Raw genomic sequence first — 57,671 nt, forward strand, 5'->3', positions numbered from 1 at the left:
CGATAGAGGGCCTCGCGTAGGCGTGTGGGGCCGTAGAACTGGCCGGATGAATTTTGCGGGCGCCAGGCGATTTCTTGGCCTTTCTCTTCGAGTACGATGGGCGAGTCGTTAATTAGCGTCGCTGGGGTAAATCCAGATTCCAGAGCGTTCAGGTAAAGAAACGGTTTAAACGTGGAGCCGGGTTGGCGCTTGGCCTGGATGGCTCGGTTGTATTTGCTTTGCCCAAAGCTGTAGCCGCCGCCCAGAGCTTCAATGGCACCGGTTTCTGCGGTTAAGGCTATCAGCGCGCCTTCGACTCGCGGCACTTGATAAAGCGCTACATTTTGCACGACGTCAGTAAGGGGTTGTGCTCTGCCGTCGTCGGCGGCTTGGGGAGCCGCGTTATTCAGCGCTTTCACATAAACCACATCGCCAGGACTGAGTACGTCTGACGGTTTTTTTGGCGTCGGGCCAGTCAGGTTTTCGGTGCGGTAACGCTGAGCCCACGTCATGGTGTCTAACGTCATGGTCACGGGGCCAAGGACACGGGCGTGCAGTGTAGCCGTGCCGTTCTTGTCGTCGGTTTTCAGCACCACAGCAGGAATCAGCAGCCCGGTTCTCGGGTATGAGCGTAAGGCCGTGGCGAGCTCGTTGGCGTCTAACGATTCGATGTCAATAGTTCCTACTGCGCCGCGAAACCCGTGACGGCGATCATAGGCTTCCAGCCCATGGCGCAAGGCCTCAGTGGCGGTTTGCTGTTTTACGCTGTCAACGGTCAGGGTCACCGAGTAGCCATCGGTGTAGGCGTTATCGCCAAAGCGCCGAACCATTTCAGCGCGGGCCATTTCAGCGACGTAATCGGCGTCCACTTCGGTTTCGGTGGCGTTATAGGTGGCTGTCAATTCGGCATTAACGGCTTGTTCGTAGTCGTCCTGAGAGATCATCTCAAGCTCTTTCATGCGCCCCAATATCCAGTTTCGCCGTGCCAGAGCGCGGCTTGGATTCGCTAGGGGATTAAAAGCTGAAGGTGCCTTTGGCAGGCCGGCGAGCATGGCCATCTGGGCCAGCGTTAAGTCGCTCACGGGTTTGTTGTAGTAAACCTGGCTGGCGGCAGCAATACCGTAGGCGCGGTTGCCCAAATAGATTTTGTTGAGGTAAAGCTCAAGTATCGTGTTTTTGTCCAGCTCACGTTCAATTTGCAGGGCCAGCAAAATCTCGTTGAATTTACGAATGAACGTGCGATCCCGCGACAAAAAGTAGTTTTTTGCCACTTGCATAGTGATGGTGCTGCCTCCGGACTGTATGTGGCCGGTAGAAGCCAGTTCCAGTGCGGCCCGCGCCAAACCTTTTATGTCAACGCCGAAGTGTTCATAGAAACGGGAGTCTTCTGCAGCGAGAAATGCTTGCAGTTGGCGCTCGGGAACTTGCTCGATTGTGACGGGTGTCCTTCTCTTTTCACCAAATTCTGCTATTAATTTGCCGTCCTGACTGAATATCCGCAGCGGTGTTTGCAGTTTTATATCGAATAACTGCTCCGCGGCGGGAAGGCCAGGCCGAAGATACAAATAGAAGCCGGAACCAAGGACAAGGGTGACACTCAGTCCGGTTAGAAAAAACCAGATGAAAAGACGAGATGTACGCATCAAATAGGACATTTTTTTCTGACAACAGTTGGATATAGGTCTATGATTTGAACCATTGCATTAGGAATGGAGACTACTTCGCTGATACAAAAGCCCTGCGTTAAGAAGAATAGGGATTGTAATCGCAAAACAGAAGAAGTTCTCTTAAATAAAAAACATACAAAGAACATAACCGGCTGCAATTAACCAGTTATAGGGTGAGCGCGTGTTTGGATCTTTCGGAAAGAAATCCAGTGGTGTGCTGGGCTTGGACATAAGCTCGAGCTCGGTCAAGCTTTTGGAATTGTCAAAACAGGGCGATCGCTTTCGGGTTGAAAGCTATGCCGTCGAACCTTTACCTGCGAATGCTGTGGTGGAAAAAAACATCACGGATGTCGAAGCCGTAGGTGATGCGATCAAGCGCGTGGTGTCCAAATCCCGCTCTGGCGTCAAGCAAGTAGCCGTTGCCGTATCCGGTTCCGCGGTGATCACCAAGGTGATCCAGATGGATGGCGGTATCAATGAATTCGAAATGGAAGACCAGATCGCCCTGGAGGCAGATCAATACATTCCTTATCCGCTGGATGAAGTCGCGATTGATTTCGAGGTACAAGGTCCCTCTGAAGCCAATCCGGATAAGGTTGATGTACTGATTGCCGCCTGCCGCAAAGAGAATGTTGATGTGCGCCAAGACGCACTGGACATTGCCGGACTGACTACCAAAGTGGTTGACGTAGAGGCTTATGCCCTCGAGCGTGCCTATCAACTGATTGAATCGCAATTGAACTCCCACGGCGACGATCTGGTCGTGGCGATCATGGATGTGGGCGCCACCATGGCTACGTTGAGCGTGATTGCCGAAGGCAAAACTGTGTATACCCGCGAACAGGTGTTCGGTGGCAAGCAATTAACTGAAGAAATCCAGCGCCGCTATGGTTTGTCGCTGGAGGAAGCAGGCCTGGCCAAAAAGCAAGGTGGCTTGCCCGATGATTATGAAGCCGAAGTGCTGAACCCGTTCCGCGAGGCTGTGGTGCAGCAGGTCGCTCGGGCGATGCAGTTCTTTTTCGGCGCCAGCCAGTACAACTCGGTGGATTATGTGGTTTTGGCCGGCGGGACCTCGGCAATACCCGGGCTTGTTGACATGGTAGAGGAAAAAACGGGTACGCCCACGCTGGTAGCCAATCCGTTTGCGGACATGGCTGTTAGCTCGCGGGTCAATGCGTCGGCGTTGAGTAACGATGCTCCTTCGTTGATGATCGCGTGTGGTCTGGCAATGAGGAGCTTCGACTAATGGCAAGAATCAATCTTCGGCCTTGGCGTGAAGAGCTGCGCGCAGAAAAACAGAAACAGTTTGTGGTGCTGCTGCTGAGCGCTGCCATTATTTCAAGCGGCTTGGCGTTTTTGTGGAAAAACAACGTAGACAGCCGCATTGCCTATCAACAATCCCGCAATGCTTATATTCAAACAGCGGCCAGTAAGCTTGATGAGCAGATCAAGGAAATTGAAAGTCTGAAGCGTAAGCGCAATGAACTGTTAGCACGAATGAAAGTCATTCAGGATTTGCAGGGCAAGCGCCCGGTTATCGTGCGGGTATTCGACGAGCTGGTGCGTACCGTGCCCGATGGCCTGTATTTCAGCGATTTGAAGAAGGTCGGTGACCGCCTGGACTTGGTGGGTATGGCAGAGTCTAACAGCCGGATTTCATCACTGATGCGTCAGTTTGAAGACTCCGACTGGTTTACAAATCCCAATCTGTCCAACGTGTCGACTGCTGATGCCCGCCGTGCAGGTTACAGTCAGTTCAATTTGTCCGTCAGTCAGCAAACCCCTGGTATTGAAGGGGAGGAGAAACAATGAGCCTTGCGGACTCGCTGAAAAGCCTGAACGAATTCGATATCAATGATCTGGACATGAACAATGCTGGTATCTGGCCAGCACCGGTCAAAGCCATTGTGCTACTGCTGGTGTTTGGTCTGATTATGGGTGGCGGCTACTGGTTCTTTATAAAAGACCAGTTTGCGCAACTGGACAGGGTGGAAAGTACAGAGCTGGAATTGCGCAAGAATTATGAGAGCAAGGCTTTCCAAGTGGCTAACCTTAGCGTGTTCAAAGCGCAGATGGTAGAAATGGAAGAAACCTTTGGTGCGTTGGTGCGTCAGTTGCCAAGTGAAACCGAAGTGCCAGGCCTTTTGGAAGACATTACCAATACCGCGCTGGGTAGTGGTCTGGCTCTGCAGGAAGTGAAACTGCAGCCGGAGCAGAAGCGGGACTTCTACTCCGAACTGCCTATTAATATTCGAGTGTCGGGTTCTTACCATGAGCTAGCTACGTTTGTTAGCAGCGTGGCGAGCTTGCCGCGTATCGTGACTCTGCATGATTTGACGATTAAACCCATCGGAGCGGACAGCGATCAGCTGGATATGCAGGTTGTTGCCCGTACCTATCGCTATCGGGCCGGAGAATGAGCATGACGGTAAACCATGCCGGAAAAGCCTGTCTGGGTCTGTGCCTGGCATTGTCGCTGACAGCCTGTTCGCAGAGCAGCGGCTTTTCCGATCTCGACGCGTTTATGGAAGAAATTCGCGCAAAACCCCGGGGGTTTGTCGAACCTCTGCCGGAGTTCAACGCTTACGAGGCCTTTAGCTATTCGGCGTCAGATCAGCGCTCGCCGTTTGAGCCACCCATCGACGTGCAACTGACGATGATCAGCGAGCAGGAACAGCAAGCGATGAGTGACGTAAAGCCGGATATAGACCGGCCGCGTGAAGTGCTGGAGAATTTTGATCTGAAAGACCTGGACATGGTGGGGACCCTGCGCAACAGTGCAGGCACGCTGTTTGCCTTGTTAAAAGACAGCAGTGGTGGCATTCACCGTATAAACAGCGGCAATTTTATCGGTAAAAACTACGGTCGAATTGTGGGTGTAGGCGAGACCCGCATCGAACTGTTGGAAATTGTACCCGACGGCCGTGGCGGGTGGGTAGAACGCCCGCGCCAACTGTCGCTGGACGAAGGTGATAGCGATGGAGCGGCACCATAATGAATAACAGCAACATGAACGCACAAAAATGCTTGAAGCCGAGGCTAGCGATGTTCAAAAAACTCAACGTAATTGTCTGCGCGGTAACCATTGGGTTGCTGTCCAGCCTTGCTAACGCTGCCACTTTGCAGGATGTGTCGTTTTCTTCTTTACCCGGGGATCGGCTGGAAGTGACTTTGCAGTTTGACGGCCCACCGCCTGAACCTACGGGTTACACCATTGAGCGCCCCGCTCGTATTGCGGTAGACCTGAAAGACACCACCAGTGCCCTTGGTGCCCGCAGCTTGCCGTTGGGCAGCGGGAATGCGCAAAGCATGACCGTTGTTGAAACTAACGACCGTACCCGCCTTATTTTCAACCTGATTGAGCTGGTTCCTTACACCACTCAGCGCAATAATAACGCGTTGGTGATGATTATTGGCGGCGATTCCGCAGATGTAGCCAGTGGCGTTTCGGGATCTGACGGTGCCAGCCCGGTTGCTTCGGCAGCGGACGCGGCGGCGGCGTTGGTAGACGTCGATTTTCGTCGCGGTGCACAAGGCGAAGGCCGTGTGGTTGTGCGGCTGGCCAGTGCGACGACTCAAGTTGACCTGAGCGAACTGGGCGGAAAAATCAGACTGACCATGCCGGACCTAACTGTGCCCGAGCGTCTGCGTCGCCGTTTAGACGTGACAGATTTTGCCACGCCGGTACAACGGATCGACACCTTTATTGAGGGTGGCGGTGCGGTTATAGAAATTCGTCCGGAAGGCGACTATGACTACATTGCGTACCAGTCCGGCAACGAATTTACTGTGAGTGTTGAACGGCTCAGCGAGGAAGAAGCAGTAACCCGCCGTGAAGAGAAGTTCCCATATTCCGGCGACAAGCTTTCGCTAAACTTTCAGGACATTGAAGTTCGCTCGGTGCTACAGCTAATCGCTGACTTTACCGGTTTGAATCTGGTGGCCAGCGATACCGTTGGTGGAAGCATCACGTTGCGCTTGCAGAATGTGCCTTGGGATCAGGCGCTGGATCTCATTTTGAAAACCAAAGGCCTGGATAAGCGCCAGATTGGCAATGTATTATTGGTAGCGCCCGCCGATGAAATCGCTGCTCGTGAACGGCTGGAACTGGAAACAACCAAGCAGATCGCTGAACTTGCCCCAGTGCGTTTGGATATCATTCAGGTCAATTACGCAAAAGCGGCCGAAGTAGTAGCGTTGGTGCAGGCCGACCAAGAGCTGATTTCAAGCCGCGGTTTCATTTCCTCAGACGACCGAACCAACACCATCAGTGTTCGTGAAACCATTGAAAAACTGGACGAGATCCGTCGCCTTGTGTCCACCTGGGACGTACCCGTTCGTCAGGTTTCCATTGAAGCCCGGATTGTGCGCGCGCAAACCAACGTGGCCGAGAGCCTGGGTGTGAGTTGGGGCGGAGCAGCTTACAGCGTGAGTGGCAACAACGTAATTTCCGTAGGTGGCTCACAATCTGCAGTTGAAGAGGCACGCAGCGCTGCGAACGGCGGATCTGGAGAGATTACTTTCCCTGGGGCGTTAGCGGTAGATCTGGGCGTTAGCGGCAACGGGGCCTCTTCTTTTGCGATTGGTTTTGGCAGCAATGACTTCCTGGTAGACCTTGAACTGTCTGCGTTGGAAAGCGATGGCAAAGCGGAAATTGTGTCCCAGCCCAGAGTGGTTACAGCGGACCGCCAGACAGCGTCGATCAAATCGGGTCAGGAAATTCCGTATCAGGAAGCCAGCAGCAGCGGCGCCACCAGCACTTCCTTTAAAGAAGCGGTGTTGTCATTGGAGGTAACGCCGCAGATTACACCGGATGACAAAATCATCATGGACCTTGAGGTGACTCAGGACTCCCGTGGCGAAGACACCCCCAGCGGCCCGGCCATCAATACCAACTCGGTGACAACTCAGGTATTGGTCGCCAACGGTGAAACCATCGTTTTGGGCGGTATTTTCGAATCGACCAACACCGAAACCACCACTAAGACACCGTTCTTGGGCGATATTCCCTACCTGGGCAGGTTGTTCAAGCGCACTCAGACTACCGAGCTGCGTAGCGAACTGCTGATTTTTATCACCCCGAAAATCATCAAAAACGACCTCGTCCGTTAAGTTATCTGCAACAAAAAAACCGCCGCTTAAAAGCGGCGGTTTTTTTGTGCGTGTGAAACCCACGGCAGAACCGGACATTCTTATAGAATGACCGCCCCTATGCTATTCTGACCGGCTTGAACCTTATTGAGCGGACGTTATGTTGTTGCCCAAGCGAGTTATTCTGGTGGGTCCCATGGGGGCCGGTAAAAGTACCATCGGCCGTATGCTAGCGCGTGAGCTGGACTACCGCTTTTTGGATACCGACCGAATTATTGAAGAGCGCTGCGGTGCCAACATTCCCTGGATTTTCGATGTAGAGGGAGAAGACGGATTCCGCCAGCGCGAAACCGCCATGCTGAGCGAGCTTTCCACCGAGGCCGGTATCATTCTGGCGACTGGTGGAGGCGCGGTTGTGCGCGACGTGAATCATGAACTACTGCGTCGTAATTCGGTGATTGTTTACTTGCGCACATCGGTTGAACACCAGGTAGAACGAACCCGTAAAGACCGAAATCGTCCGCTGTTGCAGACAGCGGATCCGGAAGCAGTGCTGCGCCACCTATTCGCGATTCGTGATCCTATTTACGCCGAGCTGGCAACTATCACTATGTACACAGATCGCAAAAGCCCGCGATTGGTGGTGCGCCAACTGGTTAATCTGCTAAACCCAAAAACACCCCGTCACATACGCCAGATTCGAAAGGAAGGTCGTCATCATGCCTGAATTACTCCGTAAACTTTTGGTAGACCTTGGCGAACGAAGCTATCCAATATTGATTGGCGAGCAGCTGTTGGGGCAATATGATTTGACGTCTTATGTCGGCGGTTGTCAGGTGATGATTGTGTCTAACGACACCGTGGCCCCGCTCTATCTGGAGCAGGCAAAAGCCTGTTTTGCAGGCAAACAGGTGGATTCGGTGATTTTGCCAGATGGCGAAAAACACAAAGACTGGCAAACCCTGAATCTGATTTTTGATGCACTGCTGCAGCATAGGCACAATCGCACGACGACTCTGGTAGCTCTGGGCGGCGGCGTCGTAGGGGACATGACTGGATTTGCGGCGGCGAGTTACCAGCGCGGCGTAGCGTTCATCCAGATTCCAACAACGCTGCTGTCGCAGGTGGATTCCTCTGTTGGTGGCAAAACCGGGATCAATCACCCCTTGGGTAAAAATATGATCGGGGCTTTCCATCAGCCCCAAGCCGTGCTGATTGATATAGGTACCCTGGTGACGCTGCCAGACCGGGAAGTCTGTGCCGGGATGGCGGAAGTCATCAAGTACGGTCTGATTCGCGATCTGCCTTTTCTGCACTGGCTGGATCAGAATCTTGGATCTTTGCTTGAAAAGAATCCGCTGCAGGTCGCAGAGGCCATCTACCGTTCTTGCGTCTGCAAAGCGGAAGTGGTGGCTATTGATGAACGCGAAGGCGGCCTGAGAGCCATACTCAATCTTGGCCACACCTTCGGCCACGCTATTGAGACTTTCGCCGGCTATGGCAATTGGTTACACGGAGAAGCCGTTGGCACCGGCATGCTGATGGCAGCGGATCTTTCCGCTCGCGAAGGTTTGATCAGTGCTGCCGAATATCAGCAGATTTACAGCCTGATCAGCCGCGCCGGATTGCCGCCGCTGGCGCCTGCAGCGATGCGCCCGAACGACTTCATAGAGCTGATGGCAGTGGATAAAAAGAATGTAGATGGACAGCTCAGGCTGGTTCTGCTGCAGGCGGTGGGCGAAGCGGTTGTGACCGCCAAAACTGCGCGCAAAAACCTTGAAGCAACCCTGAACGCTTTTTGCCAGCGTTGAGCCCAGAGCCCGAGACGATATCGCCATGGTCAACGACGACAATCTGAACAGTCAGGAAGCCGGGGGTCTTTTCCCCCGCCTGCAGGAGCGCTTTGGTCTGCGGGCAGATCCTTCCGCGATGGAAGCGCCGTTTTTTACCGGCGCGCAGCGCCAATCGGCTCTTGAATCCTTGCGTCAGATGAGTAGTTTCGGCGACATGGCCGTGTTGGTCAGCGCCCCATCCGGGCTAGGCAAAACCCGCCTGCTGGCAGAACTTGTGCGCAGTGAATCGTCTCGGCTGGAATTTCATCGCTTGGGTAGTGCAGCGTTGGGTAGCCCTCAGGCACTGGTGCGGGACTTGTCTATAGTGGCTCGCTGCCTGGATTTAGAGGCTGGTCCCAAGGCTGCCCTGTCGCAGTTTTTTAAATGGTCTGAGCAACGTGCCGGTAAAGGCCAGCGCATGGTGCTGCTGATCGATAATGCCGAGCAGGCGCCGGCAGAGCTGTTGAATCTTTTGTTTAACGGTTTTTTGGGCGCCAATCGTAGTTTGGCCGCTTTACCGGTGTTCGCCGGCACGGAAGCGCTGCCTGGCATGATGGAGCTTGCGCAACAGGCTTCGGGAACGGTGCACCAGATTACACTGGCGCCTTTAAACCGGGATGAACTGGCGGAATATCTGCAGCCTAGGGTGAAGCTTGCTGGTGGCAATGCCGGTGAATTGTTAAGCCCAGATCGCTTAAAGCAGATTTATACCCGCAGTTTGGGTAACTTTTGCGCGATCCAACGTATAACTCCAACTGTATGGCTGGATATGGCAGTAAGGGCTGCACCTACACGGCACCGTTCCAAAATGCCCTGGCGTACGTTGGGATGGCCGTTACTGGCGCTGGTTTTGCTGGCGGCTTCTTGGTGGTTTGTTTCCCGCCAGTACGACACAGTGATGAGCGAAGAAGACACCAGCGCCCAGACGCAAACGTTAGAGCCCGTGCGCAAAAGTATAACTGTCGGTCCGGAGGTAGCACCAGAGCAAGGCGCAGCAGCGCAGCCAACGTCGTCAATGGCCTTGGGCGCACCAGAGCCGGTCGTTGCTACAGATGATTTGGAGCCCAAATTAGAGCGGGAGTCGGTGATACAGCCCGAAACCATGGCGCAGTCAATATCGCGCTCAGGCAACCAGCTAACGACAAGCGAAGGCTCTATTACAGGCGGTGACACCACTAGAAAACAGGTTATTGATAATCCAGAGCCCGAACCCGCAACAGTAGTCGAGCCGGAGCTGGAGTTGGAGCTGGAAATGGTGTCTAAAGCCCAACCTGTGCCTTCGCCGCGAACCGCAGTGGAGGCAGTGCCTGCTCAGGTAGCTTTTACCCCGGCCAAGCTTGATCGCTTTGTGCCCTTGCTGCAGCGCCGCAGTAGTGGTGGCTGGACCATTCAGCTTGTGGCCGGCAACCTGGAGCAGACCGCATTGAATATTTTGCGTCGTTATCCGCAGGTAGATGCGATGGTATACACCCGCGGCGAACGTAACGGTAAGCAGTGGTTCATGGTTTTTCAAGGCATTTACCCCAGCAAGGATGCTGCACAGCAGGCGGCTCAAACTCTTCCCGCTGGCCTAGTGTCAGGGAAACCCTGGGTGCGTGAGAACCGGAGTTTGTAGTCCTGAATGTCCAAAATCGGCTCGTTTTGGTGCGCCAGCAGAATTCCCTAGTTTTTTTGATCCGTGCTGGTGCATAACATTAGATATTTTAAATTGCCATTTGAGCAGCGAATTTCCATCTGCGTAGACTGGTGTACCTATGTTAAAAATGTCATAGAGCTATTTGTGTGATTTTCGGTGGCTCGTTGATAATAAATGCTTTTACAGAGAGATTGTGCTTATGACAACTGGCTTGTACCAACTCGGTGAATTCAAAGATAACTGTGGCTTTGGCCTGATTGCTCACACCAAGGGCGAAGCCAGCCATCAATTGCTACAGACCGCCATTGAGTCGCTAACGTGTATGACTCACCGCGGCGGTATTGCTGCCGATGGTAAAACCGGCGATGGTTGCGGGCTGTTGTTGCAAAGCCCTGACAGTTTTCTCCGCAAGGTGGCCCGTGCGCAGTTTGGCAAAGAGCCGGGTGATCTGTTCGCTGTGGGCCAGGTGTTTCTGAGCTCCGAAGAAGGCCCGGCGACGGCCGCGAAGGCGGTTCTGGAAAGACGTCTGTGTGAGCAGGGGCTGGAGGTGATGGGATGGCGCGATGTGCCGGTCGATACTTCTTGCCTGGGCCCTATGGCGCTGGATTGTATGCCACGCATTGAACAAGTGTTTGTATTGCCTGCGGGTAAACCAGAAAGTGAATTTGGCATTAGTTTGTTTGTTGGCCGCCGTTTTGCCGAGCGTGATCTGGCTGATGACAGTGAATTCTATATTTGCAGTTTGTCGCACCGCACACTGGCCTATAAAGGCTTGATGATGCCTGCAGACCTGGCGAATTTCTATCGCGATCTGGACGACCCGGATCTGCAGACTGCCATTTGCGTTTTCCACCAGCGTTTTTCAACCAACACCATGCCGCGCTGGCCGCTGGCGCAGCCATTCCGTTATCTTGCCCACAACGGCGAGATCAATACCATTGATGGTAACCGGAATTGGGCGATTGCCCGTGCAGCCAAATTTAGCTCGCCGCACCTACCGGACCTGAAAACGCTGCAACCGCTGGTTAACCTGACCGGATCCGATTCCTCTAGCATGGACAACATGCTGGAATTGCTGCTGGCCGGGGGTGTCGATCTGTTCCGCGCTGCGCGGATGATGGTACCGCCGGCATGGCAAAACGTAGACACCATGGACGCAGACCTGCGCGCCTTTTACGAATACAACTCCATGCACATGGAACCTTGGGACGGCCCTGCCGGCTTGGTATTGACTGACGGTCGCTACGCTTTGTGTATGCTCGATCGCAACGGTCTGCGTCCGGCGCGCTGGGTACATACCACAAACGATTTTCTCACCGTCGCCTCGGAAATCGGTACCTACGGTTACAAGCCGGATGACGTAGTAGCCAAGGGTCGTGTTGGCCCCGGGCAGATGCTGGCCATTGACACAGAAACCGGCGAGATTCTTCACACCCGCGATATCGATCAACGTCTGAAAACGGCTCAGCCGTATAAACGTTGGCTGCGGGAAAACGCTCTGCGGGTAGAGTCGACTCTGCATCAGGACGCCCCGGATTTCGAGCTGCTTGGCTCGGACGAACTTTTGGTTCACCAAAAGATGTTTAACGTGTCATTTGAAGAGCGCGACCAGGTACTCCGTCCTCTGGGCGAAAACGGTCAGGAGGCAGTAGGTTCCATGGGCGACGATACGCCAATGGCCGTGCTGTCCAGTAAAGTGCGTCACTTGGCCGATTACTTCCGCCAAAAGTTCGCTCAGGTTACCAATCCTCCCATTGATCCGTTGCGTGAAGCCATCGTGATGTCGCTAGAAACGTGCCTGGGCGCCGAGCGCAATGTGTTCGAGGAAGGAGCTGAGCATGCCGACCGAGTGATTCTAAATACCCCGGTTCTGTCGCCGGCCAAATTCCAGCGTATGTTGGTGAATGACCGTCCCGGTTTTGCAGTCGCATCGATTGCGCTGAGCTATACCCCGGAAGAAGGTCTTCAGCAGGCAATCAGGCGGGTGTGCGCTACTGCAGAACAAGCAGTGCGTGATGGCAAATCGCAAATCCTTCTGCGTGACAGCGGCCTGCAACAGGGCCACCTGCCAGTCAACGCGCTCATGGCCACCGGTGCCGTGCACCATCATCTTGTCGCTCAGGGCTTACGCTGCGACTCCAACATTGTGGTAGAAACGGGCTGGGCGCGAGATCCTCACCATTTTGCGGTGCTGTTCGGTTTTGGCGCTACAGCGGTTTACCCATATCTGGCGTATCAGGTACTTAATGACCTGATTCGTACCGGCGAAATGCTGGTGGACCCTGTCGATGCCAAGAATAACTACCGCAAGGGTATTAACAAAGGCCTGTTGAAAATTCTATCTAAAATGGGTATTTCCACCATTGCCTCCTATCGCGGAGCCCAGCTGTTTGAGGCCATCGGTCTGGCCGATGAAGTGGCTGATCTGTGCTTCAAGGGCGTGCCCTGCCGGATTCAGGGCGCCGATTTCTATGACTTCCAGCACGATCAGGAGCAGCTGGCCAAGCTGGCGTGGAAGCCGCGCAAGCCACTATCACCGGGCGGCATTCTGAAGTACGTGCACGGTCAGGAATATCACGCCTTCAATCCGGATATTGTGGCCAAGTTGCAAGATGCCGTCACCAGTGGCGACTATCGCCATTATCAGGAGTACGCCGGGTTGGTTAATCATCGGCCGGTGGCTACCCTGCGGGACCTGCTCGGGTTTCGCGAAGGCATACAGCCGGTGGACTTAGCCGAAGTTGAGTCGGTAGAGCAGATTTTCACTCGATTTGATTCGGCGGGGATGTCCCTGGGTGCACTGTCGCCAGAGGCCCATGAGGCCCTGGCGGTGGCCATGAACACTCTGGGTGGACGCTCTAATTCCGGTGAGGGCGGCGAAGACCCGGCTCGCTATGGCAACGAAAAACGTTCAAAAATAAAGCAGGTAGCCTCAGGTCGTTTTGGCGTTACCGCTGAATATTTGCGCAGCGCCGACGTTATGCAGATTAAGATTGCCCAAGGCGCTAAGCCGGGTGAGGGTGGACAGCTTCCAGGCGGTAAAGTGAACGCGCTGATTGCTCGTTTGCGTTATTCGGTGCCGGGCGTAACGTTGATTTCGCCGCCACCACACCACGACATTTATTCTATCGAGGATTTGGCGCAGCTGATTTTTGATTTAAAGCAGGTTAATCCGCAAGCGTTAGTGTCGGTGAAGCTGGTGTCTGAGCCTGGTGTGGGCACTATCGCAGCGGGCGTTGTGAAAGCTTATGCGGATCTGATTACGGTGTCGGGTTACGACGGCGGTACGGCGGCAAGCCCATTGACGTCAATCCGCTACGCCGGTTCGCCCTGGGAACTGGGGCTGGCGGAAACTCAGCAGGCGCTGCGAGCCAATGATTTGCGTGGCAGAGTTCGCCTGCAAACCGACGGTGGCATAAAAACCGGTTTGGATGTGGTAAAGGCCGCCATTCTGGGTGCCGAGAGCTTCGCGTTTGGCACCTCGCCGATGGTAGCGCTGGGTTGTAAATTCCTGCGAATTTGCCACCTGAACAACTGTGCCACAGGTGTGGCAACCCAGAATGAGCATCTGCGTGGTGAACACTTCAAAGGCACGGTGGAAATGGCTATGAACTTCTTCCGGTTTGTAGCGGAAGAAACCCGTGAATGGATGGCACGGTTGGGAGTGCGCTCCTTGCAGGAGCTGGTCGGCCGCACAGACCTTTTGGTGCGTCTGCCGGGTGATACCGAGCGCCAGCGCAAACTGGACCTGAACCGCTTGTTAAACAACGATCAGATTCCAGCGGATAAACCGCAAACCTGCCAGGTTCCGCGCAATGAACCCTTTGATAAGGGTACGCTTGCGGAAAAAATGCTCAGCGACGTTCGCAGTGCCATCGATAACAAGAGCGGTGGTGCCTGGAGTTATCGAGTCACTAATTGTGACCGCTCTATTGGTGCGCGGCTGTCGGGTGAAATAGCCGCTCTGCATGGCAACCAACGTATGGCAGACGCCCCCATTACGCTGGATTTGACCGGTACGGCTGGTCAGAGCTTTGGTGTGTGGAACGTCGCCGGCCTGAACCTGATATTAGAAGGCGACGCCAACGATTATGTGGGCAAAGGCATGACCGGCGGCAAGCTGGTGGTTTACCCCCCCCGCGGCAGTGTTTTTGAGGCTCGGGAAACTGCGATTATCGGTAATACCTGTCTGTATGGTGCTACCGGCGGCAATTTGTTTGCGGCAGGTACGGCCGGCGAACGCTTTGCCGTGCGCAATTCCGGCGCCCATTCGGTGGTAGAAGGTGCCGGTGACCATTGTTGTGAATATATGACGGGCGGCCTGGTGACGGTGTTGGGTCAAACTGGACATAACTTTGGTGCAGGTATGACCGGTGGTTTTGCTTATGTGCTGGACCAAGACAATACCTTTGTTGATAAATACAACCATGAGCTTGTGGAGATACAGCGAATCTCCAGTGAAAGTATGGAAGCTTATCGCAACCACCTGCGCAGTGTTATTCGTGGACACATTGCGGAGACTGCCAGTGAGTGGGGTCAGCAACTGCTGGCGAATTTTGACGATTACATTGGCCGGTTCTGGCTGGTGAAGCCCAAGGCCGCAAACTTGAGCAGCCTGCTGGCCAATACCCGGGCGCGCCCGGAATAAAGCCAGCGAGGGCCCGCCCGTTGACACTCAACGGACAGGCCCCGAAGTGAATCAGCGCGAACAGACGAATGTAGAGAGCTAACCATGAAAGAGCGACTGAATAACGACTTCCAGTTTGTAGAAGTAGGGCGGGTAGACCCGAAAAAGGTTCCGGCCCGCAAGCGCAAAAAGGAATTCAAGGAAATTTACACACCTATCACCCAGAATCAGGCGGCGTCCCAGTCTCACCGTTGTCTGGAATGTGGTAACCCATACTGTGAATGGAAGTGCCCGGTACATAACTACATTCCCAACTGGTTGAAGCTGGTGGCTGAAGGCAACATCATGAAGGCCGTTGAGCTTTGCCATCAGACCAATTCGCTGCCCGAGGTGTGTGGGCGAGTGTGCCCGCAAGACCGCTTGTGTGAGGGTGACTGCACCTTGAATGATGGTTACGGCGCGGTCACTATCGGCTCGGTAGAAAAGTACATTACCGATACTGCCTTTGCCCTGGGCTGGAAGCCGGATATGTCTAAGGTGGTGCGCACCGACAAGCGCGTAGCGGTGATTGGGGCAGGGCCCGCGGGTCTTGCTTGCGCCGACGTGCTGGTGCGTAGCGGTGTAACGCCGGTCGTGTTCGATATTTATCCGGAAATTGGTGGGCTGCTGACTTTTGGTATCCCCGAGTTCAAACTGGAAAAGTCGGTAATGGCGCGTCGCCGCAACGTGTTTGAAGAAATGGGCGTTGAATTTCGCCTGTCCACAGAGGTGGGTAAACACATCCAGATGAGCGATTTGCTCAGCGATTTCGATGCGGTATTTATGGGTATGGGCACCTACACCTCCATGCAAGGTGATTTTCCCGGCGAAAATCTGGCCGGCGTTCATGCGGCTTTGCCATTTCTAATTTCTAACGTAAATCGCCGTCTGGGCTTCGAAGTCAGTACCGAGGACTTCATCAATATGCAGGGTAAGCGAGTGGTGGTGCTTGGTGGCGGAGACACTGCCATGGATTGCAATCGCACCTCCATTCGCCAGCAAGCCGCCAGCGTGACCTGTGCTTACCGTCGCGATGAAGCCAATATGCCCGGCTCACGGCGTGAAGTGTCGAATGCCCGCGAAGAAGGCGTGAACTTCATGTTTAATCGCCAACCGGTGGCTATCGTCGGTGACGGTCAGGTGGAAGGCGTGAAGGTGGTGTCTACCGAGCTTGGCGAGCCTGACGAAAACGGTCGTCGCCGTCCGGAAGTGATTCCGGGCAGTGAAGAAATCATTCCTGCAGACGCGGTGCTAGTGGCTTTTGGTTTCCGTCCCAGCCCGGCAGAATGGTTCGGCCAGCACCAGGTGAGCACCAGCGATTCCGGCTTGGTAACGGCGCCGGAGCAAGCGGATTTTGCCTTCCAGACCAGCAATCCCAAGGTGTTTGCCGGCGGCGACATGGTGCGGGGCTCCGACTTAGTGGTAACAGCCATATGGGAAGGTCGCCAGGCCGCCGAAGGCATTCTGGATTATCTGGATATCTGAAATCGGCGTTGATGTGAATCAGAGGGCGGCCTGTCAAAAACAGGTCGCCCTTTTTTATTGATACAAACGGGGTATCATTGCCTGCTGAATGTTATGACCTTTTAATGACTGAGAACGCTGGACATTTTTATGACTGAACTGAAAAACGATCGTTTCCTTCGCGCCCTGATGGGCCAGCCCGTAGACCGCACGCCGGTATGGATGATGCGCCAGGCCGGTCGCTATCTGCCGGAATATCGCGCTACCCGCGCCAAGGCCGGTGATTTTCTCAGTTTGTGCAAAAACACGCCGCTAGCCTGTGAAGTAACTCTGCAACCGCTGGAGCGCTTCCCGCTGGACGCAGCCATTCTGTTTTCTGACATTCTGACCATTCCCGACGCGTTGGGTCTGGGTCTGTATTTTGAAACCGGTGAAGGCCCGAAGTTCAAACACACCATCCGTTCGGCCGCTGATGTAGACGCGCTGCCAAAACTCAACGCTGAGGTCGATCTGGATTACGTGATGAATGCGGTGTCGACGATCCGCAGTGCGCTGAACGGACGGGTGCCGTTGATTGGTTTCTCTGGCAGCCCCTGGACCTTGGCCACTTATATGGTGGAGGGCGGTTCGTCGAAAGATTTCCGCGAAGCCAAAAAGCTTATGTACGGCCAGCCCGAAGTCATGCACAAGTTGCTGGACCACTTGGCGGATGCGGTCACCGATTATCTGAACGGGCAGATTCGCGCCGGCGCCCAAGTGGTGCAAATTTTTGACACTTGGGGCGGCGTACTCAGCACCTGGGCCTATGAAGAGTTCTCCCTGAAGTACATGCGCAAAATCATCGCTGGCCTGAATCTGGAAAGCGAAGGCCGTAAGGTTCCGGTGATTGTGTTCACCAAGAACGGCGGCCAGTGGCTTGAATCGATTGCCGATTGCGGTGCGGATGCCGTAGGCCTGGACTGGACGACTGACATTGGCGACGCCCGTGCTCGAGTTGGCGATAAGGTCGTGCTGCAGGGCAATATGGACCCAACCATGCTGTACGCGCCGCCCGCGCGTATCCGTGAAGAGGTGGGCGATATTTTGCGTCGCTTTGGCCATGGCACGGGCCACATCTTTAATCTGGGCCACGGCATTACGCCGGATGTAGACCCTGCCCACGCCGGCGCGTTCATAGAAGCGGTGGTAGAGCTGAGCCCGCAGTACCACCAGAACTAAGAGCACCACCAGAACTAAGAGCACCATTAAAACGAACAGCACCAGAGCTGATTTATGGCCAAAGTGAAAACCGCGTTTGTCTGCACCGACTGTGGTGCCGACTTCTCCAAGTGGCAGGGCCAGTGTACGGCCTGTAAGGAGTGGAACACTCTCAGCGAGGTTCGCGGCGTTTCGGCACAGGCCAATAAAAGCGCCCGCGGTTCCCGCTTCGAAGGTTTTGCCGGCAGCCTGTCGGCGGTGCAGAGCCTGAATGATGTCAGTTTGGCGGAACAGGTTCGCCTGAGCACCGGTATGGCGGAATTCGACAGGGTTCTGGGCGGTGGCCTGGTGGAAGGTTCGGCGGTGTTGATGGGCGGGCACCCCGGCGCCGGTAAGAGTACTTTGCTGTTACAGGCTGTGTGCAACTTGGCAAGCTCGGTATCGGCGCTTTACGTAACCGGCGAGGAATCTCTGCAACAGGTGGCTATGCGCGCCAAGCGGCTAGGCCTGCCCACCTCAGATTTGAAAATGCTGTCAGAGACCAGCGTTGAGCGGCTGTTACAGATCGTTGAAGTGGAAAAACCACGAATTCTGGTGATTGACAGTATTCAGGTGATGCACGTGGCCGATTCCGAATCGGCGCCCGGCAGCGTGTCACAGGTACGTGAAAGCGCGGCGTTTCTGACCCGCTTTGCAAAACAGACCGGCACCATTTTGCTATTGGTGGGACATGTCACGAAAGACGGCAGCCTAGCCGGGCCAAAAGTGCTGGAGCACATGATTGATTGCTCCATTTTGCTTGAAGGCTCAAGCGATAGCCGCTATCGCACCTTGCGCGGTATTAAAAACCGCTTTGGTGCGGTGAACGAGCTGGGCGTGTTCGCCATGCTGGAGCAGGGCCTGAAAGAAGTGAAAAACCCATCCGCTATCTTTCTGAATCGTGGCGAAGAAACTGCGCCCGGCAGTGTGGTGATGGTGGTGTGGGAAGGCACTCGGCCCATGCTGGTAGAAATTCAGGCGCTGGTGGATACGGCTCAGGGTAGTTATCCCCGGCGAGTGGCCGTGGGGCTAGATCAAAACCGGCTGGCCATGTTGCTGGCGGTTTTACACCGTCATGGTGGCATGCACGTGGCGGACCAGGATGTGTTTGTGAATGTGGTGGGCGGTGTGAAAGTCGCTGAAACCAGTGCCGATCTGGCACTTTTGGCGGCCGTTGTGTCGTCATTCCGCGATCGGGCGCTACCGCAAGATCTGATGATTTTTGGCGAAGTAGGTCTGTCTGGCGAAATTCGCCCAGTGCCCAACGGCCAAGAGCGGATTAACGAGGCGGCCAAGCATGGCTTTACCCACGCGCTGGTGCCAAAAGGCAACGCCCCGCGTAAAGCCATTAACGGCATGAAGGTTATTCCGGTGACAAAGCTGAGTGACGCGCTGACGGCTCTTGACGAACTTTAGCAAAATCTGCACAAACATAGTGATGAAAGAACAAGGCCAGGGACGGATTTCAAATCCGTCCCTAATGTTCCCAGTCTGGAGACCGGTTGTCGCCTAAGAAGTGGGAGGTTCCTCCGAATAGGGCGGAGCACAGCCGTCACGCCGCCAACTATTGGTACTTTCGGTTTGTCTTGAGCCGGTCTATAGTCAATAGTAAGCCCGCCGTCAGGAGTTCTTTGTGACAACCCCCGCTACCGAGCAACGCCGTTTTCACCGCATTGAGTTTGATGCCGCCTGCGAAGTGCAGTGGCAAGAGCAGATCTGGCAGGCTCAGGTGCTGGATATTTCGCTGAAAGGCGTGCTTTTGCAACGTCCGCCGCAATGGGTTGTGGCAGTGGATGAGCTTTGTGAGATAACCGTATTTCTGAACGGTACCGAGGCTGGTATTGTGATGGCGGTGGTGTTGCGCCACGTCGAAGACCAGCATTTGGGGTTTCAGGTGCAGTACATAGATATGGATAGCGCCACGCATTTGCGCAGGCTGGTGGAGCTGAATCTTGGGGATCCTGCTTTGTTGGAGCGGGAATTAGGGAATCTGCTGACGCCCGTGGGCGTGCAGACTCCCAAAGCTGATTAAATCACGCTAACTTTTTGTACTTTATGCGTTGTGGCACCATGGCCGAATCGCTTTTGCGTTTCTTATGGTCTTCGTCGTAGTCACTGAAGTTGCCTTCGTAATAAATCACTTCGCCATCGTCTTCAAACGCCAAAATGTGAGTAGCTACCCGGTCTAGAAACCAGCGATCGTGAGAGATTACCAAAGCCGAACCAGGAAAGTTCAATAGGGCTTCTTCCAGAGCGCGCAATGTTTCTACGTCTAGATCGTTAGTAGGTTCGTCTAGCAGCAGCACGTTGCCGCCTTCTTTTAACAGGCTGGCCAGGTGCAAGCGATTGCGCTCGCCACCGGACAAGTCGCCCACCCGTTTTTGCTGGTCGGCGCCTTTGAAGTTAAAGCGGCCGGCATAGGCTCTTGACGGCGTTTCGTAGTTGCCTATCTTGATCGTGTCCTGGCCTTCGCTGAGCAGCTCCCAAACGGTTTTGCTGCCGTCCAGATCGCGATTCTGGTCAACATAAGCCAGCTTTACGGTCTCGCCGATGATAATGCTGCCTGCATCGGGTTGGTCTTTGCCGACAATCATGCGAAATAGGGTCGATTTACCCGCGCCGTTACCGCCGATGATGCCCACGATGGCGCCTTGTGGTACCCGTAGAGACACGTCTTCATACAGCAGGTGATCGCCAAAAGCTTTGTTAATGCCGTTGACTTCAATCACCTGGTCACCCAAGCGGGGCCCGGGTGGAATGTACAATTCGTTGGTCTCGTTGCGCTTCTGGAATTCTTGCGAGCTCATTTCTTCAAAGCGCGCCAGGCGGGCCTTGCTCTTGGACTGGCGGCCTTTGGCGTTACTGCGCACCCATTCCAGCTCGTGTTTCACGGCTTTTTGATGTGAGGCTTCTTGCTTGGATTCCATTTCCAGGCGATTCTGTTTGTTTTCCAGCCATTGGCTGTAATTGCCTTCAAACGGAATGCCGTGGCCGCGATCCAGCTCTAGAATCCAGCCGGCAACGTTATCCAGGAAGTAACGGTCGTGAGTGATGGCCACAACGGTGCCTTCATAGTCGTGCAAAAATCGCTCCAGCCAAGCAACCGATTCGGCATCCAGATGGTTAGTGGGCTCGTCCAGCAGCAGCATGTCTGGGCCCGACAGTAGCAGGCGGCAAAGTGCAACGCGGCGGCGTTCACCACCGGACAGGTTTTTTACCATCTGGTCCCAGGCCGGCAGGCGAAGGGCATCGGCAGCGACTTCCATTTTGCGTTCAATGTCGTGGCCGTCGGTGGCCTGAATTACAGCCTCAAGTTTTTCCTGCTTTTTGGCCAAGGCGTCAAAGTCGGCATCCGGTTCGGCATAAGCGGCGTACACTTGGTCAAGCTCTGCTAACGCGTTGTGAACTTCGGCCACGGCTTCGTCGACAATTTCCTTAACGGTCTTGCTGTCGTCCAGCTCTGGCTCTTGGGGCAGGTAGCCGACATTGATGCCGGGCTGAGGGCGGGCGTCGCCCGAATAATCCTGATCAATGCCGGCCATGATGCGCAGCAGAGTGGATTTACCCGACCCGTTCAAGCCGAGCACGCCAATTTTGGCGCCCGGGAAAAAACTCAGGGAAATGTCCTTGAGTATCTCGCGTTTGGGCGGAACCACTTTGCCAACGCGGTTCATTGTATATACGTACTGGGCCATAAGAGTGGAATCCTCCGGGGTTTCAAATGTGCGGAATTAACCGCAGTAAGGTAGCGAAATGGCCCAGTTATAGCAATTGAAGTAGATTTCACTGTATCTGGGGACAGATTTTAAATCCGTATGCAAGGTCAAATCTGTCCCCGAATTGAACAGTACGGAATTATGTGTTGGCCTGCGTCAACAATCGCTGGCGGTTTAAAGGGTGATTTTACCCCCGACAATGAGCTATGATAGCGGGCTAAATTTTACGGTCAGCCAAGCACACAGAGGCAGCGCATCCATGTTTAATCGTGATATGAAAATCGCCGGTTTTGACGACGAGCTCTGGAACGCCATGCAGGCGGAGAGCCATCGCCAGGAAGCTCATATCGAGCTGATTGCGTCGGAAAACTACACCAGCCCGCGGGTGATGGAAGCGCAGGGCAGTGATTTGACCAACAAGTACGCGGAAGGTTATCCCGGCAAGCGTTACTACGGTGGTTGTGAGTTTGTAGACATTGCCGAGCAGCTGGCTATTGACCGTGCCAAAGAATTGTTCGGAGCGGCCTACGCCAACGTGCAGCCGCACTCTGGTTCACAGGCCAACTCGGCGGTGTTTCTAGCTCTGCTGAATGCGGGTGATACGGTATTGGGCATGAGCCTGGCCCACGGTGGCCACCTGACCCACGGCGCCAGCGTGAATTTTTCCGGCAAAATTTACAACGCTGTTCAATATGGTATCGACACCGATACGGGTCTGATCAATTACGACGACGTGGAGGCGTTGGCGGTCGAGCATCAGCCGAAGATGATCATTGCCGGCTTCTCCGCTTATTCGCAGTATCTTGATTTTGCGCGTTTTCGCGAGATCGCTGATAAGGTAGGTGCTTACCTGTTTGTCGACATGGCGCACGTCGCCGGCTTGGTGGCAGCGGGTGTTTACCCTGACCCAGTCCCTCACGCTCACGTGCTGACCACCACCACTCATAAAACCCTGCGCGGTCCCCGCGGCGGGCTGATTCTAGCCTGTGACGACGAATCGCTGCACAAGAAGCTGAACTCCGCGGTATTCCCCGGTGGCCAAGGTGGCCCGTTGATGCACGTGATTGCGGCCAAGGCGATCTGCTTCAAAGAGGCTATGAGCCCCGAGTTCAAGACTTATCAGCAGCAAGTGGTCAAAAACGCTGCGGCCATGGCCGAAGTGTTCGTTGATCGCGGTTTTGACGTGGTGTCTGGCGGTACTAAAAACCACCTGTTCCTGTTAAGCCTGATCAAACAGGACATCACCGGTAAAGACGCCGATGCAGCACTGGGCCGGGCTCATATTACCGTGAACAAAAACGCGGTACCGAACGATCCACGCTCGCCTTTCGTTACGTCGGGTCTGCGCATTGGTACGCCGGCTGTTACCACTCGTGGTTTTGCCGAAGCAGAATGTCGCGAACTTTCCGGCTGGATTTGTGACATTCTTGCCGACCTGAACGACGAAGCCGTGATTGACCGTGTGCGCGGGCAGGTTGAAGCCATGTGCGCCCGCTTTCCGGTATACGCGTAAGTTGCCAGTTGTTACCCCAGGCCAGGCCCGTTTGGGCTGGGCCTGGGGTTCTCTCCAGAGTTTCTGATTATGCATTGTCCATTCTGTGGTGAAGACGATACCAAAGTGATTGACTCGCGCCTGGTGGCAGAGGGAAATCAGGTGCGTCGCCGCAGGGAATGTTTTTCGTGCCGCGAACGGTTCACTACCTTTGAAACTGCCGAGCTGGTTATGCCGCGGGTCGTGAAACAGGATGGCACACGACAGCCTTTTGACGAAGAAAAGCTGCGTTCCGGGTTGATGAAAGCGCTGGAAAAACGCCCGGTCAGTATCGAACAAATAGATACCGCTCTGAGCCACATTAAGGCGCAACTGCGGGCTACCGGCGAGCGCGAAGTAAAATCTATGCGTTTGGGTGAAGAGGTGATGACTGAGCTGCGCCAGCTAGACAAAGTAGCCTACGTGCGATTTGCTTCGGTGTATCGTAGCTTTCAGGATGTGAACGAATTCAAGGAAGAAATCGAGCGTCTTACCGCCGGCAATGGTGATTCGGTTGCAGATGTAGCTAAGGCGCTGGCGGATTCGGGCGCGGAAAAAAAGTCATGATCACCACTCGCGACCGGGCCTTTATGGCCCGCGCTGTTCAGTTGGCCTGGCGTGGCCGTTATTCCACTCACCCGAACCCCCGTGTGGGCTGCGTGATTGCCCGCGGAGATCGCATTCTAGGTGAAAGCTGGCACGAACGCGCCGGAGAAGCCCACGCCGAAGTGCGTGCGTTGAGCCTGGCTGGTACTGCTGCCCGCGGCTCTACGGCGTATGTCACCTTAGAACCCTGCAGTCATTTCGGGCGCACACCGCCCTGCGCCAAAGCACTTATAGAAGCCGGCGTGGCACGGGTTTTTGCTGCTACGCTGGACCCAAATCCCAATGTGTCCGGGCGCGGGTTGGAGATGCTCAGGGCGGCCGGTATTCGCGTTCATGTGGGTTTGTTAGCAGGCGAGGCCGCTAAGTTAAATCCGGGCTTTATGAAGCGTATGACCAGCGGGCGCCCGTGGGTACGGCTAAAAATGGCCGCGAGTCTGGACGGTCGCACGGCTATGGCATCGGGTGAGAGCCAATGGATTACTGGGCCAGAGTCGCGCAGTGACGTTCAGCGCTTGCGCGCCATGAGCGACGCCATTCTGACCGGAGTGGGTACGGTGCTGGCGGATGATCCGTCGCTAACGGTGCGGCGCGAAGAAATGGGCGATATTGGCAGCGCCACCGAGCCCGGGCGGCAACCGCTACGGGTAATTGCCGACCGCGATACCCGCACGCCAGCATCTGCGAAGATCTTCCGCGGCGGTAAAGTACAAGTATTCTGTGCTACGGCCTCGCTGGCGACCAGCGCGGCTCAGGATCTGGCTGCGTTGGGCATACGCCTGCGCGGCGTAGCCTGGCACGACAAGGGTGTAAACGTGGCTGAAATGTTGGATACGTTGGGCGACATAGGCATCAATGAAGTGCTGGTAGAGGCCGGGCCAACTCTGGCAGGCAGCTTTATCAGTGAGGATCTGGTGGATGAGCTCTGGCTCTATCAGGCCCCGGTATTCCTTGGCAGTACCGGGCGGCCAACGGCTAATTTGCCGCTGGAATCCATGGCAGACAAAATACAATGGCAGGTGCTTGACCGGCGTCAGCTCGGCGCTGACCAGAGGCTGATTCTGGCGCGTCGCTAACTTTCAATTCACGGTGGCTCCGGGCAGGAGCGCTGCAAGGGTGCAACCTCGTATGGCACTGAATACGATCGAAGATATTGTTGAAGATATTCGTCAGGGCAAAATGGTCATTTTGATGGACGACGAGGATCGCGAGAACGAGGGCGATCTGGTCATGGCGGCCGAACATTGCGAGGCTGAACACATCAATTTTATGGCGCGTTTTGGTCGTGGGCTGATCTGCATGCCGATGACCCGCGATCGGTGTAAGCAGCTGGGCCTGTCGCTGATGGTCAACCAAAATGCTTCCGGTTTTGGTACTAAGTTTACTGCGTCTATTGAAGCGGCAGAGGGTGTTACCACCGGAATTTCTGCTGCTGACCGCGCTCGGACGGTGCAGGCAGCTGTAGGCCGCGATGCCCAACCATCAGATTTGGTGCAGCCGGGCCATATTTTCCCGCTGATGTCAGACGCCGGCGGTGTGCTCAGCCGAGCTGGCCACACCGAAGCTTGCTGCGATCTGGCTGCGTTGGCGGGTTGTGAGCCGGCGGGCGTGATTTGTGAAATCATGAAAGATGATGGCTCTATGGCGCGGCGCGAAGACCTCGAAGCCTTTGCCGCCGAGCACAACCTGAAAATCGGAACCATCGCAGACCTGATTCACTATCGCACCACCAACGAACGCACGGTTGAATGCATAGAGCAAAACGAGCTGGACACCGAATACGGCCTGTTTAAGCTGCACACTTACCGTGACAGCATCCATGGCACCATTCATCTGGCCTTAACCATGGGGGACATTTCTCCAGAGCAGTCGGTGCATGTGCGTGTACACATTACCGATACCCTGCGCGACTTGCTCGGAGCCCGCCGGCGCGATTCTCGTAGTTGGCCGTTGCATCGGGCGCTGCAAAAAGTGGCTGCTGAGGAGCTCGGTGTTGTGGTTTTGCTCAACGGCGCTGAAGACAGTTACAACCTGGAAGACCGTATTCAGGAATTCTATGAACATGGCCGCAGCGGTGCCGGCAAAGACAGCTCTGGCGTGTACTTTACGGTGGGCACTGGTTCGCAAATTCTGCGAGATATTGGTGTGGGCAAAATGCGCCTGTTAAGCCCGCCGATGAAATTCTCCGCCATTTCCGGCTTTGATTTGGAAGTGGTCGAGTACGTGCCTTATATCCCCGAATGATTAATCCGCTGCCGTATGCTGCGGCAGCCTGACAGGAGCCACCGATGGCGGAAGTTCAAGTAATTGAAGGCGATTTTATCCACTGCAGCGGCCGTTATGCTCTGGTTGTGGGGCGTTTTAACGGTTTTGTGGTAGAGAGCCTGGTGGACGGTGCTCTGGATACCCTGACCCGCCACGGTATCGCGGATGAAGACATTGTTGTCATTCGTGTACCAGGTGCTTACGAAATGCCGTTGGCGGTCAAGCGAGTTGCAGAAACCGGCAATTACGACGCCATTATTGCTCTGGGCGCTGTTATTCGTGGTGGCACGCCGCACTTTGAGTACGTTGCTGGCGAAGCTGCCAGTGGTTTGGGTGCTGTCAGCCTGGAAACCGATATTCCGGTAGCCTTTGGTGTTCTGACTGTGGATTCCATCGAACAGGCTATTGAACGTTCAGGCACCAAGGCCGGTAATAAAGGCGCAGAAGCGGCCGTTACAGCGCTTGAAATGGTCAGCCTGTTCAAGAAGCTGGGTGAGTAATGAGCCTACCCGAAGACACTATTCCCGGTTCAACCCCCGAGCCGACTTCCAGTCCGGGAAAAGCCGCCCAGCCCAAAGCCGGTGATCGCCGCCGCGCCCGTGGAATGGCTATGCAAGGGCTATACCAACGCCATTTCAGCAAAAGCGCAGTTTCTAACATTGAAGCCGAGTTCATGGTCGATAACGACATGAGCAAAGTGGATCTGTTGTATTTTCGTGACCTGCTGCACGGCACCAGCCGTGAGCAGGCTGAATTGGACCGCTTGATCGAACCGTTTCTGGATCGCCCGTTGCAAGAGGTAGATCCGGTAGAACTGGCCATTGTGCGCTTAGGCGCCTATGAGCTGAAATTCCGCTTGGATGTGCCCTACAAAGTCGTCATTAATGAAGGCATTGAAATGGCGAAACGCTTTGGCGGTACCGAGGGCCACCGGTTTGTAAACAGCATACTGGACAAATTAAGCCGGCGGCTGCGGCTGGCTGAAATCCGCCCGCGTTAGTGGCTGCCATGGGCGAGTTTGAGCTGATTCGCCGCTACTTTGCGCCAATGGCGAAGGCGACGAAGCCCGCCTTAGACGGCTCAGGTTTGTTGCTTGGAGTGGGTGATGATTGCGCTATTCAGCGTGTGCCTGCCAATCAAGACTTGGTGTTTTCAGTGGACACGCTGGTTGAAGGTGTGCACTTTCCGCTTGGTTATTGTCCTCGCTTTTTGGGGTGGCGCGCGCTCGCTGTGGCAGTGAGTGATCTGGCCGCTATGGGCGCACAGCCGGTGTGTTTTACACTGGCTCTGACCTTACCTGCCGCCGATGAAGCCTGGCTGGAAGGCTTTGCCGCCGGGCTAGCCGAGGCCGGCCAACAGTTTGGCATTGTGCTGGCGGGAGGTGATACGACTCGAGGCCCCCTGACGCTAAGCCTGCAAGTGCATGGCACCGTTCCCCAGGGTCAGGCTCTGCGTCGCGACGGCGCACGTGAGGGAGACCTGGTGTGCGTTAGCGGCCAGCTGGGTGATGCCGGTGCGGCGCTGGAGTTTTTGTACGACACGGCTCCCGCGACTGACGCAGCCAGTTTACTGCAGCGCTACCATTGCCCGCAGCCACGGCTGGAATTGGGTATTGCGCTGCGTTCAATGGCTTCCGCAGCGATTGATATCTCTGATGGGCTGCATGCTGATTTGCTGCATATTTTGCGAGCCTCTGGCGTGGGCGCAACCATCGATCTTGCAGCGCTGCCTCTGTCGCCAGCCTTGCGGCGGATCAAGGGCGGCGCAGCGGCAGGGTTTGCATTGCAGTCCGGCGACGACTACGAACTCTGCGTAACTGTTCCCGAACAGCGCTGGGCCGCCGCCAGCCGCGAGTTGCAACAGCAGCTTACGGTTATCGGGCAGGTGCAGCAGGAGCCAGGCTTGCGGCTAAATGCAGACGCAGGTATGGTTTATTCACAGCGTCCGGGCTTCGATCACTTTTCGATCACTTAGCAGCGGGTGGCCGACATTCTTCATACTGCGTCAGGGCCCCGATGAGCCAGAACGACTTTTCAACAGGACCGGATTTGCCGGAAGGTGTATTGCCACCCGGATTTTTGCGCGATCCTGTTCATCTTCTTGCGTTTGGCTTTGGCAGCGGCGCAATGCCCCGTGCACCCGGAACCTGGGGTAGTCTGGCAGCCGTTCCTATCTGGTATACGTTTTCCTGGCTACCCCAGCCCATATACTGGGCCATTGTGGCTCTGGCGTTTATTGTGGGAGTGTGGCTGTGCGGAAAAACCGCCCGCGATCTGAAAGTGCACGATCACGGTGGTATTGTCTGGGACGAGTTTGTGGGCATGTGGATTGCCTTGGGGTTGTTTCCAGACCACATCGTTGGCGTATTACTTGCGTTCGTCATGTTCCGTTTGTTTGACATTATAAAGCCGTGGCCCATTAATTGGCTGGACGAGCGCCTGCCTGGGGGCTTCGGTATTATGGTGGATGACGTAGTGGCCGCCATAATGGCCTTGGTTTGCCTTTACTTGATTGATTTATGGATTATGCCGCAGGTTTTTTCCTGACAACGGCATGGTTTTTGTGAAATTGGCCCTGCGGCGCTTGCCCTGCTCACGGTCGCTGGTCAGAATGCGTAGAACAAAAGCTGGCTGTAGCCGATACAGTTGATTTTGCACCTTTTCTTTATTGTTGCATCAAGGAGATCCAATGAATCATCGCCGTCTGTCTGGCTCGTTTTCTGTTTTCAGGTTGCTGCTTCCTGCCGTTATGCTGGTCGTTCTTGCTGGCTGTTCCAGCTCCGTGAGCCGTGTAGAAACCTGGCAAGGTAACGCGGCTCAGGCCGTGAATGCGGCGACTTTGAAAGCACCGGGAGAGATTCGGGTAACGGCGGTTAACGGGCGTTCCGTGGGCAACTTCCTGATGGACGATCTGGCGCTCGACTACGCTCTTTTGCCCGGTCAGAACGATGTGGTGTTTATTTATAAGACTATCTGGGCAAAGACCACCGTCGTGGATAATGGCGAGTCCAAGGTCGATATTGTTGAAAGCAAGCCGCAGTTGGCCAGCTTTGACGCCAAAGCCGGTACTGTCTACGAGTTCCGTTTTGACGAGCCGACAACGCGCAGAGAAGCCGAGCGTGAGATGAAAGATTTTTCAGCGGAGATTGTAAGCAGTGCTGGCCAGGTAGCGACCGTATCAACGAATTACGTGCCAAGCCAAGCACTCGCCAGAACACCTATTCCGGGAATAGCCGGCGTTCAAGCGACGTCAGCCGCAGCGCAAGGCAATGCTCTGGACACTCTGAAGGCTGTGTGGGCAAACGCCTCAGACGAAGAGAAGAAAAACTTCCTGCGCTGGGCTTTCGAATAACGCTCACGTTTTGGAAAGGCTGCGTGCCACAAAAAACCTGCATCGCAACGATGCAGGTTTTTTGTGGATATAAGGGTTTTGATTGCCGGGTGGCTGCTGTTTAGCTGATGCGGGCAACCGCAATGTCGGTCAGCAGGTAGAGCGCGTCGAGGTGTTCGCTAGCGGGTAGGCTTTGCAAGCAGTCCTTGGCCTGCTGTGCCTGATCTTTGGCTTTGTCCATGGCGTAATCCAGCGCGCCGGTGGTGTTTATAATCGCCATAACCGGTTGCAGATCGTCTAGCCCGCCCTTGCGGATCGCGCGGCGAATCAGCTGTTTTTCGTCATCGCTGCTGTTGGCGATGGCATAAATCAGCGGTAATGTGGTTTTACCTTCGGCCAGGTCGTCACCCACGTTTTTACCCATGGTTTCGGCGTCACCGCGATAGTCCAGTACGTCGTCCACCAGTTGAAATGCCAGCCCCAGATGTTTTCCATAATTCTTCAGCGCTTCTTCCTGGGCGTGATTTGCGCCGGCTAGCAAGGCGCCGGAGTGCGAAGATGCCTCGAACAGCATCGCCGTCTTGTTATGAATCACCTGCATGTACTGACTTTCGGTCAAGTCTGGGTTCTTCACGTTCATCAGTTGCATCACTTCGCCTTCGGCTATCACTGCGGTGGCGTGTGATAGCACCTTCATAATTGGCAGGCTTTCTAGCTCGACCATCATTTCAAACGCGCGGGCGTATAAAAAGTCGCCCACCAGCACGCTGGGTGCGTTGCCCCACTTGGCGTTGGCGGTGCTGCGCCCCCGGCGCATGTCGGAGGTGTCCACCACGTCGTCATGGAGCAGGGTGGCGGTGTGCAAAAATTCGATAACAACGGCCAGTTTCAGGTGATTGTCTTCGTTATAGCCGGTAGCGCGGCTTGCGAGCAGAACCAGTAGCGGTCGCAGGCGCTTGCCACCGCTTTCAATGATGTACTGCGCAATTTTTTCGACCATCGGAACATCGGATGACAAACGCTGGATAATCAGTTCGTTAACGCGGCTGAAGTCGTTTGCCACGGTGTCGTAGATGCGTTGGGCTGTCATGAAGGGTTCCGGTGTTTGGCGGTGTTGTTGCTGTCGATAAAACAGGTGGATCGCGGCAATGCTAGGTAACAAGGCGAAGAGTGTCAACACAGCTTGTATTGCGTGGCGGCTTTTCGTACAATCACGCGCCCAACTCATCCCAACCTGCGCTCCCTGCTATAGGGTTGCCAAAGCGCTTCCCTTAGAACCAGGTGGATAAGAGCAGGGGTGGGTCAATCGCGGAGAGTAGACATGTACGCAGTTATTGTTAGCGGTGGCAAACAGCACCGTGTAAAGGAAGGCGAAACTCTGAAGCTAGAGAAGCTGGAAGTAGAAACCGGTAGTAACTTTGAGTTCGACCGTGTTTTGCTGATCGCCAACGGCGACGACGTTAAAGTAGGCGCGCCAGTTGTTGACGGCGCCAAAGTGACTGCGGAAGTTGTCAGCCACGGTCGTCACGATAAGATTCAGATCATCAAGTTCCGTCGCCGGAAGCATTCTATGAAGCGTCAGGGCCACCGTCAGTGGTTTACTGAAGTAAAGATCACGGGTATTCAGGGCTAATCTCGGGAATCACCCCTTAATTAGGAGGCTTATCATGGCTCATAAAAAAGCAGCAGGTAGTACCCGTAACGGTCGCGATTCCGAGTCGAAACGACTTGGTGTGAAGCGCTACGGCGGCGAAAGCGTATCCGCAGGCAGCATCATTGTTCGTCAGCGTGGCACTCGCTTTCACCCAGGCACTAACGTTGGACTGGGCAAGGATCACACCTTGTTCGCGAAAGCCGAAGGTCAGGTGAAGTTTGAAGTAAAAGGCCCTAAGAACCGCAAATATGTAAGCATCGTCTCAGCTGCATAAGTAGTGGTCTCCGAAAGCCCCGCACTGCTTCATTGAGGCTGCGGGGTTTTTTGGTTTGTAGGGTTTCGCCTTTAGTGCACAGTGATCAGCAAGAGCTTCAGCCAACATTGTAAAGAACAGCAGCCAATACCATAAAGAGCAACAGCTAATATGAAATTTGTAGACGAAGCCACCATCATTGTGGAAGCAGGTACGGGCGGCCACGGTTGCCTGAGTTTCCGTCGTGAAAAATACGTGCCTCGGGGCGGGCCTGACGGTGGCGATGGTGGCGATGGCGGTTCTGTGTATCTGGAGGCCAACGATGCCCTGAACACTTTGATTGACTACCGCTTTCAGCGCCAGCACAGAGCTCATAACGGCCAACAGGGTTCCGGCCGCAATTGCACTGGTATCAAAGGCGAAGATCTGGTGCTGCCGGTACCGGTAGGCACCACCATAGTTGACATGGACACGCACGAAGTTCTGGGTGACCTGACCCGCATAGGTCAGCGCCAGAAAGTCGCTCAGGGTGGTTTTCACGGCCTGGGTAACACCCGCTTCAAGTCCTCTATTAACCGTGCTCCACGGCAGACTTCGAAAGGCTCTGAGGGTGAAACCCGGAATCTGCGGCTAGAGCTGAAAGTACTGGCCGATGTGGGGCTGTTGGGTATGCCCAATGCCGGTAAATCGACCTTCATTCGGTCTGTATCTGCGGCGACGCCAAAAGTGGCGGACTATCCGTTTACCACCCTGGTGCCAAACCTGGGCGTGGTCAGAGTGCAAAATCACCAAAGTTTTGTGATTGCCGACATCCCCGGCCTAATCGAGGGTGCAGCCGAAGGCGCCGGTCTGGGCATCCGTTTTCTGAAGCACCTGGTGCGTACCCGCCTACTGCTTCACTTGGTAGATGTGGCCCCTTACGACGGTTCATCGCCGGCCTACGCGGTAAAAGCCATCGCTTACGAGCTTGAAAAGTTCAGCGAAACCTTGGCCAATCGCGATCGCTGGCTAGTGTTGAATAAAGTCGATATGGTGCCGGAAGACGAGCGCGAGGCTCATTGTCAGGCCATCGTTGATGAGCTGGAATGGACAGGCCCGGTATTCAGCATCTCTGCTCTGAGTGGCGAAGGTACCAAACCCCTGACTCAAGCCGTTATGCGCTGGATTGAAGAGCGTGCGGCAGAAGAAGCGGAAAACCCCGAAGCGGCCGAGCAGGAAGCCGCTCGTCGTCGCCAGATGGATGAAGAGGCCCGCGCCCGCATTACCGAAGAAAAGATGGCTCGCCGCGCAGCCCGCGAAGAAGACAACGATGATGACTTTGACGACGATGATGGTGATGTAGAAGTGGTTTACGCGCCGGAATAAGTGGCACCCGTAAGAGACCGTATTCAAATCATGACTGAACGCGCCCAACTGCAACAGGCTCGCCGCCTGGTGGTGAAAATCGGAAGTGCCCTGCTAACCAACGATGGTGAAGGGCTGGACGTGCCTGCTCTGGGCCGCTGGGTAGATCAGATGGCCGCGCTGGTTGCGGCCGGTGTAGAGCTGGTGGTGGTGTCATCCGGCGCTGTTGCCGAGGGCATGAGCCGGTTAGGCTGGACTCGCCGGCCGCAGCAGGCGCATGAATTGCAGGCAGCCGCGGCCGTAGGGCAGATGGGATTGGTACAAACCTGGGAGGCACAGTTCAAGCGCCACGGCATACACACTGCCCAGATTCTTCTGACCCACGACGACCTGTCTGATCGCAAGCGTTATTTGAATGGCCGCAGCACCCTGCGGGCGTTATTGGAGTTGGGCGTCGTGCCGATCGTGAACGAGAACGACACGGTGGTGACCGATGAAATTCGTTTTGGTGACAACGATACCCTTGGTGCGTTGGTGGCCAACGTGGTCGAGGCCGACGGCCTGATTATCCTCACAGATCAACTGGGTCTGTTTGATAAAGACCCGCGTAAACACAGCGACGCAACATTGGTGAACGAGTGCTTCGCCAGCAACCGCAATTTGGATGCTATGGCCGGCAGCAGCGCTGGCGCGCTTGGCCGTGGGGGCATGCAGACCAAGCTTCGTGCGGCGCGGTTAGCAGCACGCTCAGGGGCCTTCACGGTGATTGTGGGCGGGCGCATCGACAATGTTCTGAGCCGGCTGCGTGAACGCGAGGCGCTAGGTACGCTTTTATTGCCGGAGCAGGGCCGTGTAGCGGCTCGCAAGCAGTGGCTGGCCAGTCACCTGCAAACCCGGGGTACTTTAGTGATTGATGATGGCGCGGCGCGGGTGTTGCGACAGGGTGGTCGCAGCTTGCTGCCTGTAGGCGTTACCCGTATCAGTGGTGAATTCCGCCGCGGCGAGATGGTGGCGTGTCTGGATGAGCAGGGTAATGAAGTGGCTCGTGGCCTGGTGAATTACGACGCTGCTGCTGCACGTTTGATTGCTGGTCAGTCCAGTGAACGCATTATGGAATTGCTGGGCTTTATGACCGGTGAAGAGCTGATTCACCGCGACAACATGGTGATTGCCTCTTAGATGGTGGTAGTTTGTTAGCGTGATCTCTCGCCGTTTCTGCAAACATTAAAAAACCGGCCAGCTGGCCGGTTTTTCGTGCACTAAATTGGCTTACGCCGCTTGCAGTGCCTTCACCTTGACATTCAGGCGGCTCTTAATGCGAGCAACCTTGTTCTTGGGGAAGATGCCTTTGTTGATCATGCTGTCCAGAATCGGCTGGGCTTGCAAAAAAGCAGCTTTCGCGCCTTCATAGTTGCCTTCGGCGATTTGAACATGAATCTTTTTCATGTACGTACGAGCCATGGAACGCAGGCTGGTGTTGTGCTTGCGACTGTTCTCGTTTTGACGTGCACGCTTTTTGGATTGCGGGGAATTTGCCACCGTAAAACTCCTGAAAGTACTTGAATTCGTTGCTGAATATTTGGTTTGAGAGCGCCAGATGCAGTTACAGTAACCGTTCAGTCACCCGTATCGCAACTCTCTTTCATCGCGGGCGCGCCAGATCCAGCGCGTCGAAATAAATGACGCGGAATTATGCCGCCAACGGCGAGACTTGTCAAGTCAAAAGTGATCAATGCCAGCGAATGCAAGGCTTGTGATAAACTCCAGTCTCTCCATTTTTTCGGTCAAAACACCATGTCTGAGCAGTCTCCCGGGCCCCAAGGCCCGACACCCGAATCGCCGCGCCCATCAGAGCCGACGGTGCCCGCCGTGAGCGCAATTAAACCTGCGCCGGGCCTGCTGCGTTCATCGGGTGTCGTAGGAATGATGACCATGACGTCGCGGGTGCTGGGGCTGGTGCGGGATATGGTGATTGCTCGCTATTTTGGTGCCGGTGCCGGTGCCGACGCGTTTTTTGTGGCCTTCAAGATTCCTAATTTTCTCCGTCGGTTGTTTGCCGAAGGTGCGTTTTCGCAAGCGTTCGTGCCGGTGCTGTCGTCTTATCGTGAAAACCAGCCGGCGACTGAAGTCAAGCGCCTAGTGGATGCGGTTGCCGGCTCGTTGGGCCTGGTACTGTTGGGGGTCACTCTGGTGGCCATGCTCGGCGCGCCGGTGCTGACGGCGGTGTTTGCCCCGGGTTTTTTAGGTGACGACATAAAATTTGCATTAGCCAGCGACATGTTACGGATCACCTTCCCTTATTTGTTGCTGATCTCGTTGACGGCGTTCGCCGGTGGCATTCTCAACAGCTATGACCGCTTTGCTGTTCCCGCGTTTACACCGGTGTTGCTGAATCTGGCGATGATTGCTGCCGCCGTCTGGCTAGCGCCGCTTATGAACGAGCCGATAATGGCGCTTGCTTGGGGTGTGTTAATTGCCGGTGCGCTGCAACTGTTTTTTCAACTACCGTTTTTGATGCGTCTGGGCTTGATGCCGCGGCCCCGGGTGGATTACCGCCACGAAGGCGTTAGCCGGATTCTGAAGCTGATGGTGCCGGCGCTGTTCGGCGTGTCGGTAAGCCAGATAAACCTGCTGCTGGACACCGTTCTTGCCTCGTTTCTGCAAACCGGCAGTGTGTCGTGGCTGTACTATTCCGACCGCCTTGCGGAGTTGCCTTTAGGGGTGTTCGGCATAGCCATTGCAACGGTGATTTTGCCCAGTTTATCGCGTAAGCACACAGCGGACTCAGCGGATCAGTTCTCCGCCACTCTGGATTGGGCGGTGCGAGCGGTGTTAATCATTGGTGTACCGTCTGCGCTGGCCCTGGGATTACTGGCCGAGCCGCTCATTGCCACTCTGTTCCATTATGGCGAAGTGACTGACTACGATGTGGCCATGTCGGCTCAAAGCCTGCGCGCTTATTCTTCGGGCCTGCTGGCATTCATGGTCATCAAGGTGCTGGCGCCGGGCTTTTTTGCCCGCCAGGACATTCGCACCCCGGTGAAAATTGGCATCATCGCCATGGTCGCTAATATGGTGCTCAACCTGATACTGATCTTCCCCTTGGCGCACGCAGGCCTGGCGCTGGCCACATCGCTGTCGGCCTGGCTTAATGCCTTTTTGCTGTGGCGCGGTTTAAAGGCCATCGGCGCCTGGCGCAGCCAGCCCGGCTGGGGCAAGTTCGGGCTGCAGCTTGCGTTGGCGAACGGCGCGCTGGTGGCGGTGATTTTGTGGCTCAACGCGCCGGTGAATCAGTGGCTGGCGGCCGGCGGCTTTCAACGCTCCCAGGATATGGCAATAATGGTGATTGCAGGCACACTTGCGTACTTTGTTACACTGGCGCTGGCCGGGGTGCGTATAAAACATTTTCGCCACAGGTAAGGTATAATCTCGCGCCTTATCATGTGCCAAACGCTTATGGGCTTTAAATTTTGGCACGATTTTATTGCCGCTATTCCTTGGCAATATTCACTAGCAAAGAGGTTTGCTTTGCATGCGCTTGATTCGCGGCCTGACCAACCTGAAAACGCTGTCGCAATCGGGCGAAGGCCCACTGGCGCGCGGCTGTGTGGCTACCGTGGGCAACTTTGACGGGGTGCACCGCGGCCATCAGGCGATTTTGGAGCAGGTAAAAACACAAGCTGCAAAGCATAACTTGCCCTCGGTAGTGGTGATTTTTGAGCCCCAGCCTCAGGAGTTCTTTCGCGGTGTGGATGCGCCGCCGCGGTTGACCGGTTTCCGCCAGAAATTGGAAGCTTTACGAACGCAGGGTATTGATGCAGTGCTGTGCCTGCGTTTCGACGAGCAGTTCCGCCAGTTTTCGGCCTGGGGCTTTGTGGATAGCCTGCTGATTCAGGGCCTGGCGGTGAAGCATCTGGTGGTAGGAGACGACTTCCGTTTTGGTTGTGACCGTTCCGGTGATTTTAATTTTTTGGAGAAAGTGGGCGCTGACGCAGGCTTTACGGTTGAAAACACCCGTACAGTGGTGATCGAGGGCGACCGGGTTAGCAGCACTCGCATCCGTAAACTGCTGGCTGATAACCAGTTGGATAGCGCCGAACATTTGCTGGGGTGGAAGTATCACATTGCTGGCCGCATTGTTTATGGACGCCAGCTGGGGCGTGAGATTGGCGCGCCAACGGCGAATATCCGCCTGGCCCAAATACCCGCCTTGCAGGGTGTTTACGTGGTAAAAGTAAGGTTGGCCGATGGCGCTCTGCACGACGGCATTGCCAATATTGGCTTGCGACCGACCGTCGACGGCAGACACCCGGCACTGGAAGTGCACCTGTTTGATTACGCCGGTATGCTTTACGGCCAGAGGCTTGACGTTACTTTCCGCCAAGGCCTGCGTGATGAAGTCCGCTTTGAATCGGTGGGCGCCCTGAAAACCCAGATTGCCAAAGACTTTAGCAGCGCTCGGCGCTGGCTTGCTGAGAGCCTGACTGCGAATCGTACTGCGAAAAAAGACTGACCTAAACTGACCCAATAGAGCACGCACAGCCATCATGAGCGATTACAAGCACACTCTGAATCTGCCGGAAACCGCTTTCCCCATGCGCGGTAACCTGGCCAACCGCGAGCCTGAAATGCTCAAACGCTGGCAGGACCTGAACGTATACGCCAACTTGCGCGAACAGCGCGCCGGGCGTAACAAGTTCATTCTTCACGATGGCCCTCCTTACGCCAACGGCAGCATTCACATTGGGCACGCGGTAAATAAAATCCTGAAGGATATGATTGTTAAGTCCCGCGGCTTCATGGGCTTCGATGCGCCTTACGTGCCCGGTTGGGACTGTCATGGCCTGCCTATCGAGCACAAAGTAGAGCAGAAAATCGGTAAAGCCGGCGTAAAAGTGGATTATAAAACCTTCCGTCAGGCCTGCCGTGATTACGCCACCAAGCAGATTGCCGGCCAGAAAGCCGACTTTATCCGCTTGGGCGTGATGGGTGAGTGGGACAAGCCTTACTTGACCATGGACCCGAAAGTAGAAGCGGGCATTGTGCGTGCGCTGGGCAAAATTGTAGACAAGGGCCACTTGGTGCGCGGTTACAAACCGGTCTACTGGAGCGTGGTAGGGCAGTCGGCTCTGGCCGAAGCGGAAGTAGAATATCAGGACAAGACCTCTACCCAGATCGACGTGCGCTTTACCGCAGTGGATCAAGCCAAAGCCCTGTCGCTGTTCAATACCAGCGCCGGTGAAGGCGACGTGTCCGTCGTTATCTGGACAACCACGCCCTGGACCATTCCTGCCAATCAGGCGGTTTCATTGGGCGCCGAGCTGGATTACTCGCTGGTGCAAGCCGATGTTGGCGCCGGTCCGGAGCGAATGATTCTGGCCAGCGCTATGGTAGATGGCGTTATGTCACGCTGGGATGTGGCCGGTTACCAAGTGTTGGCTCAATGTACCGGTGCCCAGCTGGAGCATTTGGCGCTGCAACACCCGGTTTATGACAAACACGTCCCGGTGATTCTGGGCGATCACGTTTCTACCGATGCAGGTACCGGCGCCGTTCACACCGCGCCAGACCACGGTGTGGAAGACTTTGTAGTGGGCAAAGCCTACGGCATTGGCACCCTAAATATGGTTCAGGCCGATGGCACCTACACCAGCGCTACCGGTGAGTTCGCCGGCGTGCACGTATACAAGGCTGATGACCCGGTCTGCAACGCTTTGACCCGGGAAGGCAAACTGGTTCGCAAAGAAAAGTTCCGCCACAGCTTCCCCCACTGCTGGCGCACTAAAACGCCGCTGATTTACCGTGCCACACCGCAGTGGTTTATCAGTATGGAAAAGGAAAACCTGCGCGCCGACGCTCTGGAAGCGATTAAGGGCATTCGCTGGGTGCCTACCTGGGGTCAGAACCGCATCGAAGCCATGGTGCGCCAGTCGCCGGACTGGTGCGTATCGCGCCAGCGCACCTGGGGTGTGCCGATTACTTTGTTTATCCACAAAGAAACTCAAGACCTGCACCCGAACACCCAAAGCCTGATCGAAAAAGTGGCTCAGGCTATCGAAGTCGATGGCATTGATGCCTGGTACGACCTGGATACCCGCGAGCTTCTGGGTGACGACGCCGATCACTACGAAAAAGTGTTGGACACCCTGGACGTGTGGTTTGATTCCGGTGTGACCCACGAATCGGTATTGCGGGTGCGCGAAGAGCTGGGCCAGTTCCCGGCCGATTTGTACCTGGAAGGTTCTGACCAGCACCGCGGCTGGTTTCAATCGTCTTTGAAAACGTCCATTGCCATCAACGGCGTGGCACCTTACAAGCAGGTGCTCACTCACGGCTTTACGGTGGATGGCAAGGGTTACAAAATGTCTAAATCCTTGGGCAACGTGATCGCGCCGCAAGAGGTGACTAACGACCTGGGCGCCGACATTCTGCGCCTGTGGGTAGCGGCCACCGACTACAGCGGCGAAATGACGGTCTCCAAAGACATTCTGCGGCAAAGTGCCGACGGTTATCGCCGCATCCGCAACACCGCGCGCTTCCTGATGAGCAACCTGACAGGTTTCGATCCAGCCAAGCACACAGTCGCCCCGGCCGACATGATGGCGCTGGACCGCTGGATGGTAGATCGCACCCTGCAATTGCAGAACGAAATCCACGAAGACTATGAAAACTACGCCTTTCTGAAGATTTATCAGAAAGTGTACAACTTCTGTGAATCCACTCTGGGCGGCTTTTATCTCGACATCATCAAAGATCGCCAGTACACCACCCAGGCCGATAGCCTGACGCGGCGTTCGTGCCAGACCGCGCTCTACCATGTGGCTGAAGCGCTGGTACGTTGGATTGCGCCGATTTTAAGCTTTACCGCCGATGAAATCTGGCAGCACCTGCCGGGCGAGCGCGGCGAGACCGTATTCTACGAAACCTGGTACCAAGGCCTTAGCGAAATGCCGCAGAGCGTGGAGCTGGGCCGTGATTACTGGCGCGACATTTCTGCCGTGAAAGAAGCGGTGAACAAACGACTGGAAGACGCCCGCAAGCAAGGCGTTATCAAGGGTTCCTTGAGTGCAGAAGTGACGTTATTTTGCGATGGCGAGTTGGCCGAGAAACTAAAGCACTTGGGCGAAGAGTTGCGCTTTGTGCTGATTACCTCGGAAGCGGACGTGAAGCCGGGAAGCGAGGCGGTTGACGCCGAACAAACCGTTTATGAAGGGCTGTCGGTTCAGGTTCGTCCCGCCAGCAATACCAAGTGCGAGCGCTGCTGGCACCACCGCGCCGACGTGGGTAGTCACGCAGATCACCCCGATTTGTGCGGCCGCTGTGTTACCAACGTGTATGGCTCGGGTGAAACCCGCGCCTTCGCCTGATGGGGTCTGCTATGGGAAAATCCGGCGATGGCGCGGAGCCCCGTGCGGGCAAACTGAGGTGGTTGTGGCTGACGGCGCTGGTGATTGCTCTTGATCTGGGCACCAAGGCAATGGCCACCACCATGCTCAGCTATGGCAGCCCGGTACCAGTGATGCCGCTGTTTAACTTTACGCTGCTGCATAACACCGGTGCTGCCTTTAGTTTTTTAGCCGGTGCTGCAGGCTGGCAGCGTTGGTTCTTTGTGATCCTGGCGTTGGTGGTCAGCGTAGTGCTGGTGCTATGGCTGAGAAAGCTGGAACGCCATGAAACCTGGTCTGCCATTGCTTTCGCGCTGATTCTTGGTGGCGCTTTGGGTAATGTGTACGACCGTGTGGTGCACGGTTACGTGGTAGATTTCCTCCATTTTTATTGGCAGAACTGGCACTTTCCAGCCTTTAATTTGGCCGACACCGCCATCACCGTTGGCGCCGCCATGATAATACTCGACACGTTTCGCAAACCCGCCGATGCGGGCACAAAAGGCGACTGACTATTATGAACGAACTCCCTGTAGACAAAGGCACTCGGGTTACCCTGCATTTTGCGCTGAAATTCGACAGCGGCGAAGTGGTTGATACCACCTTCGACAAAACCCCGGCTGTCCTGAATATTGGCGATGAAAATCTGCCACAGAATTTTGAAGCCTATCTGATGGGCATGAAAGCTGGTGACAAAGCCAGCTATCAGGTGCCACCGGAGAAAGCCTTTGGCCAGCGCAACCCCAACAACTTACAGGTGATGAAGCGCCATGTGTTCGGTGCCGACATGGTGCTGGAGCCAGGCGTGGTGGTCTCCTTTGCCGATGCGCGTCAGCAAGAGCTACCAGGTACCATCAGCCGGGTAGAGGGCGACGAGGTAGAAGTGGACTTCAACCACCCGTTGTCTGGGCGTACACTGACCTTCGACGTAGAAATTATAGACGTAGAGCCGGTAGGCCCTGCGCACTGACCTACAGGAACTTTATGCAAATTCGTCTGGCAAACCCCCGTGGATTCTGCGCCGGCGTCGACCGCGCCATTGATATCGTTAATCGCGCTCTGGATGTGTTTGGTGCACCTATTTATGTACGCCATGAAGTGGTGCACAACAAATCCGTGGTAGATAAACTGCGCAAGCGCGGCGCCATCTTTGTGGAAGAGCTGAGCGAAGTGCCAGACGACAAGCTGGTGATTTTCAGCGCCCACGGCGTGTCCCAAGCGGTGCAGAAAGAGGCCGCCGACCGCGGTTTGAAAGTCTTCGACGCTACCTGCCCGTTGGTCACCAAAGTGCATATCGAAGTCATGCGCTACAGCCGTGATGGCAGCGAATGCGTACTGATTGGCCACCATGGCCACCCGGAAGTGGAAGGCACCATGGGCCAGTACAACTTCGCCAACGGCGGCGATATTTACCTGGTGGAAAACGAAGCCGACGTTGCAAAGCTGGACGTTAAAAATCCTGAAAAGCTGGCCTATGTCACCCAAACCACCTTGTCTATGGATGATACCGCCCGAGTAATCGATGCCCTGCGCGCCAAATTTCCGAAGATTGAAGGTCCGCGCAAAGACGATATTTGCTACGCCACCCAAAACCGCCAAGACGCCGTCAAACAAATGGCCGACGACTGCGATTTGATGCTGGTGGTCGGCTCCCCCAATAGCTCCAATTCCAACCGCTTGCGCGAGCTGGCTGAGCGCATGGGCACACCGGCCTATCTGATTGATGAAGCCGCACAAATTGACCCTGCTTGGTTAGACGGCAAAAAATCCATCGGCGTAACCGCTGGAGCTTCTGCCCCTGAAATACTGGTAAGTGCCGTAATCGCACGCCTGCGGGAACTGGGCGGTGAAGTGCCGGTGGAGATTGCCGGGCGCGAGGAGAATATTGTGTTCTCTATGCCGAAAGAGTTGAGAATACTCACCGTCGAAGTTTAACCCCATCTTTTGTAAGGGTCTGCTTGGGCAGGCTCTTCGCAATCACTCTTTGTGTTGCACAATGTGAACAACACCGCGTTTCGTATGTGCGAAAAGCCGTTTGTCGGGCGTGTCCGTCCATTCATCGGAGAGGAGCTGACATTTGCTTCCGCATTATTTAAATTTATGCTGACTTAAAGGGATGGGGCTTATGCGCAGGCAATTCGGTTTCACGCTTATCGAGTTAATGATTACCGTGGCGATTCTGGTAATCCTTGTCACTGTGGCTTTGCCGTCATTTCAGTCGGTGATAACCAGCAACCGGCTGGCAGACGCACGTGACAGTATGCTCTCGGCCATTCAATACACCAAAGGGGAAGCTGTTGCCCGCAACCGCGCTGTGTCCGTATGCTCGTCGGCTGATGGCGCTACCTGCGCCGGCGCCAATGACTGGGGGGATGGCTGGATTGTGGTGACGGATAACAACGCGACTGGCACTACGGTGTCCATTGATGAATTACTGCGAGTGTTTCAGGCTCCGGATACTGCACACGTGACCGTCACCCACGGTGGTGCATCCAGTGCCATCCCCTACATTCGATTTTTGCCAACGGGTATCGCTGACAGTCTAAATGAGCAGAAATATTTCGGTTTTTGCGATCCGTCCGGAAACGGGCAGGCACGATCATTAATCGTTTCCGTTACCACAGGTGCGCTGTCCACAGGCACCGAAGTAGATGCGAATTGCCCATGATACAAACTTCATCTGATTTCAAATTGACCAGAAAACCGGGTGCCGGCCAGGCCGGTGTTACTATGGTTGAAGTTTTGGTTGCAGTGCTGGTTCTGGCGGTTGGCTTGCTTGGCGTTGCAGGCTTGCAGTCTCTTAGCTTGAAGAACACGACAACCGCACACTTTGCGCAGGAAGCGCAAAGTTACAGTGATGACTTGATCAACCGAATTATGGCCAATAACCAGGCCGCCGACACCGGGGCTTATGCGGGTAGTATCGCGACCGTTGCACCAACGCCTGACTGTTCTGCAGGTATTTGCAGTTCTGCGGAAATGGCGTCCTGGGATCTATGGCGCTGGCATTCAGCGCTAACAACGGCGGTGGGTGCGCCGCCGGCGGCCGCAGCTGATGTATCGTGGGATGCCATAGATGAAGAATACAATATTGCAATCACCTGGAATGCTGCTCGTAGTGGTGGCACGTACACCGCCCCGACTTGTACAGCAGCCGATAACAGCTCCGAAGGCTGTTATTTCACCGCTTATCGCCTGAGGTAATCCGATGATAAAACAACGCGGTTTGTCGCTGGTTGAGTTAATGATTGCAATGGCGCTCGGCCTGATCCTGACACTAGGTGTTATCCGCATCTTTATCAGTAGCAAGCAGACCTACACCGTGGTGACTTCACAATCTCAAGCGCAGGAAAACGCAAGGGTGGCGCGGCATTTTTTAGGTAGGGCGCTGCGTCATGCTGGATATTGGGACGACCCTACGGTGTTTAGGGCGTTTCCAGTTCTTGGCGGGTTACTAGAGGAGAATGAAGTTATTACCGTCGCAGATAATGACAGCACCAACAGTAATATCGTGGATGGCACAGATTCCATTGTTGTGCGTTTTAACGGCGCAGCGGACGGTTCCATGACAACCTGCTTGGGCGAGTCATTGGATGAAACACAGATTGCGGTAAACAGATATTATATTGGTGATGCGGGCGCCAGCACACAGGTTCCATCCTTGATGTGCGAAAGTTATGTTATGGGTGTTGCAGCTACGGCTTTACCAGCGCCTACGCGCCAGCCACTCATTACCGGGGTCGAGAATCTTCAAGTCGAATTGGGTTTGGGTGATCAGACCAGCATTCGCGAATACGCCAGCCCTTCAGCGGCATCCATAGATTGGGGTACGGTGAAATCCCTACGTTATGCGCTGTTGACCACTTCGAATCAGAACGCTGCCGGACAAGAAGACACCCGTACTTATAACCTTGTGGATGGTGAAACCGTTACCGCATCGGGCGACAATCGTATTCGTCAGGTACAGCGAGATTCCGTGTACCTTCGTAACTTCCGCAGCCAGTAACGGCAGGAGACAGGTGAATGAAGAAAATCATGACAGTCGTAAACGTACGGCGCCAGTCAGGCGCGGTTCTATTGGTCAGTCTGGTCATGCTGTTACTGCTGACGATTATTGGTTTGAGTGCGGTAGATATTACCACCCTGGATACACGTATTACGGCCAATAGCCGCGACCGGAGTATTGCCTTCGACGCGGCCGAAACCGCGTTAAATGTGGCCACAGAGACCATTGCACCGGGTAAGTCATTGCCGGACTCAAGTACCACCGGCTTCCAAGCTGCGGTTATGGCGGATAACTGGTGGCAGTCTACCGATGCAGTTTGGTGGGGAACGGGAACCAACTCGGAAAACGTTACAGATTATAGTGGGCGCAGTGCGAAACAAAACTATGTGATGGAGCAGCCTATCGAATCGAACACCAATGGGGCGGGCCAGCAAATAGCTGATTTGACCCTTGGCGCAATCAGACCGGTGACCCGTTTTTATCGCGTTACTGCCCGTGGTGAAGGCCCTGGCGGTGCCAGTGTTCATGTGCAGACGATATATGCACGCAAGGTGTATAACAATTCAGCCCAATAGATTACAGCAGATTGTGGCGCTCGGGAGGGCAAGCACATGAACCTAAGAAGAAAAATTAATTTTCTCGCGGCGTTTTCTATGACGTTGATGGCCAGCGGTTACGTGCCTGTTTCTGCGGCGGCGCCTCTGAATCTAGCCAGTCAGCCTCTCTTTCTTGGCTCGACCGCCCCCCCGTTATTGATGCTTAACGTTGGAAAGGATCATAAACTTTATTATGAAGCCTACAACGATGCATCAGACTTGAACAACGACGGTGTGCTCGATGTGGGCTACAAGCCAGAAATAGACTATTACGGTTACTTTAATAGCTACGCTTGCTACGACTACGAGAGCAGCATCTTTGTTCCGAAGAGCATCAAGTCAGACACTGAGAAAACAGCTAAGAATAAAACCTGTAGTAATAGTACGGGCAGTTGGAGTGGCGACTTCCTGAACTACATATCCACAGCGCGTATTGATGCGCTGCGCAAAGTGTTCTTCGGCGGCTTTCGCTCCACAGACACCAACTCCAAGACCGTTCTTGAACGTACCCACATTCCCCAAGACGCCCATACATGGGCTAAAGAGTATCGTAGCCAGGGTGTCGACGGTTACAACATCGACGATTATACACCGCTGAGCATGCCGCCTTTGGGTCGTGGACATCTATTTGGCAATGTTTCTTACTCGGTGGGCGGTGATCCTTTACTGCGGGTTCTCCCGAACACGGTTTTCCGCCCTTGGGAGTGGGCATCTATTGAGCGGCCTGTACTTGGAAATGACTGCGTTGCCGGCATTGGTGGTCCCCGAGTTAGTTGTGAAACGTCGGCAGGTGGCGGTAGTTGGATAATTGCTGAAAGTGCGTTGTTCCAGAATCTTGTAGTCAGCTACTACGATGTGCCGTCCAGTACCAACTCAACTACAAGCGCTTCCCAATTCGATACCCTGCTTAGTAACAATGAGAAGCCCGGCCAGCAGGTTGGCTCCACTCAGAGTTTGTCAACCATTCAGGGTGGTTTAGGAAATCGGGATAATTACATCTCCGTGGTACGCGGAGAAATGGTGATTCCGGAAACCGGGCAGTATGAATTCGCTGTCAATGGTGATGACGCAGTAGACTTCACCATCACATCGCCTGGTGGCACAGACTATACCCCTTTGGGTTGGTACGGAGGCCACGGCGCATGTACAGCGGATAGCTGCAAGGGTGATTATTCTGAAAATTATTCACTGGATGCCGGCACCTACCAAGTGATGTTCCGGCATCATGAACAGACCGGTGGCGACAGTTTTGTGCTTTACCGCAACACCGATAGCGTCTCCTCGAGTTTTGCCGACTACGCTGTGAGAGTTGAAGTCTGTAGATCTGCCGGCCTGCTGGAAGACAACTGCAAAGCCTACAGTGATGATACCAACACCAGTTATAAGCCCACTGGACTGCTGCATGATTATGGTGAGAACAACAGCATCTTGTTTGGGCTGCTGACGGGGTCGTATGAGAACAATCTTCAAGGCGGTGTTTTACGCAAGAACATCAGCTCCTTTCAGGACGAAGTGAACAGTGATGACGGCACCTTTACAGATGTCAACGGTATCGTTTCCACTCTGAGTAAGTTGCGGACTGTAAATTTTCAGACCTCTAATTATCAATATCAGTGTGGTTTTATTACCAACAGGGCGCTCGCAAACGGCGAATGCGAAATGTGGGGCAACCCTATTGCAGAAATGATGTACGAGTCAGTACGTTATTTTTCGGGCAAAACAAGTCCAACAGCCGAGTTTGACATCGGTGCCACAGGCAACAATGACGCTGTGCTCGGGTTGCCGAAGCCCGACTGGGTAAATCCTTACGACCCGACCAATGGCCAGCCCTATTGCGCGGCACCGAATATAATGGTGGTGTCTGACGTAAACGTCAGCTATGACTCGGACACAGTTCCCGGCTCTTCTTTTTCGACCTTTACGGGTGATGTGACCGGGCTGAACGTGACGACACTGTCCGATACCATCACCGCTAACGAATCTGACGTTCCAGGCCTTCACTACATTGGACAATCTGGAGTGGGTGATGATGCAGTTGCGGACAATGCACCGTCAGCAAAAAATGTTGTAAGCCTAGCAACGATTCGCGGGCTCGCGCCCGAGGAGCCGACCAAGCTTGGCAGCTATTATTCGGCTGCGATCAGTTATTATGGCTGGCTCACGGATCTGTTCCCAAACAGAGGCACGGAAAGTGATCCGACAAACATAAATACTTATGCGGTTGCTCTAGCATCGCCACTGCCGCGCATCAACATTCCGCTGTTGGGTGGCAACTCGGTTTCATTGGTTCCTTTTGCGAAATCGCCCGGTGGCGCTGGTATTAATGGGGCTGAGGGACAGTTCCAGCCAACTAATACCATTGTTGATTTTTACGTGGAGAGTATTACCCCAACCTCCGGCAGCTTCCTGATTAACTTTGAGGACGTAGAGCAGGGCGCCGACCATGATATGGATGCGATCGCGCGGTATCAGTATGACTTGAATAATGATGGCACGGTGACCGTTAAGGTCGACTCACTCTATGCCGCTGGCGGTATCGATCAGCATATGGGATATGTTGTTTCAGGTACTTCCAAGGATGGTATTTATCTGGTTGTTCATGACAGAAACGGTAGAGTGCCGACGTACTATTTGGATACCCCTGCGGAAAGAGCCGACCCGGGGGCACCTAGAGGCACTGCGAAATTAACCCTCTCAAGCACGCGTGTCTTTACGCCTAGTGGCGCTGCCGCGGCAACTCTGCTTAAAGATCCGCTCTACTTCGCTGCGAAATGGGGGGGGTTCATTGACAAGAACGATAATAACATTCCCGACCTGACAGAAGAGTGGGACAGCAAGGACAACATTACTCAGGCAAACACCCCGGATGGCGTTCCCGACAATTATTTTCAGGTGACCAACGCGCTGGGCCTGAAAGAACAGTTGAGTACGGCGTTTGATCTTATCCTGGCGCAGGAAGGATCAGCATCAACAGTTACCGTCAACTCCGGTGCGTTGAATACGAATACCCTTTTGTTCCAGGCCGTTTTCAATGCTGACGACTGGTCAGGTGATGTCCTTGCTTACCCAGTTGAAGGCAATGGGCTTGGAACGGAAGTTTGGAAATTTGCGGACGTTTTGAAAAATCAGTTGTCGCCAGTTAATGGTTTTTTAGCCAATCGTGAAGTTGTGACCTACAACCCGGCGGAAGGGGTCGGTGTTGCCTTCACCTGGCCTGTTGACCCGGACGCACTTGCGTCAACCGATATCAGCCAAGCACAGGTTGATGCACTGCGAAGCGGTGTAACTTCCAATGCTGACGATTATGGTAAGTCGCTGCTCAACTTTATTCGCGGTGATCAGAGCGAAGAGGGCGCGAATGTGGGCTCAGAAACCAAATTGGAGTTTCGCGAGCGAGAGACCGTTTTGGGCGATATCGTCAACTCGGACCCGCTGTTTGTGCCGGAGCCTGGTTTTTTCTATCCGGACAACTGGGGCGCTTCGGCTTTAGAGAACAGCAAACCCTATTCGGATTTCCGCCAGGCATTCAAAGATCGCGAGCCTGTTCTGTACTTTGGTGCCAACGACGGGCTTTTTCATGCCATCAATGCATACGCGAACAATAGTGACACCAATGCTGGACCGATCCGCACAGATGGCGGTGAAGAGTTGCTTGCTTACTTGCCATCGCTGGTTACAGACAACTTGAATGCGCTATCTGATCCCAATTACAGTCACCAGTATTACGTTGACGGGCCGTCAACTTACGGTGACGTTTTCTTCAATAACAATTGGCACACTGTGCTGGTTGGGGCGCTTGGGAAAGGTGGTCAAGGCCTGTTCGCGCTGGACATCACCAACCCGAAAGGCACCGTCACAGGTTATCCGAGCTTCGATGAAGCTAATGCCAGTGACCTCGTGCTCTGGGAGTTCTCGGATGCGGACGATCGCGATATGGGTTATAGCTACGGCGACCCGGTTATCGTTCGTATGAACAACGGTGAATGGGCGGCTATTTTTAGCAATGGTTATAACAATACCGAAAATGACGGTATTTCCAGCATTACGGGCAACGCTGTTCTCTACGTCGTAAATATTGAGACAGGCGCGCTGATCAGCAAGCTCGACACCGCAGCTGGCACCGAAGACGATCCGCAGGGCCTGTCACGGCCGAATGGTCTTGCGTCGCCCGCGGTCATCGATGAAGACGGTGACTATATTGCCGACACCATTTATGCCGGCGATTTGTTCGGCAACCTGTGGAAGTTTGACGTGTCCAGTGCCGATAAGGCTAACTGGGGAGTATCATTTGAGTCCACTGATGGTCCGGAGCCATTGTTTGTGGCGAAGGACAGTAATGGTAATGCGTTATCGATTACGTCTAGACCTAGTGTGGGTTCCCACCCAGACTTCTCTATAGCGCCAGATGACGTCATTGTGTACTTCGGCACTGGTAAATATCTGGAGTCAGGAGACAATAATCCAAGCGGCCAGAACACTCAGGGATTCTTTGCTATATGGGATGATGGGACTCAGGTTTCGGGTCGTTCAGATCTTTTGCAACAGTCAATTATTGGTGAAGCGAGTAACGAAGATTTTGACTTCCGCTTGACGACGGATAATGAAATTCGCTGGGAGGAAGTGGTTAGTGGAGCTTCAACGCTGCCAGCCTATCGTGGCTGGTTCATGGACCTGATCAACACCGGAGTCGAAACTCCCGACAACGCAGGAGAGCGCGTCGTTTTTGCGCCGATCATCCGAAATGACAGGATTATCTTCACAACGCTGATTCCAAGCCTTGACCAATGCGCTGCAGGCGGGTCTGGCTGGTTAATGGAAGTGAGTGCGATCAGTGGCGCCCGGCTGCCGCAGTCCCCGTTCGATGTAAATGACGACGGCGTCTTCAACGATGCAGACTTGGTTGATTTCGACGGCGACACCGACAGTGCCCCATTGCCAACCAGTGGTATTCGCAAAGCAGGTGGCCTTGAAGGTGGGTCCGGCATTCCGACTCCGCCGGCGATACTTGATGATCCTGAATGCCCGAACGGAGTCTGCAGCGAGCTTAAGTTCACCGGTACGTCTAAGGCTACTGTTGAATCCATACGGGAGTCGTCCAGCCCATACTCGCAAGGACGACAAAATTGGCGTGAGGTTAACTGATGGATCAGAAACACGTTTTCAATGGTCAGACTGCCTGGTTCCGAGATGGAACCAGACAGAAAGGCTTTACTTTGATCGAGGTTATGATTGTCGTGGCGATAATCGGCATTCTTGCCGCTATCGCCATTCCCTCTTATCAGAGCTATGTACAAAAAGCGCGACGCGTTGATGCGCAGGCCGCGTTGACTGAAATGGCCCAGGCAATGGAGGCGGCTTATGCTCGCAATTTTAGCTACGAAGGGCAGGCTACAGGCCCAGCGGATACAGGTGCACCAAGCGCTGCAATTTTGCGAAGCTCGAGCGTGGACTTCTACACCCTGACTATCAGCGCCGCCGCGAAAAACTCGTACGCACTGAGCGCAGCGCCCAGTGGAGCACAGGTACAAGACAAGTGTGGCACGCTGAGTATAGACAATACTGGCCAAAAATCTGCAAATAAGGGCGGTACCGCTGTCAGTGATTGTTGGTGATGTATGTTGCTCAGCTAACAGCTAACAGCTAACAGCTGATGGGTGTTCCAGGGGATCGCTCTTCGATACCGTCGCCGTTGAAATCCGCGGACGTGCGGATGCGTCCAGCAAATGAAATTACAAGAGCTCGTCCGCCTTCGGTGAAAAGTGGATGACAAAACTCTACAGAGCCAGCTGTCCCATGAGCCGTGCCGATGGTGTCAAACTGAAAATGGGCACGGCTGGCGGGGCGCTTGGTCAGCTTCCACTGGCCGAGGTCGACGTCGATACGGCGCAATGTCAGTTCATGGCTATCTAATTGACCATTTTTATTGTTGTCTATAAAAGCCGTGATAGAGCCACTCCAGTCGTTATGGCACATATCCGAGTTGTCTAAAGGACAAACGGTAATGAGTTGTTGCTGATGGATGGCTTCAAGTCGTGCGAAGTTAAACAGTGTCAGCAGATCGTTACGAACCTGGTCTGCTTTGTTGGAGCGGGCTAGTTGATCAAAGGTGGGTAGGGTAAAACTGAGCAAAATACTGGTTATGGCAACGCAGACCATCAGCTCTGGCAGGGTAAACCCTTCACTGTAAGTTGGGTATCTCACGGTTAAAGTCCTTTTTGGATTTTTAGATGCTCGTCCTGAGCAATCTCAGATTACCGTATCCGGCAGTGTGTTTTGTTAATCCAGTCCCAACTTCTTCAACTTATACCGCAACGCCCGAAAACTAATCCCCAGCTTTTTCGCCGCCGCCGTCTTATTCCAGCGCGTTGCCTCAAGCGCCTGCTCAATAGCTTTGCGCTCTATGCCTTCCAGATATCCCTCAAGGTCCAGGCCCTGCTCCGATAGTTTGATATCCTCCGTTGCCATTACCTCGCCCGTAGGTGCTAGCCAAGACGGATCAATATGGCTGCTAGAGCTGCCCAGCTGAAGGTCGCTGCTATCAATAACGTCACTGTCGCAAAGGGTAAACGCCCGCTCTAGTATGTTTTCAAGTTCGCGCACATTACCGGGAAAATGGTAGCCCTTTAAATAGTCGATGGCGGCGTCGGAAAGAGCGATAGGAGTGCACTCGTATTCGCGAGCAATGCGCTGCAGGATGTGCCGGGCCAGCAGCGCTATGTCGCCGCTGCGTTCACGCAGGGGCGGCACGCGAATTTCAATCACGTTAATGCGATAGAACAGGTCCTGTCGGAACAGGCCATTCTGCACCAGCCCCGGAAGGTCTTTATGGGTGGCGCTAAGCACGCGAATATCCACCGGCACTTCGTGGCTGTCGCCCACAGGGCGTACGGCTTTTTCCTGAATGGCCCGCAGAAGTTTTACCTGCATGGGCAATGGCAGGTCAGCGATTTCATCCAGAAACAGAGTGCCGCCCCTGGCGCTTTGAAACAGGCCTGCTTTGTTATCGACGGCTCCGGTAAAGCTGCCTTTTTTGTGGCCGAAAAATTCGCTTTCCATTAGCTCAGAAGGAATGGCACCACAGTTCACAGCTATGAACGGCCCGTCACATCTGGGGCCCTGCTGGTGAATGGTGCGCGCGACCAGTTCTTTACCGCTGCCGGATTCGCCTTGAATAAAGACCGGCGCCTGGCTGCGGGCAAGTTTGCGGGCCTGATTGCGTAACGTATGAATCTGGGCGGAATTGCCCAGCAGCAAGCCATGGTCGCTATTGTCTTCCTGAGCAGGCTCCGGGTTTTGGGCCAGTTTCAGGGCGGTGTTGACTAGCTCTCGAAGCCGCGGTAATTCAACGGGCTTTGACACAAAATCAAAAGCACCTGCTTTCAAGGACTCAATAGCGGTGTCCATACTGCCGTAGGCGGTTATAACGGCGACTGGCGTGTTGGGCGCATGCTGCTGAATCCATTGCACCAGCTCTATGCCTTTGCCATCTGGCAGGTTCATATCGGTCAGGCACACATTTGGCGTGTGCTTTTGCATGCCCGCGATGCCCTCGGCTAGAGTGCCCGCAGTGACTGTGTTCAGGCCCATGCGACTGAGAGTGATCTCTAGCAGGTCACGGATGTCGGGTTCGTCGTCCACGATCAGCGCGGTAAGTTTGGTCATATGGTCCTTCAGATGATACGCCCGGGGTGCGCAAACATAATGCGAAAGCAGCAACCTGGACGTTTGGTGTTAATCAACGACAGGTGGGCCTGATTCGCCTCACACAATTCTTTTGCCAGATAAAGGCCCAGTCCGGTGCCGCTTTTGTCGGTTGTAAAAAACGGTTCGAATACAGACGACGTGTTTTCTTTGGCAATTCCCGGGCCGTAATCCTTGATATCAATAAAAGCGCAGGCACCGTCAGCGGCGATTCCGGTGATTATTTCTATTTTAGCCTCGCCACAATGCAATTGACTGAAGCGTAGGCCATTGTCGCATAGGTTGATAAGAATTTGTTCCAACTGGCTGGTGTCGAAACGTGCTGAGGGGTGAGTGTCAGGCTGAACGCTAAGGCGGATAAGCACGGATTTATGTGGACTGCGGGATTGCACGAAACCGTCACGAAACTGTTCTAACCAGGGCTGTAGGTCAATTAGCTCGGCGGCTGAGGCTTCACGGCGAGATACACCCAGCACATTCTCTATAATGGCGTTCACACGTTTTGAGTGGCGATGAATAATCGCCAGCATCTTTTGGTCTGTGTTATCCATATTCGGCGACTCGTCCAAAAGCTGCGCTGCGTGGCTGATTGCACCCAGCGGGTTGCGAATTTCATGGGCGATGCTGGCCGTTAACTGGCCTAGTGAGGCCAGTTTTATCTGTTGCGCCTGCTGGGTTACGCGGCTGATATCTTCTAGAAACACCAACACCAGCTCCCCGCTGTTTTGGTCCAGGTGCGCAAACGTGGCTTGGATGGGCGGCGACGTGATTGTGGGCTGAAACGGCGCGATGATTTGTTGCGGATGCAGCAGCCAGCTTTTGAATCCGGTTAGCAGGCTTGCGGGCAGAAAGTGCGCGCCCGTTGTTTTCTCGATTTCTGCTGACTGCGCAGAAAACGTATACCCTGCCAGCATCTCGCTGGCAGCGGTGTTCATTAGGCGAACCTGGCCTTCACGGTCTAACACCAGTATACCGGTGCGCATGCGCTGAATGATTTGTTGGTTAATCTGCTCCAGCTCGGCGAGGCTACGGGCACGACTGTTGGCAAGAGTTTCGCTGCGGCGCAGGCGGATGGCGATGTATTGCAATGCAGCGGCAGTCACAAAATAAACAATACCCAATGACCCGGCACTTACTACGTCATCGGCGCTTTTGCCCTGTTCCAGCATGGCCCAAAGTGCAATGGCCAGTGAACTGAGAGTGGCTAAGGCAGCGTAAAATGTACCCATGCGCCCTGGCGTCATGATGTTGCCAGCGGCGACTGACACGATCACCAGGTTTGCCATGCCATTGGTGATGCCGGAACTGCTGACCAGCAGGCCATGAATAATCAGTATATCCAGCAAAATGGAGACGCTGATGTTGCGCTCACTGGGCTGGAAACCGGTAAGCATTAACACGGCTATAAAGGCGTTTACGGCCAGATAGGAGATTACCCCTGCCTGAAAGTAGTCCAGTTGGCGGAAGCGGCCGTCAAAACTGGTGGTATCCACCAGCAGTAGCCCGATAAGCAATATGCCCAGCACCAGACGATAGTAGTTATAAACCCGAAACAGCTCGCCGCGCTGGCGTGTGCTCAGCAAGTCGCCGGCACTGGCCACTGGTGCCGTCGTTTTGGAAAGCGTGGAAGACGCTGTCATAAAGTGTGCCATATACACGGTGGAGGCAGCATTTAGCTGCCAGTAGTAGTGGTGGTGTCGACGCTTACGCCCACTAAGGGCGCTGCCGCAGACTTGGCGCGGCTGCGTATTTATAATAGCCTTTTTTAAGGCATCAGTAACAGGAACCGACCTATGTCGTTAACAGCGGACCAGCCCCGATCCCCACAAACAACGGGCCCTTTGCGCTTGGTGATGGTTCAACAGGATTTTTTGGTCGGTGACATACCGGGCAACGCCCAGCGGATTGTTGCGGCGGTAAGGCAAGCCGATGACCAGCACCGGGCTGACATTGTGGTATTCCCCGAGTTGGCGCTGACCGGCTATCCACCAGAGGATTTGTTGCTGCGGCCAAGCCTGGACATTCGCGTACAAGCGGCAATCGATGAAATCTGCGGGGCAGGGTTGGCACCGGTTGTGGTGTTTGGTGCACCGGTGCGTGAAGACGGCAAACTCTATAATGCTGCGCTGGTGATGGAAAACGGCAAGATTAGCCATCGTTATTTCAAACAGTGCCCGCCTAACTATCAGGTTTTTGATGAAAAACGCTATTTCGCCAGTGGGTTTGAATCATTGGTTGTCAGTTTGCGGGGCGTTGATGTCGGTATTACGGTGTGCGAAGACTTGTGGGCAGAGGGTCCGGTTGAGACTGCCGCAGCAGCTGGCGCAAAACTGGTGCTGAATCTGAATGCGTCGCCGTACTCCCAGGGCAAGCAGCTACGGCGTAAAGCTCTGGTTCAACGTAAGGCCAAAGCCGCTGGTGTGCCTATTGTGTACGTCAACCTGGTTGGCGCTCAGGACGAGTTGGTGTTTGATGGTGGCTCGCTGGTGGCCGATGGCAAAGGCGAGATTGCTGCAGAAGCACCGCAGTTTGAACAGGGCCTGTTCATAGTAGACTTTGAATGTGGAGAAACCTGCCAGCCGGTTACTCAACCATTATCACCGCCGCTGTCCGCAAGCGCGGCGGTTTATCAAGCGTTGGTGATGGGTGTTCGGGATTATGTCGGGAAAAATGGCTTCAAGTCTGTGGTATTGGGTTTGTCAGGGGGTATCGACTCGGCGCTGACGTTGGCCATAGCAGTGGACGCGCTGGGCAATGCGCAGGTGCGGGCGGTGATGATGCCGTTTCGCTACACCTCGGATATTAGCCTGCAAGACGCAGAGGCCCAAGCCAGCACTATGGGCGTGCACTACGATGTGTTCTCAATCGAACCCATGTATGATGCCTTCATGACAACCTTGGCCGAGCCCTTCACCGGCACCATCGTAGACACCACCGAGGAAAATCTTCAGGCTCGCCTGCGGGGTGTTTTGCTGATGTCGCTGTCGAATAAATTTGGCTCTTTGGTGCTGACCACGGGCAACAAAAGCGAGATGGCGGTCGGCTACTCTACTCTTTATGGCGATATGGCCGGCGGCTTTGATGTGCTCAAAGATGTTACTAAAACCCAAGTGTTTGAGCTGTCGCGTTATCGTAATACGGTGGCGCCGGTTATACCCGAACGGGTGATTACACGGCCGCCGTCGGCTGAGCTGGCGCCAGACCAGAAAGATGACGACAACCTGCCAGGTTATGACGTTCTGGATGCCATTTTGCAGCGCTATGTCGAACAGGATGAAAGCGCCGAAGTGATTATTGCCGCAGGCTTTGATCGCGCGGACGTAGAGCGGGTGATTCGTCTGGTGGATATCAACGAATACAAGCGCCGGCAGGCGCCAATCGGTATGCGGATTTCAGAGCGGGGCTTCGGTAAAGACCGCCGTTATCCCATCACCAACGCTTGGAAAAGCGGCGTATAAAAAATCGGAGGCCGTTTATGGCCCCCGATTTAGCGACCTGCGCACAGCGACGTTATTAATCGCCCATCAGTCCAAAGGTGATCACGCTGGTAAGGGAGCGGTTCTCTTTGCGCAGAATATCGGGCTCAAATTCCCCGTTTTGGTTAAACGCTTTGCTGTCCGGAAAGTTTTTCCGCAGCAGCGAAATGGCGTCTTGGCTGCCTTTGCTTATGTCCATAAAGCGAAATGTCTCCGCTAGAATAACGATGGCTTCTTCAACCACGGGCGAGCTGGGGTAATTCTCCACCACATAGCGGGCGCGGTTGTTGGCTGCAATATAGGCTTCCCGCGTGATGTAATAGCGAGCGGCGTGAAGCTCCAACTCGGCCACACGGTTGCGCACCGCAATCATCCGTTGGCGAGCATCGGCGGCGTACAAGCTGTCAGGATAGCGGTTGAGCAACTCGGAAAAGTCGCGGAACGCCTGCAGCTGTTCGCCCGGCGCCCGAGCATTGGCGTCTATCGGGAAGTAGCGCGCGGCCAATCCAATGTCCAGGTTGTAAGAGGCCAGGCCACGCATGTATAGGGCGTAGTCACCGTGTTCGCTTTGCGGGTTCAGTCGCAAAAAGCGATCCGCCGCAGCGCGGGCGCCTTCCAGATCAAGATTCTGGTAGCGTGCAAAAATAAGATCAAGCTGGGCTTGCTCGGCGTAGCGGCCAAACGGATAGTAGGTTTCGAGAGCATCCAGATTGGTTTCCGCTTCGTTGAAATTGCCCGAATCCATGGCGCTGCGGGCGTTCTCGTAATAGGTTTGCTCGGGTAATACCTGCTCTTGCTTATTTGTGGCGCAGGCGCTGAGTAACACAACCACTACGGACACTACCCATAAACGGACAACTGATCTCATGCCGGAATCCCGTATAATGTCGAAAAGTTCAAAGAGCCTCCATTGTAACGGGGAAGGCACTGGATGTGCAGTAGAAGCACAGCAGAAGCCCGGCTGTTTGTCATAATATACGCCAAACGTAACACAACCAGGCCCTGGGGGCTTAATGTCAGCTGAAAACCGAATTATCGCCAGTTTTGTAATACCACCCAAACTGAGCGACAAGCGCCTTGACCAGGCCGCCGCAGAGCTAATGCCCGAGCACTCACGCTCGCGCCTGCAATCTTGGGTAAAAAGTGGCGCCCTGACTGTGAACGGCGGTCAGTGCAGGCCCCGTGACAAAGTGATGCTGGGTGACAAACTCGAGCTGGATGCCGAACCGGAAGCGCAGGTGACCTGGCAGGCAGAAGCCATCACTCTGGATATTGTTTATGAAGACGAGCACATACTGATCATCAACAAGCCAGCCGGTTTGGTGGTGCACCCGGCGGCTGGCCATGCCGACGGTACCTTGGTGAACGCCATACTAAATATAGCGCCGGAAGTAGAAAATCTGCCGCGAGCCGGCATTGTGCACCGCCTGGATAAAGATACCTCCGGCGTTATGGTGGTGGCGCGCAGCCTGATTGCTCACACTTCGCTGGTAAACCAGCTGCAAACCCGCACCATGGGCCGTGAATACGAAGCCGTTGTAGTAGGCACCCTGACTGGCGGCGCTACTGTGGATGCCCCAATCGGGCGCCACCCCACCGAACGTAAAAGAATGGCGGTGGTGAAATCCGGCAAGCCGGCCGTTACGCACTACCGCGTGATTGAGCGCTTTGCCGCTCACACTCACGTACGCTGTAAGCTGGAAAGCGGACGTACCCACCAGATTCGTGTGCATCTGACCCACGTAAAACACCCGCTGGTGGGCGATCCTGTCTACGGCGGACGCCTGCGTTTGCCCAAAGGCACCACCGAAGAATTACGCGAAGTGCTGTCTGGCTTCCATCGCCAGGCCCTGCACGCGCGTCAGCTGACCCTGGAACACCCGCAAACCGGCGAAACAATGAGTTGGGATGTACCCTTGCCAGAGGATTTTCAGCTGCTGCTGGCAGCACTGCGTAAGCACGTAAAAGATATGGAAAGCGATGAATTCTGATCTGCCGTTAATCGCGCCGGTCTGGCCAGCTCCGGCCAGCGTGCAAGCGTTCAGCAGCACCCGCCAGGGCGGCGTTAGCGCGGCGCCCTGCGATCAACTGAATTTGGGCGGTCACGTTAACGACTGCCCTCAGCACGTAGCCGCCAACCGTCAACGGTTGGCGGAACATCTTGGTTTGTCGGCGCAACGTTTCGCCTGGTTAAACCAGGTGCACGGAACCGTGGTTGTCGAAGTAACAGCTCGGAACCT

49 protein-coding genes (2 of these 49 only partly in view) are annotated in these 57,671 nt (G+C 54.7%); 41 read left to right on the top strand and 8 right to left on the bottom strand.

The window, feature by feature from the left end:
* A protein-coding gene (locus tag ABA45_RS03625; RefSeq protein WP_048384363.1) for a penicillin-binding protein 1A crosses the window boundary here: on the bottom strand, positions 1 to 1,634 show its 5' portion. It extends 904 nt beyond the left edge of the window; only the first 1,634 of its 2,538 coding nucleotides appear in the window; its start codon is at positions 1,632 to 1,634; its stop codon lies beyond the left edge, outside the window.
* Positions 1,635 to 1,827: 193 nt separating this feature from the next.
* On the opposite strand from ABA45_RS03625, the gene ABA45_RS03630 reads away from it, so the two are divergent.
* The 13 genes from ABA45_RS03630 (at position 1,828) to ABA45_RS03690 (ending at position 19,603) form a co-directional block, all read left to right on the top strand.
* The gene (locus ABA45_RS03630; protein WP_048384364.1) at positions 1,828 to 2,892 is read left to right on the top strand and encodes a pilus assembly protein PilM; all 1,065 of its coding nucleotides are present in this window, start codon (positions 1,828 to 1,830) and stop codon (positions 2,890 to 2,892) included.
* Positions 2,892 to 3,458 (top strand): PilN domain-containing protein, encoded by a 567-nt coding sequence (locus ABA45_RS03635; RefSeq protein ID WP_048384365.1) that lies wholly within the window; start codon positions 2,892 to 2,894, stop codon positions 3,456 to 3,458. Before ABA45_RS03630 ends, ABA45_RS03635 begins: the two co-directional genes overlap by 1 nt.
* Complete coding sequence (pilO, locus tag ABA45_RS03640) at positions 3,455 to 4,066, top strand: type IV pilus inner membrane component PilO (RefSeq protein WP_048384366.1); 612 nt, start codon at positions 3,455 to 3,457, stop codon at positions 4,064 to 4,066. Before ABA45_RS03635 ends, pilO begins: the two co-directional genes overlap by 4 nt.
* A 2-nt stretch (positions 4,067 to 4,068) precedes the next feature.
* Positions 4,069 to 4,641, top strand: a complete 573-nt coding sequence (locus tag ABA45_RS03645; RefSeq protein ID WP_048384367.1) for a pilus assembly protein PilP — start codon at positions 4,069 to 4,071, stop codon at positions 4,639 to 4,641.
* On the top strand, positions 4,641 to 6,758 hold the full coding sequence (gene pilQ / locus ABA45_RS03650; RefSeq protein WP_048384368.1) for a type IV pilus secretin PilQ: 2,118 nt from the start codon (positions 4,641 to 4,643) through the stop codon (positions 6,756 to 6,758). Before ABA45_RS03645 ends, pilQ begins: the two co-directional genes overlap by 1 nt.
* Positions 6,759 to 6,897: 139 nt before the next feature.
* A complete protein-coding gene (gene aroK, locus ABA45_RS03655) occupies positions 6,898 to 7,464 on the top strand; it encodes a shikimate kinase AroK (RefSeq protein ID WP_014869998.1) in 567 nt (188 codons plus the stop codon).
* Entirely contained in the window at positions 7,457 to 8,548 is a 1,092-nt protein-coding gene (aroB, locus tag ABA45_RS03660) for a 3-dehydroquinate synthase (RefSeq protein WP_048384369.1), read from the top strand. The genes aroK and aroB overlap by 8 nt, the downstream gene beginning before the upstream one ends.
* A gap of 25 nt (positions 8,549 to 8,573) precedes the next feature.
* Positions 8,574 to 10,184 (top strand): SPOR domain-containing protein, encoded by a 1,611-nt coding sequence (locus ABA45_RS03665; protein WP_048384370.1) that lies wholly within the window; start codon positions 8,574 to 8,576, stop codon positions 10,182 to 10,184.
* Positions 10,185 to 10,404: 220 nt separating this feature from the next.
* Positions 10,405 to 14,853, top strand: coding sequence for a glutamate synthase large subunit (gltB, locus tag ABA45_RS03670; RefSeq protein ID WP_048384371.1), 4,449 nt, complete (start codon positions 10,405 to 10,407; stop codon positions 14,851 to 14,853).
* Positions 14,854 to 14,937: 84 nt separating this feature from the next.
* Positions 14,938 to 16,356, top strand: a complete 1,419-nt coding sequence (locus ABA45_RS03675) for an FAD-dependent oxidoreductase (RefSeq protein ID WP_014870002.1) — start codon at positions 14,938 to 14,940, stop codon at positions 16,354 to 16,356.
* A gap of 129 nt (positions 16,357 to 16,485) precedes the next feature.
* Positions 16,486 to 17,553: a uroporphyrinogen decarboxylase gene (gene hemE, locus ABA45_RS03680; RefSeq protein WP_048384372.1), complete on the top strand. Its 1,068-nt coding sequence runs from the start codon at positions 16,486 to 16,488 to the stop codon at positions 17,551 to 17,553.
* 54 nt (positions 17,554 to 17,607) lie between these two features.
* Positions 17,608 to 18,987: a DNA repair protein RadA gene (radA, locus tag ABA45_RS03685; RefSeq protein ID WP_048384373.1), complete on the top strand. Its 1,380-nt coding sequence runs from the start codon at positions 17,608 to 17,610 to the stop codon at positions 18,985 to 18,987.
* A 217-nt stretch (positions 18,988 to 19,204) separates the two neighbouring features.
* Entirely contained in the window at positions 19,205 to 19,603 is a 399-nt protein-coding gene (locus tag ABA45_RS03690; protein WP_048384374.1) for a PilZ domain-containing protein, read from the top strand.
* Position 19,604: 1 nt separating this feature from the next.
* Here ABA45_RS03690 and ettA read toward each other — a convergent pair whose 3' ends face one another.
* Entirely contained in the window at positions 19,605 to 21,266 is a 1,662-nt protein-coding gene (gene ettA, locus ABA45_RS03695; protein WP_048384375.1) for an energy-dependent translational throttle protein EttA, read from the bottom strand.
* Between the two features lie 280 nt (positions 21,267 to 21,546).
* Between ettA and glyA the strand changes: the two genes are divergently transcribed.
* The 9 genes from glyA (at position 21,547) to ABA45_RS03740 (ending at position 29,037) form a co-directional block, all read left to right on the top strand.
* On the top strand, positions 21,547 to 22,800 hold the full coding sequence (gene glyA / locus ABA45_RS03700; protein WP_048384376.1) for a serine hydroxymethyltransferase: 1,254 nt from the start codon (positions 21,547 to 21,549) through the stop codon (positions 22,798 to 22,800).
* Between the two features lie 69 nt (positions 22,801 to 22,869).
* Positions 22,870 to 23,385, top strand: coding sequence for a transcriptional regulator NrdR (gene nrdR, locus ABA45_RS03705; protein ID WP_048384377.1), 516 nt, complete (start codon positions 22,870 to 22,872; stop codon positions 23,383 to 23,385).
* A complete protein-coding gene (gene ribD, locus ABA45_RS03710) occupies positions 23,382 to 24,497 on the top strand; it encodes a bifunctional diaminohydroxyphosphoribosylaminopyrimidine deaminase/5-amino-6-(5-phosphoribosylamino)uracil reductase RibD (RefSeq protein ID WP_048384378.1) in 1,116 nt (371 codons plus the stop codon). Before nrdR ends, ribD begins: the two co-directional genes overlap by 4 nt.
* A gap of 52 nt (positions 24,498 to 24,549) precedes the next feature.
* Positions 24,550 to 25,665, top strand: coding sequence for a bifunctional 3,4-dihydroxy-2-butanone-4-phosphate synthase/GTP cyclohydrolase II (gene ribBA, locus ABA45_RS03715; RefSeq protein WP_048384379.1), 1,116 nt, complete (start codon positions 24,550 to 24,552; stop codon positions 25,663 to 25,665).
* Between the two features lie 44 nt (positions 25,666 to 25,709).
* Positions 25,710 to 26,186 (top strand): 6,7-dimethyl-8-ribityllumazine synthase, encoded by a 477-nt coding sequence (gene ribH / locus ABA45_RS03720; protein ID WP_014870011.1) that lies wholly within the window; start codon positions 25,710 to 25,712, stop codon positions 26,184 to 26,186.
* A complete protein-coding gene (nusB, locus tag ABA45_RS03725) occupies positions 26,186 to 26,686 on the top strand; it encodes a transcription antitermination factor NusB (protein ID WP_014870012.1) in 501 nt (166 codons plus the stop codon). The genes ribH and nusB overlap by 1 nt, the downstream gene beginning before the upstream one ends.
* Before the next feature lie 8 nt (positions 26,687 to 26,694).
* Positions 26,695 to 27,660: a thiamine-phosphate kinase gene (gene thiL / locus ABA45_RS03730; protein WP_048388639.1), complete on the top strand. Its 966-nt coding sequence runs from the start codon at positions 26,695 to 26,697 to the stop codon at positions 27,658 to 27,660.
* A 41-nt stretch (positions 27,661 to 27,701) separates the two neighbouring features.
* A complete protein-coding gene (locus ABA45_RS03735; protein WP_048384380.1) occupies positions 27,702 to 28,232 on the top strand; it encodes a phosphatidylglycerophosphatase A family protein in 531 nt (176 codons plus the stop codon).
* A gap of 142 nt (positions 28,233 to 28,374) precedes the next feature.
* Positions 28,375 to 29,037, top strand: a complete 663-nt coding sequence (locus tag ABA45_RS03740; protein ID WP_048384381.1) for a DUF2057 family protein — start codon at positions 28,375 to 28,377, stop codon at positions 29,035 to 29,037.
* A 100-nt stretch (positions 29,038 to 29,137) separates the two neighbouring features.
* Here ABA45_RS03740 and ABA45_RS03745 read toward each other — a convergent pair whose 3' ends face one another.
* Positions 29,138 to 30,106 carry a polyprenyl synthetase family protein gene (locus ABA45_RS03745; RefSeq protein WP_048384382.1) on the bottom strand — a complete coding sequence of 323 codons (969 nt, stop codon included), beginning with the start codon at positions 30,104 to 30,106 and terminating at the stop codon, positions 29,138 to 29,140.
* Between the two features lie 231 nt (positions 30,107 to 30,337).
* On the opposite strand from ABA45_RS03745, the gene rplU reads away from it, so the two are divergent.
* From rplU to proB, 4 genes are all read left to right on the top strand, one after another.
* Positions 30,338 to 30,649 carry a 50S ribosomal protein L21 gene (gene rplU, locus ABA45_RS03750; RefSeq protein WP_048384383.1) on the top strand — a complete coding sequence of 104 codons (312 nt, stop codon included), beginning with the start codon at positions 30,338 to 30,340 and terminating at the stop codon, positions 30,647 to 30,649.
* Between the two features lie 34 nt (positions 30,650 to 30,683).
* Positions 30,684 to 30,944: a 50S ribosomal protein L27 gene (gene rpmA / locus ABA45_RS03755; RefSeq protein WP_014870019.1), complete on the top strand. Its 261-nt coding sequence runs from the start codon at positions 30,684 to 30,686 to the stop codon at positions 30,942 to 30,944.
* 150 nt (positions 30,945 to 31,094) lie between these two features.
* Entirely contained in the window at positions 31,095 to 32,288 is a 1,194-nt protein-coding gene (gene cgtA / locus ABA45_RS03760) for an Obg family GTPase CgtA (protein WP_048384384.1), read from the top strand.
* Positions 32,289 to 32,318: 30 nt separating this feature from the next.
* Complete coding sequence (gene proB / locus ABA45_RS03765; protein WP_048384385.1) at positions 32,319 to 33,446, top strand: glutamate 5-kinase; 1,128 nt, start codon at positions 32,319 to 32,321, stop codon at positions 33,444 to 33,446.
* Positions 33,447 to 33,536: 90 nt separating this feature from the next.
* Here the strand turns inward: proB and rpsT are convergent, their stop codons facing one another.
* Entirely contained in the window at positions 33,537 to 33,806 is a 270-nt protein-coding gene (gene rpsT / locus ABA45_RS03770; protein ID WP_014870022.1) for a 30S ribosomal protein S20, read from the bottom strand.
* A gap of 384 nt (positions 33,807 to 34,190) precedes the next feature.
* Here rpsT and murJ point away from each other — a divergent pair, with 384 nt between their 5' ends.
* The 12 genes from murJ (at position 34,191) to ABA45_RS19220 (ending at position 49,866) form a co-directional block, all read left to right on the top strand.
* Positions 34,191 to 35,687 (top strand): murein biosynthesis integral membrane protein MurJ, encoded by a 1,497-nt coding sequence (murJ, locus tag ABA45_RS03775; protein WP_264753031.1) that lies wholly within the window; start codon positions 34,191 to 34,193, stop codon positions 35,685 to 35,687.
* A gap of 112 nt (positions 35,688 to 35,799) precedes the next feature.
* Positions 35,800 to 36,780, top strand: coding sequence for a bifunctional riboflavin kinase/FAD synthetase (ribF, locus tag ABA45_RS03780; RefSeq protein WP_048384386.1), 981 nt, complete (start codon positions 35,800 to 35,802; stop codon positions 36,778 to 36,780).
* A gap of 34 nt (positions 36,781 to 36,814) precedes the next feature.
* Complete coding sequence (gene ileS, locus ABA45_RS03785) at positions 36,815 to 39,634, top strand: isoleucine--tRNA ligase (protein WP_048384387.1); 2,820 nt, start codon at positions 36,815 to 36,817, stop codon at positions 39,632 to 39,634.
* Positions 39,634 to 40,164, top strand: coding sequence for a signal peptidase II (lspA, locus tag ABA45_RS03790; RefSeq protein WP_048384388.1), 531 nt, complete (start codon positions 39,634 to 39,636; stop codon positions 40,162 to 40,164). The genes ileS and lspA overlap by 1 nt, the downstream gene beginning before the upstream one ends.
* A gap of 5 nt (positions 40,165 to 40,169) precedes the next feature.
* Positions 40,170 to 40,622: an FKBP-type peptidyl-prolyl cis-trans isomerase gene (locus ABA45_RS03795; RefSeq protein ID WP_048384389.1), complete on the top strand. Its 453-nt coding sequence runs from the start codon at positions 40,170 to 40,172 to the stop codon at positions 40,620 to 40,622.
* Between the two features lie 14 nt (positions 40,623 to 40,636).
* Positions 40,637 to 41,587: a 4-hydroxy-3-methylbut-2-enyl diphosphate reductase gene (ispH, locus tag ABA45_RS03800; protein ID WP_048384390.1), complete on the top strand. Its 951-nt coding sequence runs from the start codon at positions 40,637 to 40,639 to the stop codon at positions 41,585 to 41,587.
* A gap of 190 nt (positions 41,588 to 41,777) precedes the next feature.
* On the top strand, positions 41,778 to 42,320 hold the full coding sequence (locus ABA45_RS18230; protein ID WP_053076114.1) for a GspH/FimT family pseudopilin: 543 nt from the start codon (positions 41,778 to 41,780) through the stop codon (positions 42,318 to 42,320).
* A complete protein-coding gene (gene pilV, locus ABA45_RS03810) occupies positions 42,317 to 42,856 on the top strand; it encodes a type IV pilus modification protein PilV (RefSeq protein ID WP_053076115.1) in 540 nt (179 codons plus the stop codon). The genes ABA45_RS18230 and pilV overlap by 4 nt, the downstream gene beginning before the upstream one ends.
* A gap of 4 nt (positions 42,857 to 42,860) precedes the next feature.
* A complete protein-coding gene (locus tag ABA45_RS03815) occupies positions 42,861 to 43,658 on the top strand; it encodes a PilW family protein (protein ID WP_048384391.1) in 798 nt (265 codons plus the stop codon).
* Between the two features lie 17 nt (positions 43,659 to 43,675).
* Positions 43,676 to 44,233, top strand: coding sequence for a pilus assembly PilX family protein (locus ABA45_RS18235; RefSeq protein ID WP_053076116.1), 558 nt, complete (start codon positions 43,676 to 43,678; stop codon positions 44,231 to 44,233).
* Positions 44,234 to 44,269: 36 nt separating this feature from the next.
* On the top strand, positions 44,270 to 49,396 hold the full coding sequence (locus tag ABA45_RS03825) for a pilus assembly protein (RefSeq protein ID WP_048384392.1): 5,127 nt from the start codon (positions 44,270 to 44,272) through the stop codon (positions 49,394 to 49,396).
* Positions 49,396 to 49,866, top strand: coding sequence for a type IV pilin protein (locus tag ABA45_RS19220; RefSeq protein ID WP_053076118.1), 471 nt, complete (start codon positions 49,396 to 49,398; stop codon positions 49,864 to 49,866). Before ABA45_RS03825 ends, ABA45_RS19220 begins: the two co-directional genes overlap by 1 nt.
* 28 nt (positions 49,867 to 49,894) lie before the next feature.
* Here ABA45_RS19220 and ABA45_RS18240 read toward each other — a convergent pair whose 3' ends face one another.
* The 3 genes from ABA45_RS18240 to ABA45_RS03845 all read right to left on the bottom strand — a co-directional run bounded on the left by ABA45_RS18240 (position 49,895) and on the right by ABA45_RS03845 (position 53,595).
* The gene (locus ABA45_RS18240) at positions 49,895 to 50,455 is read right to left on the bottom strand and encodes a GspH/FimT family pseudopilin (RefSeq protein WP_053076119.1); all 561 of its coding nucleotides are present in this window, start codon (positions 50,453 to 50,455) and stop codon (positions 49,895 to 49,897) included.
* Positions 50,456 to 50,530: 75 nt separating this feature from the next.
* Positions 50,531 to 51,916, bottom strand: coding sequence for a sigma-54-dependent transcriptional regulator (locus ABA45_RS03840; protein WP_048384393.1), 1,386 nt, complete (start codon positions 51,914 to 51,916; stop codon positions 50,531 to 50,533).
* An 8-nt stretch (positions 51,917 to 51,924) separates the two neighbouring features.
* Entirely contained in the window at positions 51,925 to 53,595 is a 1,671-nt protein-coding gene (locus tag ABA45_RS03845) for a sensor histidine kinase (protein WP_048384394.1), read from the bottom strand.
* A 153-nt stretch (positions 53,596 to 53,748) separates the two neighbouring features.
* On the opposite strand from ABA45_RS03845, the gene ABA45_RS03850 reads away from it, so the two are divergent.
* On the top strand, positions 53,749 to 55,413 hold the full coding sequence (locus ABA45_RS03850; RefSeq protein ID WP_048384395.1) for an NAD+ synthase: 1,665 nt from the start codon (positions 53,749 to 53,751) through the stop codon (positions 55,411 to 55,413).
* A 55-nt stretch (positions 55,414 to 55,468) separates the two neighbouring features.
* Here the strand turns inward: ABA45_RS03850 and ABA45_RS03855 are convergent, their stop codons facing one another.
* Positions 55,469 to 56,299: an outer membrane protein assembly factor BamD gene (locus ABA45_RS03855; RefSeq protein WP_048384396.1), complete on the bottom strand. Its 831-nt coding sequence runs from the start codon at positions 56,297 to 56,299 to the stop codon at positions 55,469 to 55,471.
* A 145-nt stretch (positions 56,300 to 56,444) separates the two neighbouring features.
* Here ABA45_RS03855 and rluD point away from each other — a divergent pair, with 145 nt between their 5' ends.
* On the top strand, positions 56,445 to 57,422 hold the full coding sequence (rluD, locus tag ABA45_RS03860; RefSeq protein WP_014870038.1) for a 23S rRNA pseudouridine(1911/1915/1917) synthase RluD: 978 nt from the start codon (positions 56,445 to 56,447) through the stop codon (positions 57,420 to 57,422).
* On the top strand, positions 57,412 to 57,671 hold the 5' portion of the coding sequence (gene pgeF / locus ABA45_RS03865; RefSeq protein WP_048384397.1) for a peptidoglycan editing factor PgeF. 496 nt of this gene lie beyond the right edge of the window; 260 of the gene's 756 nt are visible here — the first part of the coding sequence; the start codon lies at positions 57,412 to 57,414; its stop codon lies off the right edge, out of view. Before rluD ends, pgeF begins: the two co-directional genes overlap by 11 nt.

The organism is Marinobacter psychrophilus (assembly GCF_001043175.1).
Classification (GTDB): Bacteria; Pseudomonadota; Gammaproteobacteria; order Pseudomonadales; family Oleiphilaceae; genus Marinobacter; species Marinobacter psychrophilus.

What these genes read in the sequence shown, in the direction of transcription:
- ABA45_RS03635 (WP_048384365.1), top strand. Translation starts at nt 2,892, where the DNA reads ATGGCAAGAATCAATCTTCGGCCTTGGCGTGAAGAGCTGCGCGCAGAA.
- pilO (WP_048384366.1), top strand. Translation starts at nt 3,455, where the DNA reads ATGAGCCTTGCGGACTCGCTGAAAAGCCTGAACGAATTCGATATCAAT.
- ABA45_RS03645 (WP_048384367.1), top strand. Translation starts at nt 4,069, where the DNA reads ATGACGGTAAACCATGCCGGAAAAGCCTGTCTGGGTCTGTGCCTGGCA.
- pilQ (WP_048384368.1), top strand. Translation starts at nt 4,641, where the DNA reads ATGAATAACAGCAACATGAACGCACAAAAATGCTTGAAGCCGAGGCTA.
- aroK (WP_014869998.1), top strand. Translation starts at nt 6,898, where the DNA reads ATGTTGTTGCCCAAGCGAGTTATTCTGGTGGGTCCCATGGGGGCCGGT.
- aroB (WP_048384369.1), top strand. Translation starts at nt 7,457, where the DNA reads ATGCCTGAATTACTCCGTAAACTTTTGGTAGACCTTGGCGAACGAAGC.
- ABA45_RS03665 (WP_048384370.1), top strand. Translation starts at nt 8,574, where the DNA reads ATGGTCAACGACGACAATCTGAACAGTCAGGAAGCCGGGGGTCTTTTC.
- gltB (WP_048384371.1), top strand. Translation starts at nt 10,405, where the DNA reads ATGACAACTGGCTTGTACCAACTCGGTGAATTCAAAGATAACTGTGGC.
- ABA45_RS03675 (WP_014870002.1), top strand. Translation starts at nt 14,938, where the DNA reads ATGAAAGAGCGACTGAATAACGACTTCCAGTTTGTAGAAGTAGGGCGG.
- hemE (WP_048384372.1), top strand. Translation starts at nt 16,486, where the DNA reads ATGACTGAACTGAAAAACGATCGTTTCCTTCGCGCCCTGATGGGCCAG.
- radA (WP_048384373.1), top strand. Translation starts at nt 17,608, where the DNA reads ATGGCCAAAGTGAAAACCGCGTTTGTCTGCACCGACTGTGGTGCCGAC.
- ettA (WP_048384375.1), bottom strand. Translation starts at nt 21,266, where the DNA reads ATGGCCCAGTACGTATATACAATGAACCGCGTTGGCAAAGTGGTTCCG.
- glyA (WP_048384376.1), top strand. Translation starts at nt 21,547, where the DNA reads ATGTTTAATCGTGATATGAAAATCGCCGGTTTTGACGACGAGCTCTGG.
- nrdR (WP_048384377.1), top strand. Translation starts at nt 22,870, where the DNA reads ATGCATTGTCCATTCTGTGGTGAAGACGATACCAAAGTGATTGACTCG.
- ribD (WP_048384378.1), top strand. Translation starts at nt 23,382, where the DNA reads ATGATCACCACTCGCGACCGGGCCTTTATGGCCCGCGCTGTTCAGTTG.
- ribBA (WP_048384379.1), top strand. Translation starts at nt 24,550, where the DNA reads ATGGCACTGAATACGATCGAAGATATTGTTGAAGATATTCGTCAGGGC.
- ribH (WP_014870011.1), top strand. Translation starts at nt 25,710, where the DNA reads ATGGCGGAAGTTCAAGTAATTGAAGGCGATTTTATCCACTGCAGCGGC.
- nusB (WP_014870012.1), top strand. Translation starts at nt 26,186, where the DNA reads ATGAGCCTACCCGAAGACACTATTCCCGGTTCAACCCCCGAGCCGACT.
- thiL (WP_048388639.1), top strand. Translation starts at nt 26,695, where the DNA reads ATGGGCGAGTTTGAGCTGATTCGCCGCTACTTTGCGCCAATGGCGAAG.
- ABA45_RS03735 (WP_048384380.1), top strand. Translation starts at nt 27,702, where the DNA reads ATGAGCCAGAACGACTTTTCAACAGGACCGGATTTGCCGGAAGGTGTA.
- ABA45_RS03740 (WP_048384381.1), top strand. Translation starts at nt 28,375, where the DNA reads ATGAATCATCGCCGTCTGTCTGGCTCGTTTTCTGTTTTCAGGTTGCTG.
- ABA45_RS03745 (WP_048384382.1), bottom strand. Translation starts at nt 30,106, where the DNA reads ATGACAGCCCAACGCATCTACGACACCGTGGCAAACGACTTCAGCCGC.
- rplU (WP_048384383.1), top strand. Translation starts at nt 30,338, where the DNA reads ATGTACGCAGTTATTGTTAGCGGTGGCAAACAGCACCGTGTAAAGGAA.
- rpmA (WP_014870019.1), top strand. Translation starts at nt 30,684, where the DNA reads ATGGCTCATAAAAAAGCAGCAGGTAGTACCCGTAACGGTCGCGATTCC.
- cgtA (WP_048384384.1), top strand. Translation starts at nt 31,095, where the DNA reads ATGAAATTTGTAGACGAAGCCACCATCATTGTGGAAGCAGGTACGGGC.
- proB (WP_048384385.1), top strand. Translation starts at nt 32,319, where the DNA reads ATGACTGAACGCGCCCAACTGCAACAGGCTCGCCGCCTGGTGGTGAAA.
- murJ (WP_264753031.1), top strand. Translation starts at nt 34,191, where the DNA reads ATGATGACCATGACGTCGCGGGTGCTGGGGCTGGTGCGGGATATGGTG.
- ribF (WP_048384386.1), top strand. Translation starts at nt 35,800, where the DNA reads ATGCGCTTGATTCGCGGCCTGACCAACCTGAAAACGCTGTCGCAATCG.
- ileS (WP_048384387.1), top strand. Translation starts at nt 36,815, where the DNA reads ATGAGCGATTACAAGCACACTCTGAATCTGCCGGAAACCGCTTTCCCC.
- lspA (WP_048384388.1), top strand. Translation starts at nt 39,634, where the DNA reads ATGGGGTCTGCTATGGGAAAATCCGGCGATGGCGCGGAGCCCCGTGCG.
- ABA45_RS03795 (WP_048384389.1), top strand. Translation starts at nt 40,170, where the DNA reads ATGAACGAACTCCCTGTAGACAAAGGCACTCGGGTTACCCTGCATTTT.
- ispH (WP_048384390.1), top strand. Translation starts at nt 40,637, where the DNA reads ATGCAAATTCGTCTGGCAAACCCCCGTGGATTCTGCGCCGGCGTCGAC.
- ABA45_RS18230 (WP_053076114.1), top strand. Translation starts at nt 41,778, where the DNA reads ATGCGCAGGCAATTCGGTTTCACGCTTATCGAGTTAATGATTACCGTG.
- pilV (WP_053076115.1), top strand. Translation starts at nt 42,317, where the DNA reads ATGATACAAACTTCATCTGATTTCAAATTGACCAGAAAACCGGGTGCC.
- ABA45_RS03815 (WP_048384391.1), top strand. Translation starts at nt 42,861, where the DNA reads ATGATAAAACAACGCGGTTTGTCGCTGGTTGAGTTAATGATTGCAATG.
- ABA45_RS18235 (WP_053076116.1), top strand. Translation starts at nt 43,676, where the DNA reads ATGAAGAAAATCATGACAGTCGTAAACGTACGGCGCCAGTCAGGCGCG.
- ABA45_RS03825 (WP_048384392.1), top strand. Translation starts at nt 44,270, where the DNA reads ATGAACCTAAGAAGAAAAATTAATTTTCTCGCGGCGTTTTCTATGACG.
- ABA45_RS19220 (WP_053076118.1), top strand. Translation starts at nt 49,396, where the DNA reads ATGGATCAGAAACACGTTTTCAATGGTCAGACTGCCTGGTTCCGAGAT.
- ABA45_RS03840 (WP_048384393.1), bottom strand. Translation starts at nt 51,916, where the DNA reads ATGACCAAACTTACCGCGCTGATCGTGGACGACGAACCCGACATCCGT.
- ABA45_RS03845 (WP_048384394.1), bottom strand. Translation starts at nt 53,595, where the DNA reads ATGACAGCGTCTTCCACGCTTTCCAAAACGACGGCACCAGTGGCCAGT.
- ABA45_RS03850 (WP_048384395.1), top strand. Translation starts at nt 53,749, where the DNA reads ATGTCGTTAACAGCGGACCAGCCCCGATCCCCACAAACAACGGGCCCT.
- ABA45_RS03855 (WP_048384396.1), bottom strand. Translation starts at nt 56,299, where the DNA reads ATGAGATCAGTTGTCCGTTTATGGGTAGTGTCCGTAGTGGTTGTGTTA.
- rluD (WP_014870038.1), top strand. Translation starts at nt 56,445, where the DNA reads ATGTCAGCTGAAAACCGAATTATCGCCAGTTTTGTAATACCACCCAAA.